The sequence below is a fragment of the Halosimplex rubrum genome, assembly GCF_013415885.1.
In the GTDB taxonomy this organism is placed as follows: domain Archaea; phylum Halobacteriota; class Halobacteria; order Halobacteriales; family Haloarculaceae; genus Halosimplex; species Halosimplex rubrum.
In genome coordinates, this window is record NZ_CP058910.1 from 3,288,706 (window position 1) to 3,346,376 (window position 57,671).

41 protein-coding genes (2 of these 41 only partly in view) are annotated in these 57,671 nt (G+C 68.3%); 20 read left to right on the forward strand and 21 right to left on the reverse strand.

The window, feature by feature from the left end; all coding sequences use genetic code 11:
* From HZS55_RS16545 to HZS55_RS16560, 4 genes are all read right to left on the reverse strand, one after another.
* Nucleotides 1-746, reverse strand: the 5' portion of a protein-coding gene (locus tag HZS55_RS16545) for an AAA family ATPase (RefSeq protein WP_218927239.1). Its footprint begins 229 nt before the window's first position; only the first 746 of its 975 coding nucleotides appear in the window; the start codon lies at nucleotides 744-746; its stop codon lies off the left edge, out of view.
* Between the two features lie 193 nt (nucleotides 747-939).
* On the reverse strand, nucleotides 940-1,473 hold the full coding sequence (locus HZS55_RS16550; RefSeq protein ID WP_179908679.1) for a DUF7519 family protein: 534 nt from the start codon (nucleotides 1,471-1,473) through the stop codon (nucleotides 940-942).
* Complete coding sequence (locus HZS55_RS16555) at nucleotides 1,473-3,491, reverse strand: DUF58 domain-containing protein (protein ID WP_179908680.1); 2,019 nt, start codon at nucleotides 3,489-3,491, stop codon at nucleotides 1,473-1,475. Before HZS55_RS16555 ends, HZS55_RS16550 begins: the two co-directional genes overlap by 1 nt.
* Complete coding sequence (locus HZS55_RS16560) at nucleotides 3,481-4,473, reverse strand: DUF4129 domain-containing protein (RefSeq protein ID WP_246308284.1); 993 nt, start codon at nucleotides 4,471-4,473, stop codon at nucleotides 3,481-3,483. Before HZS55_RS16560 ends, HZS55_RS16555 begins: the two co-directional genes overlap by 11 nt.
* 225 nt (nucleotides 4,474-4,698) lie before the next feature.
* On the opposite strand from HZS55_RS16560, the gene HZS55_RS16565 reads away from it, so the two are divergent.
* Nucleotides 4,699-6,513 (forward strand): ABC transporter substrate-binding protein, encoded by a 1,815-nt coding sequence (locus HZS55_RS16565; RefSeq protein ID WP_179908681.1) that lies wholly within the window; start codon nucleotides 4,699-4,701, stop codon nucleotides 6,511-6,513.
* 204 nt (nucleotides 6,514-6,717) lie between these two features.
* Here the strand turns inward: HZS55_RS16565 and HZS55_RS16570 are convergent, their stop codons facing one another.
* Complete coding sequence (locus HZS55_RS16570) at nucleotides 6,718-8,853, reverse strand: ABC transporter substrate-binding protein (RefSeq protein ID WP_246308285.1); 2,136 nt, start codon at nucleotides 8,851-8,853, stop codon at nucleotides 6,718-6,720.
* A 137-nt stretch (nucleotides 8,854-8,990) separates the two neighbouring features.
* Between HZS55_RS16570 and HZS55_RS16575 the strand changes: the two genes are divergently transcribed.
* Nucleotides 8,991-9,368 carry a hypothetical protein gene (locus HZS55_RS16575; protein WP_179908682.1) on the forward strand — a complete coding sequence of 126 codons (378 nt, stop codon included), beginning with the start codon at nucleotides 8,991-8,993 and terminating at the stop codon, nucleotides 9,366-9,368.
* Nucleotides 9,369-9,448: 80 nt separating this feature from the next.
* On the opposite strand, the gene HZS55_RS16580 is transcribed toward HZS55_RS16575, so the two are convergent.
* The 4 genes from HZS55_RS16580 to HZS55_RS16595 all read right to left on the reverse strand — a co-directional run bounded on the left by HZS55_RS16580 (nucleotide 9,449) and on the right by HZS55_RS16595 (nucleotide 17,833).
* The gene (locus HZS55_RS16580) at nucleotides 9,449-9,697 is read right to left on the reverse strand and encodes a hypothetical protein (protein WP_179908683.1); all 249 of its coding nucleotides are present in this window, start codon (nucleotides 9,695-9,697) and stop codon (nucleotides 9,449-9,451) included.
* A 325-nt stretch (nucleotides 9,698-10,022) separates the two neighbouring features.
* Nucleotides 10,023-12,383, reverse strand: a complete 2,361-nt coding sequence (locus tag HZS55_RS16585; protein WP_394353537.1) for a glycoside hydrolase family 3 N-terminal domain-containing protein — start codon at nucleotides 12,381-12,383, stop codon at nucleotides 10,023-10,025.
* A 121-nt stretch (nucleotides 12,384-12,504) separates the two neighbouring features.
* A complete protein-coding gene (locus HZS55_RS16590) occupies nucleotides 12,505-15,936 on the reverse strand; it encodes an endo-1,4-beta-xylanase (RefSeq protein ID WP_179908684.1) in 3,432 nt (1,143 codons plus the stop codon).
* Between the two features lie 373 nt (nucleotides 15,937-16,309).
* Complete coding sequence (locus tag HZS55_RS16595) at nucleotides 16,310-17,833, reverse strand: endo-1,4-beta-xylanase (RefSeq protein WP_179908685.1); 1,524 nt, start codon at nucleotides 17,831-17,833, stop codon at nucleotides 16,310-16,312.
* Between the two features lie 315 nt (nucleotides 17,834-18,148).
* Here HZS55_RS16595 and HZS55_RS16600 point away from each other — a divergent pair, with 315 nt between their 5' ends.
* Together HZS55_RS16600 and HZS55_RS16605 are read left to right on the forward strand one after the other, a co-directional pair.
* Complete coding sequence (locus tag HZS55_RS16600) at nucleotides 18,149-21,598, forward strand: endo-1,4-beta-xylanase (RefSeq protein WP_179908686.1); 3,450 nt, start codon at nucleotides 18,149-18,151, stop codon at nucleotides 21,596-21,598.
* 77 nt (nucleotides 21,599-21,675) lie between these two features.
* The gene (locus HZS55_RS16605; RefSeq protein ID WP_179908687.1) at nucleotides 21,676-23,748 is read left to right on the forward strand and encodes an alpha-glucuronidase family glycosyl hydrolase; all 2,073 of its coding nucleotides are present in this window, start codon (nucleotides 21,676-21,678) and stop codon (nucleotides 23,746-23,748) included.
* 227 nt (nucleotides 23,749-23,975) lie between these two features.
* Here the strand turns inward: HZS55_RS16605 and HZS55_RS16610 are convergent, their stop codons facing one another.
* The 4 genes from HZS55_RS16610 to HZS55_RS16625 form a co-directional block, all read right to left on the reverse strand.
* Nucleotides 23,976-25,199 (reverse strand): glycoside hydrolase family 11 protein, encoded by a 1,224-nt coding sequence (locus HZS55_RS16610; RefSeq protein ID WP_179908688.1) that lies wholly within the window; start codon nucleotides 25,197-25,199, stop codon nucleotides 23,976-23,978.
* A gap of 781 nt (nucleotides 25,200-25,980) precedes the next feature.
* A complete protein-coding gene (locus HZS55_RS16615) occupies nucleotides 25,981-27,435 on the reverse strand; it encodes a family 4 glycosyl hydrolase (protein WP_179908689.1) in 1,455 nt (484 codons plus the stop codon).
* 111 nt (nucleotides 27,436-27,546) lie between these two features.
* Nucleotides 27,547-30,012 carry a glycoside hydrolase family 95 protein gene (locus tag HZS55_RS16620; protein ID WP_179908690.1) on the reverse strand — a complete coding sequence of 822 codons (2,466 nt, stop codon included), beginning with the start codon at nucleotides 30,010-30,012 and terminating at the stop codon, nucleotides 27,547-27,549.
* Between the two features lie 3 nt (nucleotides 30,013-30,015).
* The gene (locus tag HZS55_RS16625) at nucleotides 30,016-30,813 is read right to left on the reverse strand and encodes a TIM barrel protein (protein ID WP_179908691.1); all 798 of its coding nucleotides are present in this window, start codon (nucleotides 30,811-30,813) and stop codon (nucleotides 30,016-30,018) included.
* Between the two features lie 221 nt (nucleotides 30,814-31,034).
* Between HZS55_RS16625 and HZS55_RS16630 the strand changes: the two genes are divergently transcribed.
* Nucleotides 31,035-32,120: a mannonate dehydratase gene (locus HZS55_RS16630; RefSeq protein ID WP_179908692.1), complete on the forward strand. Its 1,086-nt coding sequence runs from the start codon at nucleotides 31,035-31,037 to the stop codon at nucleotides 32,118-32,120.
* 388 nt (nucleotides 32,121-32,508) lie between these two features.
* Complete coding sequence (locus tag HZS55_RS16635; protein WP_179908693.1) at nucleotides 32,509-33,282, forward strand: IclR family transcriptional regulator; 774 nt, start codon at nucleotides 32,509-32,511, stop codon at nucleotides 33,280-33,282.
* 55 nt (nucleotides 33,283-33,337) lie between these two features.
* Here the strand turns inward: HZS55_RS16635 and HZS55_RS16640 are convergent, their stop codons facing one another.
* Entirely contained in the window at nucleotides 33,338-34,420 is a 1,083-nt protein-coding gene (locus HZS55_RS16640) for an LLM class flavin-dependent oxidoreductase (RefSeq protein WP_179908694.1), read from the reverse strand.
* A gap of 381 nt (nucleotides 34,421-34,801) precedes the next feature.
* Between HZS55_RS16640 and uxaC the strand changes: the two genes are divergently transcribed.
* The 3 genes from uxaC (at nucleotide 34,802) to HZS55_RS16655 (ending at nucleotide 37,793) form a co-directional block, all read left to right on the forward strand.
* Complete coding sequence (uxaC, locus tag HZS55_RS16645) at nucleotides 34,802-36,169, forward strand: glucuronate isomerase (RefSeq protein ID WP_179908695.1); 1,368 nt, start codon at nucleotides 34,802-34,804, stop codon at nucleotides 36,167-36,169.
* Nucleotides 36,170-36,257: 88 nt separating this feature from the next.
* A complete protein-coding gene (gene gfo6 / locus HZS55_RS16650) occupies nucleotides 36,258-37,325 on the forward strand; it encodes a D-xylose 1-dehydrogenase Gfo6 (RefSeq protein WP_179908696.1) in 1,068 nt (355 codons plus the stop codon).
* 210 nt (nucleotides 37,326-37,535) lie between these two features.
* Entirely contained in the window at nucleotides 37,536-37,793 is a 258-nt protein-coding gene (locus HZS55_RS16655) for a hypothetical protein (RefSeq protein WP_179908697.1), read from the forward strand.
* Nucleotides 37,794-37,915: 122 nt separating this feature from the next.
* Here HZS55_RS16655 and HZS55_RS16660 read toward each other — a convergent pair whose 3' ends face one another.
* A complete protein-coding gene (locus HZS55_RS16660) occupies nucleotides 37,916-38,899 on the reverse strand; it encodes an endo-1,4-beta-xylanase (protein WP_179908698.1) in 984 nt (327 codons plus the stop codon).
* A 166-nt stretch (nucleotides 38,900-39,065) separates the two neighbouring features.
* On the opposite strand from HZS55_RS16660, the gene HZS55_RS16665 reads away from it, so the two are divergent.
* Complete coding sequence (locus HZS55_RS16665; protein ID WP_179908699.1) at nucleotides 39,066-41,534, forward strand: glycoside hydrolase family 31 protein; 2,469 nt, start codon at nucleotides 39,066-39,068, stop codon at nucleotides 41,532-41,534.
* Between the two features lie 517 nt (nucleotides 41,535-42,051).
* Entirely contained in the window at nucleotides 42,052-43,059 is a 1,008-nt protein-coding gene (locus HZS55_RS16670) for an LLM class flavin-dependent oxidoreductase (protein WP_179908700.1), read from the forward strand.
* A 19-nt stretch (nucleotides 43,060-43,078) separates the two neighbouring features.
* On the opposite strand, the gene HZS55_RS16675 is transcribed toward HZS55_RS16670, so the two are convergent.
* Nucleotides 43,079-44,857: a glycoside hydrolase family 9 protein gene (locus tag HZS55_RS16675; protein WP_179908701.1), complete on the reverse strand. Its 1,779-nt coding sequence runs from the start codon at nucleotides 44,855-44,857 to the stop codon at nucleotides 43,079-43,081.
* A gap of 202 nt (nucleotides 44,858-45,059) precedes the next feature.
* Here HZS55_RS16675 and HZS55_RS16680 point away from each other — a divergent pair, with 202 nt between their 5' ends.
* Nucleotides 45,060-45,809, forward strand: coding sequence for a ThuA domain-containing protein (locus HZS55_RS16680; protein ID WP_179908702.1), 750 nt, complete (start codon nucleotides 45,060-45,062; stop codon nucleotides 45,807-45,809).
* Between the two features lie 46 nt (nucleotides 45,810-45,855).
* Here the strand turns inward: HZS55_RS16680 and HZS55_RS16685 are convergent, their stop codons facing one another.
* Entirely contained in the window at nucleotides 45,856-46,098 is a 243-nt protein-coding gene (locus HZS55_RS16685) for a hypothetical protein (RefSeq protein WP_179908703.1), read from the reverse strand.
* A gap of 408 nt (nucleotides 46,099-46,506) precedes the next feature.
* Between HZS55_RS16685 and HZS55_RS16690 the strand changes: the two genes are divergently transcribed.
* The gene (locus HZS55_RS16690) at nucleotides 46,507-48,207 is read left to right on the forward strand and encodes a glycoside hydrolase family 2 protein (RefSeq protein ID WP_179908704.1); all 1,701 of its coding nucleotides are present in this window, start codon (nucleotides 46,507-46,509) and stop codon (nucleotides 48,205-48,207) included.
* Nucleotides 48,208-48,530: 323 nt separating this feature from the next.
* Here the strand turns inward: HZS55_RS16690 and HZS55_RS16695 are convergent, their stop codons facing one another.
* Both HZS55_RS16695 and HZS55_RS16700 read right to left on the reverse strand, forming a co-directional pair.
* Nucleotides 48,531-49,685, reverse strand: a complete 1,155-nt coding sequence (locus tag HZS55_RS16695; protein ID WP_179908705.1) for a Gfo/Idh/MocA family protein — start codon at nucleotides 49,683-49,685, stop codon at nucleotides 48,531-48,533.
* Nucleotides 49,686-49,688: 3 nt separating this feature from the next.
* Complete coding sequence (locus tag HZS55_RS16700) at nucleotides 49,689-50,654, reverse strand: sugar phosphate isomerase/epimerase family protein (protein WP_179908706.1); 966 nt, start codon at nucleotides 50,652-50,654, stop codon at nucleotides 49,689-49,691.
* Between the two features lie 211 nt (nucleotides 50,655-50,865).
* On the opposite strand from HZS55_RS16700, the gene HZS55_RS16705 reads away from it, so the two are divergent.
* The 4 genes from HZS55_RS16705 (at nucleotide 50,866) to HZS55_RS16720 (ending at nucleotide 55,305) form a co-directional block, all read left to right on the forward strand.
* Complete coding sequence (locus HZS55_RS16705) at nucleotides 50,866-51,726, forward strand: fumarylacetoacetate hydrolase family protein (protein WP_179908707.1); 861 nt, start codon at nucleotides 50,866-50,868, stop codon at nucleotides 51,724-51,726.
* A 106-nt stretch (nucleotides 51,727-51,832) separates the two neighbouring features.
* Nucleotides 51,833-52,597 carry an IclR family transcriptional regulator gene (locus tag HZS55_RS16710; protein ID WP_179908708.1) on the forward strand — a complete coding sequence of 255 codons (765 nt, stop codon included), beginning with the start codon at nucleotides 51,833-51,835 and terminating at the stop codon, nucleotides 52,595-52,597.
* Between the two features lie 362 nt (nucleotides 52,598-52,959).
* Nucleotides 52,960-54,927, forward strand: coding sequence for a DEAD/DEAH box helicase (locus HZS55_RS16715; protein ID WP_394353539.1), 1,968 nt, complete (start codon nucleotides 52,960-52,962; stop codon nucleotides 54,925-54,927).
* Between the two features lie 66 nt (nucleotides 54,928-54,993).
* Nucleotides 54,994-55,305: a CGCGG family putative rSAM-modified RiPP protein gene (locus HZS55_RS16720; protein ID WP_179908710.1), complete on the forward strand. Its 312-nt coding sequence runs from the start codon at nucleotides 54,994-54,996 to the stop codon at nucleotides 55,303-55,305.
* Nucleotides 55,306-55,352: 47 nt separating this feature from the next.
* Here HZS55_RS16720 and HZS55_RS16725 read toward each other — a convergent pair whose 3' ends face one another.
* A complete protein-coding gene (locus tag HZS55_RS16725; protein WP_179908711.1) occupies nucleotides 55,353-55,583 on the reverse strand; it encodes a hypothetical protein in 231 nt (76 codons plus the stop codon).
* Between the two features lie 145 nt (nucleotides 55,584-55,728).
* Between HZS55_RS16725 and HZS55_RS16730 the strand changes: the two genes are divergently transcribed.
* The 3 genes from HZS55_RS16730 (at nucleotide 55,729) to HZS55_RS22860 (ending at nucleotide 56,846) form a co-directional block, all read left to right on the forward strand.
* A complete protein-coding gene (locus HZS55_RS16730; protein ID WP_179908712.1) occupies nucleotides 55,729-55,899 on the forward strand; it encodes a hypothetical protein in 171 nt (56 codons plus the stop codon).
* A gap of 372 nt (nucleotides 55,900-56,271) precedes the next feature.
* Entirely contained in the window at nucleotides 56,272-56,580 is a 309-nt protein-coding gene (locus HZS55_RS16735; protein WP_179908713.1) for a hypothetical protein, read from the forward strand.
* Nucleotides 56,581-56,711: 131 nt separating this feature from the next.
* A complete protein-coding gene (locus HZS55_RS22860) occupies nucleotides 56,712-56,846 on the forward strand; it encodes a hypothetical protein (protein ID WP_281372734.1) in 135 nt (44 codons plus the stop codon).
* 15 nt (nucleotides 56,847-56,861) lie between these two features.
* Here the strand turns inward: HZS55_RS22860 and HZS55_RS16740 are convergent, their stop codons facing one another.
* Nucleotides 56,862-57,671, reverse strand: partial view of a MutS-related protein gene (locus HZS55_RS16740; protein ID WP_179908714.1) — the final stretch only. It continues 942 nt past the right edge of the window; the window shows 810 of its 1,752 coding nt (coding positions 943-1,752); its start codon lies off the right edge, out of view; the stop codon is at nucleotides 56,862-56,864.

Below are 57,671 nucleotides of genomic sequence, written 5' to 3' on the forward strand. Positions count from 1 at the left end.
CCGGTCTCGACGCGGTGGTCGTCGCGGGTGGCCCGCGAGACCGCGGCGATGTACTCCAGCATGTCCTCGGTGACCGTGACGGTGTCCGGGACCGCCTGGAGGTTCGTGACCGAGTCGTGGTCGAGCACCTGCCCGACCGACGGCGTCGTCGACGTGCGGTCGTTGCGCCGGCGGAGCAGCTCGACCTCGCCGTCCACGTCGGGGTAGCCGATGGAGGACTTGACGTTGAAACGGTCGATCTGCGCCTCGGGCAGCGGGAAGGTCCCCTCCTGCTCGACGGGGTTCTGCGTCGCGATGACGAAGAACGGCTCGGGCAGCTGGCGAGTGTCACCCTCGGTGGTGACCTGGCCCTCGCCCATCGCCTCCAGCAGCGCGGCCTGGGTCTTCGGCGGCGCGCGGTTGATCTCGTCGGCGAGGACGATGTTGGCGAAGATGGGCCCCTTGTTGAACTCGAACTCACCCTCCTGCTCGTTGTAGATGTAGGTCCCCGTCACGTCGTTGGGGAGCAGGTCCGGTGTGAACTGGATGCGGGAGAACGACAGGCCGAGCGCCGTCGCGAAACTGTTCGCGGTCAGCGTCTTGCCCGTCCCGGGTACGTCCTCCAGCAGGACGTGGCCCTTCGAGAGCAGCCCCACGAGCACCGTCTCGAGGAACTCCTCGTCGATGATGACCGACGACCGGATCTCGTCGACCACATCGTCCAACTGGTCACTGGCCTCCTGTATGGATAGGTCGCTCTGTGCCATGGTAAGATAGCCCGTGCTATGCCTCTTAACCCTGACGGTGTGAGACGGTTTTCCGTGATGGAATACTGACTGACGCGGCAGTTAGCGACCGGATCTCGACGGCTCCGTCGCGAACGGGAATCGGGGAAAATCGGCGAACGTTCGAGCGGAAAACCGGAGCGTCTCGGCGGCGGGACGGAACGGGTCGACCGGCTTACTGCCGGATCGACCAGATGAAAAAGAGCGCCGACAGCAGCAACAGCGTGAGCGCCGGCACGGTCAGCGAGCCCCACGGCACGATGTAGAGGCCGTAGGAGAGGCCGGCGGCCATGACGCCGACGAAGACGGTGGCGGCGACGTGGACGGCCTCGCCGCGCTGGGTGTCGGTTTGCTCGCTCATCTGGCGGCCGACGCTGAAGGCGTTCGACCCGAGGTCGAACGAGACGATCGTCGCCAGCGCGGCGAACAGCAGGAACTCCGGCACGTCGCCGAAGAAGCCGGCGGCGACGACGCCGACGAAGACGATCGCCGTGCCGGCGATCGTCAGCCGCTCGGACTCGAAGACGAACAGCCCGGCGGCGACGCCGGCCAGCCCGAACAGCCCGACCGGCGCCGACAGCGGCGCGACCAGTGCCGTCGTCACGACCGCCAGCAGCGCTGCGACGACCGCGATGATACTACTGAACTGTGCGGGCGAGTGGGTGACCTCGACCGCGTTGAACTCCTCGTCCTGAATGTCGAAACTCATTATGCCCACCTCGTCTGTGCTTTCTCGACCTCGAGCGACAGCCGCTCGTCGGGATTCCAGTCCATGACGCGGATCCCCCGCTCGCGGAGGTACCGGACCCGCGCGGTCCGTTCGATGCGCGTGAGCCGCTGGCCGACCGTCTCGTCGACGGTCACGTCGGGGCTGATGACGGTGACCAGGTGGCCCTCGGAGTCGAGCCGTCGTGCGACTTCGGCCGCGTAGTCGTCCGCCAGCGGCGAGAACAGGAACACCTGCGACGTGCTCGGCAGCCGCCGGCGCACGTGGGTCATCGGGTCGATGTACTGGCTCTCGTGGTCCTGTCGCTCCGGCGGTCGCGGCGACAGCGCCGGGTGCTGAGCGAACAGGACCCGGGCGTTCTCCAGGTGTTCGCTGCCCGCGCCGGGGGCGTACCAGCACGGCACCGTGTCGAATGCGGCGAGCCCCACCAGGTTCCCCTGGTCGTACAGCGCGCCGAACATGTCGCTGGCCGCGTGGACAGAATGGTCGACGGCGTGGGGTTCGTCGACGCCCGCCGAGATGTACGCGCTCTGGCGGGTGTCGAACAGGATAGTGACCGTCGCGGCCTTCTCCTGGCGGAAGTCGATCGTCGCCAGTTCGCCCGTGCTGGCGACCTGTTTCCAGTTGATGCGGTTCATCGGGTCGCCGGGGCGGTACTCGCGGACGGAGTGGAACTCCAGCCCGGCGCCGCCCTGCTTGGTGTCGACGTCGCCGGCGTACTGCGTGGTCTGTGCGCGAACCGGGATGTCGTTGGTGACCCGCAGCGGCGGGACGACTCGCATCCCCGCGTCGGGCGTGACCAGCGACGTGCGCTCGACGCCGCCGCTGAAGTCCCGAGCGACCACGAGCAGCGGCCACTCGTACTCGCCGCGCTCGACGCGGACCGTGTACTCCAGTTGGGCCTGCGCGCCCGACTGCAGGGCCGTGTGCAGGCGCGGGACGCCCTCGGTGACGACGAACGAGTCGGGGACGACGTCGACCAGCCGCAGGTCGGGCAGCATCGACCCGCTCTCGTTGCGCACCGTCAGCGTCACCTCGACGAGGTCGCCCGGTTCGGGGTCGTCGGCGTCGAACTCGCGCTCGACGACCAGCCCCTCCGTCCGGGGCACCGCCGAGACTCGCGCGTAGATGGTGTAGGCGATGCCGACCGTCCCCGCGAGCATCAGACCGGGGGTGAACGTGACCACGCCGGCGCCGATCGCGACCAGCGCGAACGCCGTCACGCCGAGCCAGCGGTTCGTGTGCTGCAGGCTCACGTCCTCGAACGGCTCGCTCGTGTCGAACGTCGGTATCGTGGAATTGGACTCGTTCCAGTTGGACTCGACCGCGTCCTCGCCGTCGCCGTCGTCGTCCGACCGGCCGAGCAGGCGATCGAAGAAGGAGCGGTCCTCGGACTCCTCGGTGTCGACCTCGTGGCTCACGTCCACGTCGCCGACCTCGATGAGCTCCTCGACGGTGACGCGGAAGCGGTTCTCGAAGGCGGCCACGTCGTCGGTGCCCGACAGCAGCGACCCCGACAGTCCCGCTTCCTCGGCGGCCGTCCGCTCGCCTTGGAAGAACTCCGCGGCCGTCTCGTTGTCCGTCCACTCGCCGGCTTCGAGGATGCGACGGGCCTCCTCGACCGAGCAGTCCTCGCGGTTGCGGACGACCGCGACCGCGAGGTTCTCCAGGCGATCCTCGAGGTGTTCGCGGTTCTCGTTGACCCCCTGTCGGAGGTGGGTCATCTCGTAGAGCATCCGGTCGACGTCCTCGCCGGGCATCGGGTTGCCGGCGGGCCGCTCGGGGTTCGGGGTGACGGTCTCCTCGACCTCGCCCCGGAGCCGACGGCGGACGACGCCCAGCCCCGTCACCACGGCGACGATGCCGACCAGGAAGACTCCCTGCGTCGCGGAGGGGAGCGCGCTCCCGAGGCTCGGGACGGCGATCATCGCCGCGGCGGCGACGAACAGGAGCGCCCCGATGGCGATCAGCGCCCGATTGAGGAGGGCCTCAATATCCATCGTCGCCCTCCTGACCGACCGACGAGTCGGTCGACCCGCCGTACTCCGCCTCGATGTTGCGGAACACGTCGATCGCGAGGTCCTCGCGGCTCCCGGCGTCGCGCTTGCCGTAGCGGACCTCCTCGAACAGCCGCGTCAGCTCCTGTACGTCGTCCTCGCCCAGTCCCACGTCGACCGCCGCCTCGGCGAACTCGCCGGGGGTCGCGCTGTCGGGGTTGGGCACGTCGAGCATGCTCGTCATCTCCCACCACGCGCGGTAGACCTCGTTGTCCACGTCGGCGTTGTGCTCTTCGAGCCGATCGGCCGCGCGGCCGGCGGCCTGGGCGAGGTCCATCACGTCGGCGCCCTCGCCCTCGTCGGCCGCCTCCTCCTCCATGGTGGTGATCGCCTGGTCGCCCGACGCGCGGAACAGCACCGCGGCCGTCGCGACGAGCACGACGCCGAACACGCCGAGGATGGCCGCGGGCGGCACGTCCATCGACGCGACCGGCGACGACGAGGCGTTGGCCGCACTGGTGACCGACCGGTTACCCAGCCCGGGGCCGCCGACGGTCGCGCAGTCGGTCCCGAGGAAGTAGGCCAGGAGCACCGGCGGCGCCAGCGCGTACAGCCCGAGGAATGCCGCACCGAAGGAGTACCGGCGCTTGATCAGGAAGACGAGCATCGCGGCGGCGCCGAAGTACGCCAGCCCGCCGTACCACGTCGTCAGCGGTTCGACGCAGGCGGTGTACTCGACGGCCTGGCCATCGGACCCGTCCCCGCTGCGGTTGAGCCCGTCACCCCCGCCCGGGCCGTCCCCGCTCCCACCGCCGCCCCGGTTCTGTTGCTGTTCGTTCGGGTCGTCCATCGGACCCTGCCCACCACCGGTCGCCCCGGTGTCGACGGTCGCCGTGATTGTCGCGGCGCCCACGGCGATGGCCGCCATCGCCACGAGCCCGATCACGACGAACCGCAGGGCTTCCTGTGACACATAATCATCCATACTACGACTTGTACGATCGACCCTATATGTCTTTTCCGCTTGCCGGGGAGACCGCTCGGCGATCCGCCGGGTAGCGGTGACCTGCCCCCGCGCGGTCGGTGCGGGAGAGAACCGCTCTCACTCGGGGCCTCGTCGGGCCCACACCGGGACGCAGCCGACGGACCGCCCCGACGACGGGGCCGTCCCCGGAGGCCTTAAGGCGGGTCGCCCATTACGCTCGCGCCGATGGATCCAGGTTCCGAGCGAGGGGCGGGCGACGGCCCGGTCGACGGGATGACCCGGCGGGCGTACCTCGCCGCGGTCGGCGCCGGGGCGGCCGGGTCGGTGGCCGGCTGTACCGGCCCGAACGAGATCGTCGACTCGCCGCAGGTGTTCGGGTTCCAGTTCCCATACGTCCCCGAGAACGTCCACGTCGGCCCGTGGTCCTCCTCGGACCCCGCGGCGTTCTACTCGATGCTCTTCGAGGCCGAATCGTACACCGCCCCCGGGGGCGAGCGCCGGCTCGGCGACGTGGTCGAGTCGGTCGAGACCGACGGCGACACCGCGACCGTCGCGTACGCCGACGGGTACACGTGGTGGTCGGGCGACCCCGTCACGGCCCGGGACGCCTGGATCGAGGAGCGCGTCGGGTCGTTCGTGGGCGGCGACCGGAGCTACGAGGTCGAACGCCTCGACGACCGCAGGCTCCGCTACCGCTTCGAGCGCCCGCTCGACCGACCGCTCGCGCTCTCGACGGCGGTCGGCGGCGTCGTCCGGACGCGCGCAGACCGCTACGAGCCGTGGCTGGACCGACTCCGCGAGGCCGGGACCGACGAGCGCCGCGCGGAGGTCGTCGCGGACCTCCGCACGGACAGCCCCGGGCTGGAGACGGTCGCCGACGAGGGGCTGGGCTGTGGTCCCTACGAACTGGTCGAGGTGTCGATCAACCGGCTGATGCTGGAGCGCTACGAAGACCACCCCCGCGCCGACGAGGTCGCGGTCCCGCGGCTGTGGTTCCCCGTCGTCCAGTCGGTCTCGATCGAGAACCTGATCGACAAGGGGTGGCTCGACGGCGGCACCGGCCGGCTCGCCGACGAGCGGGGCACCCCGCCGGAGAACCTCGAACAGCTCGCGCGCTACCCGACCGACTCGGGGACCAAACTCGTCCTCGACTGGCGGAACGCTCACCTCGCGCGCCGCCCGGTCCGGCGGGCCGTCTTGTCGGTCGTCCCGGTTGACCAGGTGGTCGACGTGGCCGACTGGGGCGAGCCCACCGTCCGCCAGACCGGCCTCTCCGCGCCGGCCGCGCGCCGGTGGCTCCCCGACGAGGTCCGCGACCGGCTCCACCGCTACCCCGTCGAGGCCGACGAGGAGACCGCCGCCGAGTACATGCGCGCGGCGGACTACGGCCGCGACGGAAACGGCGACTGGCGCGGCCCGGACGGCGAGCAGCCGTCGCTCCGGATCGCGACGCCGGTGTGGTCCGACTTCGTCTCGGGGGCGGAGGTCGTCGCGTCGAGCCTCTCGCGGTTCGGCTTCGACGTGACGACCGACCGGCTCACGAACAGCAACGCCTACAGCGCCGTCTCGAACCACAGCCACGACGTCACCCTCTGGAACTTCGACGGCGACCCCTACAGCGTCTACGACGTGACCAGCGACGGGTCCACCTCGATCGGCTACGGGATCTCCGACCCCGGCGCCGACGCGGGGAACCGCGGCAAGCCCGTCGAGGTGTCCGTTCCCCAGCAGCCGGGCGCCGTCGACGCTCCGGCCAGCGAGCGCCGGACGGTCGACCTCCTCGACACCTGGCGCACGATCGAGGGACCGAGCGACCGGGAGGCGACCGTCGACGCCGTCACCACGTTCGCGACCTGGTGGAACGACGCCCTCCCCGACGTCTATCTCGGCACCGCCGTCGACGGCCTCTGGGGCAACACCCGCGACTTCGAGTGGCCGTCCTACGACTCCGACCCCGAATACGGGACCGCCGGCCCCGCCGCTCAGCCAGTTTTCCACATGTTGAAACACGGCGCGATCCGGCCGGCGACCGAGGAGTAGCGCCGCTCCGGACCGCGACCGCTCCGGACCGCGACGACCGACCGCGAGCGCCGCGGCTCGACCGGTCTCGACGACTCGCGCGGAGTACTGCCGTTCGTCGAGAGCCGACGAGTCGCGGGCGTCACGCCTTGCGGAGTGCGACGAGCGAGGAAAAGCGTCGACCCGGAGAACCGGGTGGTCGCGGTTCGATGCGGTGTGTCGGCCTTACTGCGGCGGCTCGAACTCCTCGTCGGTGCTGGCCTGGGCGATGCCGCCCAGCACGAGCACGTCCTCGATACCGAACGAGCGCTCGTAGTCGAACGCTCGGGCCGACGGGTCGGGCCAGTCGAAGTCGCGCACGTCGCCGTACGAGCCCATCAGGTACTGGTGGAACACGAAGTGCGGGACGTAGAAGTTGTAGTACCGCGCGCAGGTCCGGTAGAGCTCCTGCTGGGCTTCCTCGGAGTTACCGGGCTCGCGGATCGCGTTGACGGTCTCGACGAGGTTGATCTCGGACGCGTTGTCGAGATCCGGCGACTTGCCGGCCTCGTCGGGGGCCTCGAAGGCGCCCGGCTCGTCGGGCACCTGCTGGACGATCGGCTTGCCCTGCGTGTCCACCTCGTCCTCGGGGTCGGCGTCGTACGGGTCGCCGGTCGGACTGCCGCCGACCAGACCGAGGTCCCACCACGCGCCGCGGTCGTGGTAGTACTGGAAGACGTACGGGTCGCCGTGCCAGAACATCGTGGAGTCGTAGTTGAGCCCTTCGCTGGGGTTGATCGAGGTCGACCAACTGTTCCAGCCCATCGTGGTGAAGTTCACCCCGAAGCCCCAGTTCGCGAGGTTCGCGCGGATGGTCTGGGCGCCCTGGACGTTGGCCGGGCTGCCCGAGCGCGAGGAGAGGTCGATCGTAGCCTGGTTGCCGTTGGGGTCGACCCACTGACCGCCCTGCTTGCTGTAGCCCGCCCGCTGCATGTACTCGTTGGCGTTCTCCTTGTTCGAGGCCCGCGAGTAGGTGTGCAGTTGGTCGAGGAAGTCCTCGGAGAACGTGCTCTCGGACTGGGCGTCCAGCAGGAACGTGTCGTGCTGGGTGACCTGCGAGGCGTCCTCGCCCCAGCCGTTCGCGGAGACGGCGTTCCAGTCGATGGCCTCGATGAGCGCGCGGCGCACCCAGAGGTTCTGGAGGTGTTCGTTCTGCCAGTTGAGCTGCCAGACGTCGCCGCCCGTGGCGCGCAGCCAGCGGGTGAACTCCTGAACGTGGTCCGGCAGCGTCTCGCGGGTGGTCGCCCCGCTGGAGGTGACGGCGCCGGAGTCGACGTCGAGCACGCCCTCGTTGACGAGCGTCTGGCGCCGGTCGCCCTCGGCCCAGTACAGCGCGAGCCGCTCGACGTTCGTGTTCTCGGCGTTGGGGTGGTCCTCGTTGAGCCGGAGGATCACCCGCTCGGAGCCCACGTCGTCCATCGACTCCAGCTTGTAGGGGCCGGACCCGGCGAGCATCTCGTCGGTACCGCCGCTCTCGGCCATGCGGTCGAGGCCGATCCGGTCACTGACGAGTTCGTCCGTGATCGAGGTGACCTCGTCCGCGTTCGCCGCGTCGCGGTACTGCTCCCGATACGGCGTGGTGTAGTCGGGGTGGATCGGCGGGTTCCCGTCGACCGGCCCGGCGTTCGAGCGCAGCACGACTCGGGCCGTCGGATCGGGGTCCTGTTCGGGGACCGACCCCTTGTTGGTCCACTGGTGGAGGGTCCACTGGTCCTCCGCCTGCTGGTTGAACGTCGCGCCCTCGGTGAACTTGTTGCCACCCTGGAAGAAGTTGACGTGGTTGTGCGCCTCGCGGGCGACCGCGTCGAAGGGGTCGCCGTTCCAGTAGCGGGCGCGGTCGTCGTGGTGGTCGTACCAGTCGTAGGGCGGTTCGACCTCGAAGCCCGAGATCCACGTCATCACCTCGACCTCCTCGCGGTCGGGCTTGTGCGGGGTCGGCACCGTCGTCCCGCTGTAGGACAGGTTCGTCGTGTGGACGTTCCGGAGCCCGTGCAGGTCCGACATCCACAGGTCGCCGATGGTGTTGTCCTGGGGCGTCCAGGGGTTCCAGTTGAACACGTCCGGCGAGTTCGCCACGGCGTAGTTGATCTGACGAGTCACCGGCTCCTCGGCGGTCGCGGTACTGCCGTCGGTCTCACCGTCGCCACCGTCCTCACCGTCGCCGCTGGGTGTCGGCGTCGGAGTGCTCCCCGAACCCGGCGTGTCCGTGGATCCACCGTCACTCCCACAACCGGCCATGCCTGCGGCTCCCATTCCAGCCAGTATCTGCGCGTACTGGCGTCGCGATAACTCCTTGTCACGGATGCTGTCAGGCTTCCGCATACCTCTACCTTCTGCCAGCTCTATATAAAACTTCCTGATCATTTCATACTGAGTCGACGACGTATCTGACTGGGCACGCGACACACCCGCTCCCGCAAGCGCAACCTTCAAATGGGTGTGTGAAACAGTCTATCGCAATGAGGCAGGAAATCGAACGAGCCGGACAGGAAGCGGACGGCGTCCGGGCGTACGCGCTGGCGCTGTACTACTTCATGGTCGGGAACATCTCGCTGATGACGATTGTGATGGGGGGGGTCTGTATCGCTCTCGGTGCCACGTTCGTCAACGGGACCCCGGCGATCGTCATCGGCGGCGACGCCGGCCCGATCTCGCTGCTGAACGGGATCCCCGAACAGTACCAGACCTTCGGTCAGGTCTCCGGGGTCGTCCTCGCGCACAAGATCTTCGCCGCGATGCTGGGCATCTTCGGCGTGACCCTCATGGTCCTCGGCGCGACGGCCTACGGGTTCCTGCTCGCGAACAAGCTGTACGCCCGCGCGACGACGTCGGCCTGACCGCACTCGTCACCTTCTTTCGACGGTCTCACGGCCCGTAGCGGCCGTGCTCGTCGGACCCGGGACCGGCGGCCGACCGTTCAGACCGCGCGCTGTCGACAGAACCAGAGCACGCTCCCGCTGAGGAGGACGAACGCGCCGCTCCCGACGACGTTCAGCACCGACACGACGAACAGCGACGAGTCCGTGTCGGTGACGACCAGATACGGGATCTGGATGAGCAGAAATACGAGCGCGATCGTGAACACGCCGAGGACCTTCCGGTTTTGCTCGCACAGCGCCTCTGCGGCGGCCTCCCGACCCGTCTGCTCCTCGTCCTGTTCGCTCACGACCGGACCCCTCCGTCGACGACCGACGCCCAGACCATGCACCTCCGTTGTCGGGCGCTCCCGAAAAGGATTACCACACCGGCGAAGGCCCCGATCCGCGCGACGCCCGGGCCGGTCCCCTCGCCGAGACTCCGTCGGCCGGCCGCTCTCCCACGGGCGGATCTCTGGTATCACCCGTGAGAACATGGACCGTGATCAGTCGCGAACCGACGGTCGTCCCCGTGATTACCATTATCTACGCGCGTGCGTAGAAATGGTCTACCGGCGCGTGGACGGGTGTGCTGTATCACGTACGATACTGATAGAAACCGGGGAGCCGCGACGGTCAGGCCTGGTCGAGGCTCGTCTCGGTGAAGTAGCGGCGGCTCGTCCGCGGGACCTGCTTCGTGTCGGTCACGGACAGGCGGGCGGACTCGGCGATCTCCTCGGAGGAGTGGCCGACGCGGAGTTCGTAGTCGCCCGCCTCGACAGCGAGGTTCGCGTTGCGGTCGTGGTAGGCGAGCTGGTTCGCGGCCAGGTCGAAGGTGATCTCGGTCGATTCGCCGGCGTCCAGCTCGACGCGTCGGAAGCCGACCAGTTCCTGGACCGGCCGCGCCAGGTCGGGGTTCTCGGCGGAGACGTACAGCTGGACCACGTCGCTGCCGGCGCGGTCGGCCGTGTTCTCGACGGTGACGCTCGCGGAGACGGTCCCGGACGGGTCCACGTCGACGTCGGACAGGTCCAGGTCGGAGTACTCGAACTCGGCGTAGCTGAGTCCGTGACCGAACGGGTAGACCGGCTGGCCGTCGTCGTAGACGTAGTCTTCGGAGTAGGTGTTGGGCTTGCGGCTGTAGTGGATCGGCAGCTGGCCGACGGACTTGGGCATCGACACCGGGAGGTGGCCGCCCGAGTCGTGGCCCTCGAAGACCACGTCGACGATGGCGTTGCCGGCCTCCTCGCCGGGGAGCCACGCCTGGACGACCGCGTCGGCGCCCGCGTCGATCTCGGGGATCGCGTGGGGTTTGCCGCTGACGAGGACGATCACGACGGGCGTGTCGGTCTCCTCGATCTGCGCGACGAGTTCGTTCTGCACGCCGGGCAGTCCGAGGTCGGTCACGTCACAGCCCTCGCCGCTGGTCGGGACCATCGGCTGTTCCGCTTTGACGCCGTCGGCGTCGGAGAAGTCGACGGCCGAGCGGGCGCCGACGAACGCCAGCGCCACGTCGGCGCCCTCGGCGGCCTCGACGGCGCGGCCGATCTTGTCCGCGGAGTTGCCCGTCGCGGTGCAGCCCTGGGCGTAGTTCACGTCGGCGTCGACGCGGTTCTCGATGGCGGCCAGGGGCGTGTCGGCCTCGAACTCGTACTCCTCCTCGGGGTAGTGGGCGGCGTAGGCGTAGTCGCCGAGCATCCCCTTCTTGTCGTCGGCCTTCGGGCCGACCACGGCGACGGAGTCGGCGTCGTCGAGCGGCAGCAGGTCGCGCTCGTTTTTCAGGACGACCAGCGAGTCGCGGGCGGCCTCGCGAGCCAGCCCGACCGCGGCCTCGTCGTCGTAGGGGTCGGTCGCGGCGTCGACGTCGACCGTGTGCTCCTCGAACAGCCCCTTCTCGAACTTCGCGCGGAGGACCCGGCGGACCGACTCGTCGAGGCTCTCCTCGGCCAGATCGCCGTCGCGGACGGCTTCGGCGAGGTACTCGTAGCAGTCGGTGTTGGGCAGCTCCACGTCGAGACCGGCCTCGACGGCCGAGACGGCGGCCTCCTGCTGGGTCGCGGCGACGCCGTGTTCCTCCTTGAGGAAGTCGACGCTGAAGTAGTCGGAGACGACGTGGCCGTCGAAGCCCCACTCGCCGCGCAGCACGTCCGTCAGCAGCCACTCGTCTTTCGCACAGGGGACGCCGTCGATGTCGTGGTAGGCGTTCATCACGGCCTCGGCGTCGCCCTCCTGGATCGCCGCCTCGAAGGGGAACATGTGGACCTCGCGGAGGGTGCGCTCGCTCACGTCGACCGACGAGCGGTTCTTCCCGCCGGCGCCGACGCCGTGGCCGACGAAGTGTTTCAGGGTGGCGGAGATGCCGTCGGCCGGGGAGTCGCCCTGCAGCCCCGAGACGTACGCGGTCGCCATCTCGGCGACGAGATACGGGTCCTCGCCGTAGGTCTCCTCGACGCGACCCCAGCGCAGGTCCCGCGCCACGTCCAGCACCGGCGAGAGCGCGTGGGCGGTGCCGATGGCTTCGAGCTGGTCGCCGATGGTGTCGGTGACCGCTTCCAGCAGGTCCGGGTCCCAGGTGCTGGCCATCCCGATGCCCTGCGGGAAGGTGGTGCCCTCGGGCCCCATGTAGCCGCTGAGACACTCCTCGTGGGGGATCGCCGGGATGCCGAGCCGCGTCTCCTCGGCGAGGTACTCCTGGATCTCGTTGGTGACCGCGGCGGCCTGCGCCGGCGGGAGACTGCCCTCCCCGCCGATACGGGTGAGGTGGCCGATCCCCTCGGCGAGCAGTTCCTCGGCGACCTCGCGGTTGAGTTCGCCGTCCTCGACGAGCTCCTGGCCGGCCTCGACCTCGCCGGCGTTGTCCGCGACGCCCCGGCTCGGACTGACCGAACCGAGCTGGGCGGCCTTCTCTTCGACCGTCATTCTGGAGAGCAGATCCTCGATACGCCGCGATGTCGGTACCGTCGGGTCGCGGTAGGCTGCGTCGGAGTCGGCTGTCATTACGCCTGTTCGGTGGTGGACGCGGATATTAATGGTTCCGACGACAGTCCGTGATGGAGTGCCCGGCGGAGAGAGCGGGCGGGGAACGAGGGCTGACAGTCGTCGACGGATGACCGCCCCGTCAGGCGTCGTCTTCGTCGTCAGCGAGGTACTTCGCGAGACTCGCGAAGCCACCGAGCGTCGCGACCGTCGAGACGATGCCCAGCCCCGGGCCGCTGCCGGAGGTCGTCCCCGCCGCGGGGTCGTCCTCACCGGTCGTCGCTGTCGGGCCGGACTCCGTTGCGGTCGCGGTGGGCGTCGCCGTCGTGGTCGCGGTGGGCGTCCCGGTCGGACCGTCGGAGTCCCCGTCGTTCTCGCCCTCGCCGTCGCCCGTATCGGCGTCCTCGCCGTCGAGCGAGACCTCGACGGTGGCCCCGCCCTCGGAGAGCGTCGTCGTCGCGGAGGCGGACGTGCCCTCGTAGCTCACGTCGACGGCGTACTCGCCCTTGAAGCCCTGGAGCGTGACGGTGCCGGAGTCGTCCGTGGTGCCCGACTCCTCGGTCCACCACTGGTCGAAGACGAGGTCGCGGTACCGGTCGAGCGCGGGTTTCTCCTCCCAGCCCGCCGCGTAGAACGGCGCGTCGTCGCGCCAGTGCATCGTGTCGATCAGTCCCCAGACGACGAACTGCTCGACGGACGGGTGGCTGAAGACCGTCTTCAGGAACTGGTAGAAGAAGTCGGCCTTCTCCGACTCGGGCCAGTTCTCGTCGGACATGTCGAACTCCGTGATCCGCAGGCCGACGTCGTCACCCGCCGTCTCGGCGTAGCTGTCGAGCGCCGACATCGTCTGCGATGGCAGCAGCGAGGAACTCTCGCTGAAGTGGCCCTGCAGGCCGACGAAGTCGAGCCCCGCTTCGGTGTTCTGGACCGTCTCGATCTGGGTCGTGTAGCGGTCTCTCCGTCCGCTGTAGGGCCCCTCGATGGTGTTGTAGTCGTTGATGCCCAGCGGCTGGCCGTCGGGGCCGGCCGCCCGCGCGGTCGCGAACCACTCGTCGAGGATCGGCGCCTCCTCCGGGGTCACGTCGGCGCCGTGGATCGACCGGACGAAGCCGGGCTCGGGGATGAGCTCGTTGACGACCTCCCACTCGTCGATGCGGTCGCCGTAGTAGCCGATGATGTCGGAGACGTGACTGGTTGTCTGCTCGCGGACGTACTGCGAGTCGGCCTCGCTGGGGGTGGCCGCGTCGGCGTCGCTGTCCCAGGCCATCGCGTCGACCACGTCGTCGGGGACGGCCGCGGAGTCCACGCTGGCCCACAGGGCGACGTGGCCCCGGACGTACCAGTCCTGGGCCTCCATCCACTCGACGGCCGCGTCGGCGGTGTCCTGGCCGTTCTCCCAGAAGTCCCACTTGTGGTAGTTTTCGAGGACGCCCGCGTTGAACAGCTCCTTGCGGTTCTCCCGGTAGGGGTCGCCCTCCTCCGTGTTCTCTATCTGGGGCGCGTTGGTCATGGCCCCGAACTTGAACTCGTGTTCGCGCATCGAGACCGACACCTCGGCGCCCTCGACCGGGTCGCCGTTCTCGTCGACCACGTCGACCGCCATCTCGGCCGTGCGGTGGTCCTGAATACGCTGGTCGGCCTCCTCCTCCCAGCCCTCCTCGGGCGACCGCTCCCACTCGGGCAGCGCTTCGACCGAGTTGTTCCCCTCGAAGTTGACGAGCGCCAGCCCGCCGATGTCGACGGTCTGGGCCTGCGCCGCGACCCAGATTTCCGTCCACCAGTTCCCCGGGTCGGAGTCCTCGCCGAACTGGACCGGGAAGAAGTACCGCTGCCACTCCGAGGTGACCGGCGGGTTCGGGTTCGAGACGTAGTTCGCGTAGTTGCTGTCGTCCCCGTCGTTTTCGCTGGCCTTGTACGTGATCTGCGCGTTCTCCTCGTCCGGCGTCCGGAAGTACGCGACCCCCAGCAACACGTCGCCCTCCGAGACCGCTTCGTCCTGTTCGATGCCTTTGAAATTGACGCTGTAGGCGTTGGTGCCGGCCTCGGAGACGTCGATACGTGTCGCCTCCGAGAAGGGCACGTCGTCGCCGACATCCAACGCGGAGCGTTCGGCCTTGTCCGCTTCACCTCCGGTGAGCCCGAAGGTGCCGAACGCGTCCGCTTCGTTGTTCGCGTAGACGAACCGTCCGGGGTCGAGGTTACGCTCCTGAAGGTAATCGATCAGCCCCGAGTAGTACGGGTCGTCGGTCTGGGGCCACTCCTCCGGCCCACCACTACCACCGGTGTCGATTTCACTCGCCGCGCCGGCGGGGAGGTCGTCGAGCGTCGCGTCCGTGTCGGAGTAATCCAGCAGCGCGAGCCCGCCGATGTCGACGGTCTGTTCGTCGTAGGCGAGCCAGAACTCCGTCCACCAGCTGCCGGCGTCGGCCGCGGCGCCGAACTGGATGGGGAAGTAGTACCGCTCCCACTCCGAGCCGATCGAGGGGCCTGTGAACTCCGCCCAGTTGTTGAAGCCGGTGCTGGCGCTCTCCTGTGCGGCGTAGGTGGCCTGTGCGCTCCCGTCGGGACCGCGTAGATACGCGACCCCGAGCAACACGTCGCCCTGCTCGACGGGCATGTCGCCGACGTCGGCTCGCAGGTTCGCGTTGTAATCGTTCTCCTGCGTGCCGTTGATCGACACGCGCGACGCCTCGGCGAACGGCACCGAGTCGCCGCTCACGTCCAGGTCCTCGACGGTGCCGTAGTCGCCGACACCGAACTCGTAGGCGCTCCACGTATCGGACTCCGTCTCGCCGTAGACGAACCCGGGCTCGGGGAGGTCCAGCGCCGACAGGTCGCCGGTCAGCGTGTCGTAGTACGAGCCCGACGAGCCGGACGACTCGGCGACGCCGGACGGCAGCTGGTCGAACTCGGCGTTGGTCCCGAAGTCGAGCAGCGCCACGCCACCGACATCGACGGTCTGCTGTTTGAAGCCGAACTGCCACTGGACGTAGAGGTCCGAGGAGTCGGCCGCCGTGTCCGCACCGATCTCGATCGGGAAGTAGTGGCGCTCCCACTCCGAGCCGATCGTCGGCGACTGGTTGCCGACCGACGCGTTCCCGAACCCGCCGCTGTCGACGGCGAAAAACTGCGACTGCGGGCCGTCGCTCGACGACCGCAGGTACGCGACGGCGAGCATCGTGTCGCCGGCGGAGACGTCCCGGGTGAGGTCGCCGCGGACCTGCACCGGGTAGTTCGCGTCCGGCGCGTCGGTCACGTCGATCCGGCGCGCCTCCGTGAACGGCACGTCGTCGCCACTGACGTCGATCGATTCGACCGTCCCGTACTCGCCGTTCGAGCCCGCCTGTGCGAACAGCGCGTTCCAGGCGCCCGACTCGGTGTCCGCGAACTCGAAGTTCGCGGGCGGGAGCCCGCGGCCGTTCTGCAGGTCGTCGACGAGCGCGGAGTAGTACGCGTCCCCGCCCGACGCCCACGACTCCGGGGTGTCCGCTCGAACGTCGCCCGCTGTTACGTTGGCGATGCCACCCGCGGCGCCCGCCGCTCCGATCGACTGCAGGAACGGTCGTCGCCCCACCCGAACGCGATCGGTCTCACGATCGCCACTGTCAGGGTCTCGCATAGGTTCGACCGGTACTCAACTATCTATGACCCATAAATATTCCCAAAACATACTGATAACTGGGTGTAGTTCGAATCCAGTTGTCAGGTGTTCCGGAGACAGTTGCCGGTTCCCAGCGTTCACGGCAGTTCGCGGGCCATCGGATCCGATCCGAGCGGACGGATCGGCGGGTGATATCGGCCGAAACTCGGTGCGCGCGGACGGCGCGCGAACGCCGGGCCGGTCCGAGCGAACGTCGGACTCGGCCGGGCGAACGACGTATCAGAACAGTCGAACGCGGGGTCCGGTCGGAGGAACGTCGGGCCGGGCCGGGCGAGCGCCGGGCGGTCTAGACGTCGGGCGAGAGTTCGACGGTGGCTCCGCCCTCGGAGACGGTGACCGTCTCGGTGACTTCGGTACCGTCGACGGTGGCGGTCACCTCGTACTCGCCGTGGAACCCGGTCGTCGAGAACGCGCCCGATTCGTCGGTAGTACCCGACTCCTCGGTCCACCACTCGTCGAAGACGAGACCGGTCCACACGTCGTAGGCGGGCTTTTCCGACCAGTCCTCGTAGAACAGCGGCGCCTCGCTGCGCCAGTGGCGGCCGTCCCAGAAGCCCCACATCAGGAAGTCCTCCACGTCGGGGTGGGAGAACGCGCCCCGGAGGTAGTTCTCCAGCACCCGCGCTCGCTGTTCGTCGCCCTCCCAGTCGTCGCCGTTGTAGGTGTCGAACTCCGTGATCTTCACGCTGGCGCCGTAGTCGGCCCACTTGTCAATCTCCTCGGCGACGCGACTCGCGCTGACCCGTTCGTCGGGCTCGGAGTTGGTGTTGAACTCGCCGGTTCGGGCGCCGACGTGGGCCTGCAGCCCGACGGTGTCGAGCTGGACGGCATCGTCGTTGAGGTGCTCGATCTGCGACTGGTAGCGCCCGTCGGTGTAGCTGTAGCCGAACTGGTTGAAGTCGTTGACCCCGAGCCCGATGTCCAGGTCGTTCTCGCGGCGGACCTCGTCGGCCTTGCCGTACCACTCGGCCAGCAGCGGCGAGGTCCAGGGGGCGACCGCCCCGTTCCACGGCTCGGCCTGGTCGATGTCGTCGCCGTAGACGCCCAGCTGGAGCTGGTAGGCGTGCATCGCCTCGTTGACGACCTCCCACTCGGTCACGTCGTCGCCGTAGTGGGTGATGATCTCCTCGATGTGGTCCATCGAGCGCCGGCGGATCGTCTCGGCGTCCCGGTCGTCGATCGCGGTCAGAACGTCTGAGGGGATGGCGCCCGCGTCGGACCGCCCCCAGATGCAGACGTGGCCTCGCACGTCCAGGCCCTGTTCGAGCAGCCACTCGACCGCCGCGTCGGCCAGCTCCGGGTCCGACTCCCAGAAGCGCCACTTCATCTGATTCTCGATGACGGCCTTGTTGAACAGCTCCGGGATGCGCTCGCGGTACTCGTCGCCCTCGCTCGACTCCTCGATCAGCGTCCCCGCGTTGACCGCGGTGCCGAAGCCGAACTCGTGGGCCCGCATGGCGACTGCGACCTCGGCGTCGGCGACCGCCTCGCCCGACCCGTCGGTCACCTCGACGGCGAGCTCGCTCGTCCGGTGTTCGCGGATCCGGCGCTCGACGGCCGGGTCGGGCTCGGTCGGCGTGTCGGTCCCGCTCTCGGTGTCGGTCGCTTCGGGCGTCGCGTCGGCGGCCCCTTCCGGCGTGACCGTCGGCGTCGACGCGTCGGTTTCCCCGTCGGTCGCCGTGGCGTCGCCGCCGTCGCTCGGACAGCCGGCGAGCCCCGCGGCCGCCAGCGCACCGAGCAGCGACCGGCGGCCGACGGTTCCCTCCGACCGTTCGTCCGCGTCCGACCCGAACGTATCTTCAGATGACATACGCGTGCGTCGGTCAAGGAGGATCGTCGGCAAAAGCTTTCGGTGTCCGAGCGACGACCGTCTCGGGGCCGCCGGAGCGACCCGGGGAGCGCACGGCGAGTCGTCGCGCCAGGCGTCGTCGCGTCCGGTTCGGTTTCCGTCGGCACCTTCCTGTCCGTCGGTTCGGCGTATTCGCAAAAGCGGCGGTCGTCGCTTCTCAACGGGCGATCGAATCATCGATCCGTGGCCGACATTTCGAATTGACACCCATATGATGTCGGAAAAACACAAAAATATTTGTATGTGGTGACGAACGTCCCACGTGCTGTTGTACACATGGATAGCAACGAGAACCGCGAGAGCGGGAGCGACCGGCGGACCTTCCTGCAGTCGCTGGCGGCGGCCAGCGCGGCGGGGGTCCTCGGCACGGGTGCGGCATCGGGTGGACAGACAGCGGCCGACGCGTATCACCAGGGGTTGCAGTCCCGGCTGATGGACGAGGAGGGGCTGCCCGAGGGGACGTTCGTCTACAGCGACACCGAGGCGACCACGCTGGAGGCGTTCAGCCTCCAGGGCGGCGACCAGGGGACCGAGACGCAGTTCGACGTGAACGCCGACGTGCCGATCACGGTCGGCGACCGCGTCGCGATCGAGGAGGACGCGAGCGACGGCTACTCCTACACCTACAAGTCCAACATCACCGACCGCGACTTCTCGGAGGGGGACGTGCTGCTCGCGGTCGCGTACATGCGCGGCGCGAACGCGGCCGCCGCCGAGGAGTCCGTCGAGGTCCAGGCGGGGTTCAAGTACCAGTTCACCGACCCCGACGGCGCGACGGGCTACTCCGAGTCGTTCATCCAGGGGACCGAGCGGGTCACCCTCGGCAGCGAGTGGCAGCGCTACTACTTCCCGATCGAAGTGGGCGCCAAGCCCGACGGGACGGACTACCTCCCGTACGTGGAGTTCTGGACGGGCTTCGGCCAGCAAACCGTCGAGTTCGGCGGCGTCGCCCTGCTCGACTACGGCACGCAGGTCGGCGTCGGCGAGCTGCCGACGACCGCCTTCGACTACGACTACCCCGGTCGCGCCGAGGACGCCGAGTGGCGCTCGGCGGCTCGGGACCGGATCGACGAGTTGCGGAAGACGGACTTCGAGGTCACCGTCCTCGACGGCAACGGCGACCCGGTCCCCGACGCCGACGTGTCCGTCGAGATGCGGGCCCACGAGTACGACTGGGGGTCGGCCATCGCGGTCAACCAGTGGCCCGACGGCTCCGAGACCTACCGCGAACGGTTCCTCGACAACTTCAACAAGGCCGTCCCGGAGAACGGGCTGAAAGTGCCGGCCTGGGAGGGAAGCTACGGCGACTCACTGGACAAGGACAACACTCGCGCGGCCATCGACTGGCTGCTCGAACGCGACATCCCCACTCGCGGGCACGCGCTGGTCTGGTCGACCTACGACTGGATGGGCATCGACGACTCGCTGTCGGCGACGGAGATAAACGAGGAGGTCAAACGGCTGATCCGAGACCGAGCCGAGGAGTTCGAGGGCGAACTCCCCGAGTGGGACATGCACAACCACCCCCTGTTCTACCCCGAGATATGGCAGGACATCGGCCGGGAGTACATCCTCGAGTGGTGGGAGGCGGCCGACGAGGCCGACCCCTCCTCGCAGATGTATATCAACGAGTTGAACATCATCGCCGGCGACCAGCTCACGAACGACTACTACGACCACATCGAGTGGCTCACCGACAACGACGCCGGCGTCGAGGGGATCGGCTTCATGTCCCACTTCGGTCTGGGGAGTCTCACGCCGCCGACCGAACTGCTCGATCGGTTCGACCGGTTCGGCGAGTTCGGCGTCCCGCTCCAGCTCACGGAGTTCGACATCCAGATCAACGACCGCTCGAACGAGAACGAGGTGGCCGCCCAGCGCGACTACCTCCGCGACGTGCTGACGGCGGCGTTCAGCCACGAGGCCGTCGAGGGCGTCATCTCGTGGGGCTTCTGGGAAGACGAACACTGGCGGCCGACCGGCGCCTACTACGACAGCGACTGGACGATCCGGCCCCACGGCGAGGAGTACCGCCGGCTGCTGTTCGAGGAGTGGTGGACCGAGGAGTCCGGCGCGGCCGACGCCGACGGCGTCTACGCCGGTCGCGGCTTCGAGGGCACCTACGAGGTCGTCGCCAGCGAGGGCCAGCGCATCGGCGCCAAGACCGTCGAGTTCACCGACGACGGCGCGTCCGTCGAGGTCCGGATCGAGCAGGCGTCGATCGGCGATGTCGACCTTGAGGTCGACGGGCACACGCTCGTCGGCGACGACACCGTCGACCTCGGCCTGTCGCTCACCTCCGAGAGCGGGTACGACCTGCCGATCCCCGAAGGGGCACTGTCGTTCGAGAGCGCCGACAAGGACGTGCTCATGATCGACGAGGACGGTGTCGTCTCGGTCGCCGGCGAGGGGACCGCGACGGTGACGGTGACGGTCACGGCCTACGGCGACACCGCGGCGGCGAGCGCGCGCTTCGCCGCACGCGAGAGCGCGGATCTGGGCGACCCGGCGCTGTCCGACGACGCGAGCGACCTGTCGGTCGCCGACTCGAACGACAACGTCTTCGCGGCGGGCTACACCTCGCGCCAGGGCGACGACAGCTTCTTCCAGAAGTCCGAGGGCGGGCAGGCGGGGTCGGTCACCTACCGCCTCGCCGACGGCGTGGCCGCGTTCGAGGTCGACGCCTACGTGAACAACAACGCCACCGACTCCGACCTGGCGTTCGCCGTCTCCAGCGACGGCGAGACGTTCGAGCCCGTCGAGGTGGAGCCGACCGTCGTCGAGCCGCCGAACGACTCGAACGGTTACTACGCCTTCTGGACCTACTCGCAGGTCGGAGGGCTGCCCGACGACGCGGAGTACCTCCGGGTCACCGTCCCGCAGGGCCCCGAGGGCTACGCGATGGTCGTCGGCGCGGTCGACGTCTGGTCGGAGGCCGTCTCGCTGGACGTCGCCGACCCGACCGGGCCGGGGGTCGTGATCGACGACCTCCAGGCCGGCGCGACCTACGAGGCGCCTCGCGCCGCGGACGTGCGTATCGCCGACGACGAGTCGAGCGTCGCCTCGCGGTCGGTCACGCTCAACGGCGACCCCTTCGAGGGCGGCGAGATCGTCTCGCGCGGGCGGAACACCCTCGACGTGTCGGCGACCAACGCCGACGGCGTGACGACGGCGACCGACTTCAGCTTCGAGGTCACCCGGAGCGACGAGGACCTGATCGCGCGCCTCCAGCCCAGTGCGACACAGGGTACCGTCGGCGAGCGGCTGACCTTCCAGGTGATCGACACCAGCGGCTCGGGCGCCCACATCGACGACCTGCAGTGGTCGTTCGACGACGGGACGACCGCGTCGGGCTACTGGAACGCTCACCGCTACGAGGAGCCGGGCGTCTACACGGTCGAGTTGACCGCCACGAACAGCGAGGGCGAGACCACGACCGACCGGCTCACCGTCTACGTCTCCGAGCTGGAGGGCGTCCTCGCCGAGGCGAAACCGAGCGCGACCGAGGCGGCGGTCGACGAGCGACTCACGTTCGCCGTCGAGGACACCTCCGGCGAGAACCGCTGGATCACCGACCTGGCGTGGGCCTTCGGCGACGGCGAGAGCGCCGAGGGCTGGTGGGCCGAACACCGCTACGGCTCGACGGGCACCTACACCGTCGAGCTGACCGCGACGGACAACCTCGGCTACTCGACCACCGACGAGGTCGAGATCACCGTCTCCTGACCGGCGGCGTCGCCGTTCTCCGTTCTTTCGAGACCGGTCGTCAGCGTTTTAGTGACCGCCCCGGATCGGAGTAGCGTATGCAACCGGATTACGACGACTGCTGGCTCCGGTACGACGAGGTCCCCGAGGGGGATCTTCGAGCGTCGTATCGGCGACTCTGCACCCACGCGTACGTCGCCGAGGAGTCCCGCGAACTCGGCGCCGTCCGCGAGGAACTGCGACGGGGCCTCGGCGGGATGCTCGGCCGCGACCCGCACCTCTGGCAACACCCGCCCCGCACCGTCGACGGCTTCCTCGCCGTCGGGACGCCCGGGGACATGGACGTGGTGGCCCAAGCCGTCGACGAGGCCGAGATCGCCGACCTCGACAAGGGCGGCTACGTGATCACGACCGGCGAGTGGGAGGGGATCGACACGCTCGTCGTCACCGCCTCCTCCGACCGCGGGCTCGTGTACGGTACGTTCCATCTGCTGCGGCTCATGGCCACCCGAGAGTCGATCGAGGACGTTCACGTCGAGGAAGAACCCGCCTCCCCGGACCGGCTGATCAACCACTGGGACAACCCCTTCCGCGGGTCGATGGAGCGGGGGTACGCCGGCCAGTCCATCTTCGACTTCGAGACCCTGCCCGACCTGCGCGAGCGCTACCGCGACTACGCGCGCCTGCTCGCCTCCGTCGGGATCAACGGCGTCGTCCTCAACAACGTCAACACGCAGATCCCCGGCCGCGAGGAGGGCAACGAGGCGATGGAACAGCTGGAGGGGTGGCGCCTGCTCGAAACCCGGTACCTGGAGAAGCTCACCGGCCTCGCCTCGCTGTTCCGACGGTACGGCATCGAGACGTACCTCTCGATCAACTTCGGCGCGCCGGAGAAGGTCGGCGACCTGGACACCTCCGACCCCAACGACCCCGAGGTCGAGCAGTGGTGGGCCGAGAAGGCCGAGGAAGTGTACGACCTGATCCCCGACTTCGGCGGTTTCCTCGTCAAGGCCGACTCGGAGGGCCAACCCGGGCCGTACAACTACGACGCCGACCACGTCGACGGGGCGAACGTCCTCGCGCGGGCGCTCGAACCCCACGGCGGTCGCGTCTGGTGGCGCGCGTTCGTCTACGGCAGTCACAAGGACCGCGCCGTCCAGCAGTACGACACCTTCGAACCGCTGGACGGCGACTTCCACGACAACGTCACCGTCCAGGTCAAGAACGGCCCGATCGACTTCCAGCCCCGCGAGCCCATCTCGCCGGTCTTCGGCCAGATGCCCGAGACCGATCTGGGCCTCGAACTCCAGATCACCGGCGAGTACACCGGCCAGCACGTCCACGCCTGCTACCACGTCCCGATGTGGAAGGAGGTCCTGGAGTTCGACACCGACCCCGAGGGCCACGGGAAGAAAGTGAAGGATCTCTTCACCGACGAGGGGACCGGCATGGCGGGCGTCGGCGGTCCCGGCGAGGACCGCAGTTGGACCGGTCACTACCTCGCGCAGGCGAACCTCTACGGGTACGGCCGGTTGGCGTGGGATCCCGATCTGGAGACCGCCGACATCACCGACGAGTGGGTCAAAGGGACGTTCGGAACCGACCCCGACGTGGTCGAGACGGTCACGGAGATCATGCACGGCACGTGGCCGGCGGTCATCGACTACTCGACCGGGGGTATCGGCCTGATGCACATGATGTACAACGGCAGCGCCTACCTCGAAAATCACTACGACCCCGGTCCGGAGGAGTGGCCCGGCTACACCGGCATCACCGAGGAGGGCATCGGGAAGGACCGCAACTCGAAGGGCAACGGCTACGCCCAGCAGTACCCCGAGGCTCTCGCGGAGCTGTACGACGACCCCGAGTCCTGCCCGGAGGAGCTGCTCCTCTTCTTCCATCACCTGCCCTGGGACCACGAACTCGACGACGGGCGCACGGTCGTCCAGACGCTGTACGACAACCTCTACGCCGGCGTCGAGGAGACCCAGCGCCTGCGCGACGAGTGGCGCACGCTCGAAGGCGAGATCGACGACGAGCGCTGGCGTCACGTCGCCGAGCGCTTCGACGAGCAGGTCGAACACGCGGGCGTCTGGCGCGACCGACTGAGCGAGTACTTCTACGACCACGCCGGGATCCCCGACGAGCAGGGTCGCGTCGACGGCGACTGAGCGGTCGCTCGCGGGGCCGATGTCCGAAGGCACAGACGCGGTTCGACCCGGGAGGGTCGGCCGATGCGACTGGGTGTGACCGATTAGGACACGTCGACGGTGACGGTGTCAGTCGCGGTCGTCCCCTCGTTGTCGGTCGCGTCGAAGGCGAAAGGAGTGTCCGCGAGACTCGGGCGGTCGGCGGTCGGTCCGACTGTCGAGCGGTGCGGTTCGCTCCGAGCGAGTCTTCAGACCGATTCGAACGTCCAGAGCTGATGGTCCCCGCCGCTCCAGTCGCTCTGCTGGACGTTACCGCCGTCGGAGGTCGTCGCGTTCTCCGCTTCGACGGCCATGTCGCTGTGGACCGGCTGGACGTGGTACTGACCGCCACCCTGGTCGTGGATGTGGAACCGCTGGTTGTCGTTGCCGTAGTCCGTGTACTGCTGGACGTTGGCACCGGCCGACGTGGAGGAGTTCGCCACGTCGAGGACTTTTCCGCTGTTGGCGTTCTCGATCTTGTAGCCGTTACCGGTGTCGGTGACGTTCCACTGCTGGTTCGAGCCGCCCCAGTAGCTGTACTGCTGGACGTTGGCGCCGTCCTCGGTGGACTCGCCCGTGACGTCCATCGCCTTGCCGCTGTTGACGTTCTGGATGCTGTAGGTGCCGCTCTGGAGCGAACCGGTGGAGCCGCTACCGCCGCCGGAACCGCCGCCACCGCCGCCACCGCCGCCACCGCCGCCACCGCCGCCGCCACTGCCGTCGGCGCCGACCCAAACCTCCGAGGAGCCGCTGCTCTGGTAGCCCTCGGTGGCCAGGATCATGTAGTCGTGGTTGCCCATGGGCAGCCCGTTGTTCTCCCAGGCGTCGAAGTGGTTGCCCGTGGTGATCGTCCCCTCCGTCCGGGAGTTCTGCCGGATGCTCCAGTACTGCGTGAACGTCGCGTTCCCTTCGATCGAGGGCTTGTTCACCCGCTCGGACGTGTATATCTCGTAGGTCGACCCGTCGGTGGTGTGGGTCCCCTCGTAGGAGTCGCCCGGCTTGTAGCTGCCGTAGTCCTCGATGATGTAGTACTCGACGAGCGGGTCGGTCGTCCACCCGTACAGGCACAGGTAGGAGTTGCCCGACGGGCTGTAGTTGGCCGTGTAGTCGACGTTCCTGCGACCGCCGGTCTCCCAGCCCTTGCCGCAGACGAAGTTCCCCGTGTCCGACCAGTCGACGCTGTAGTTCCCGTCCGACCCGAGGTTCATCGTGACCGAGCCCTCGTCGTTCGTCCAGAACGAGTAGAAGTACCCGCCGTCGTTGCCGGTCTGATTCGAGGTGATGTCGGCCGCGGCCGGGCTCGCCGTCGCGCCGATCCCGATCCCGGTCGCCGCGGCGGCGCCCGCCGCTTTCATGAAGGCGCGCCGGTCGAAGTTCCCCGATCCGTCGGATGTCGATTCGCCACTGCCGTCGTCGCCAGTATCGCGTACCATGTTACCACTGCCGCATCGAATGCGACACCCGGGAAGTAAATAAACATTAGCAATTATAATCAACATTAAAACAATACACAATAGAACAACATATAGTTTAGAAGTAACTATGGCCGCCACGGACTCGACGACCGCGTGAGTCGTCCGGATGCCGGGGGCGCAACGGGGAAGCGTCACTGAACCGGCCGACTGTAGTAGAATTTGAAAGACATCGCTCGGATGGCCGCACGTAATCGTGCGGTCGACCGTGCAAACGCTTTCAAATTCTACTATAGGTGACCATCGAGGTCAGTGCTCTTCTCGCCGAGTCAGTTGGTGGGTGTTTCGCTACCTCGTGTCACGGTGTCGCCCTCGCAACTCCGACGTGTAGTGTGGTAGGGTTAAGTCTTATTTCAACCACATGTGTATACGAGTAGTCAATATAGTACTGTACCAACGGACGATCTGTCGGTGTCGGTGGCAGCCGTGGTTCGAGTCAAGTGGAGAACGATGTACAGCGAAAGAGAACAATCCTTGCAAATAAAGAACGAAGTACAGTGACGGGAGAACGACGTATGGTGAAAGGAGAACGACGTGCGGCGAGATGAGATGGAGAGTTCGTAACGGGTAGAGAACGACGCGTGTGGAATGAAGAACGGTGCTAGTTAATGAACGATCGATACACTCCGAACGGGGAACGACGTACGGCGAGCGGACAGCTCGGAGAGACGTAGCGGCGCGCGGGCCGAACCCGGCGGAGAGACGAGGCGGTCCGGCGGCGGAAGAACGAGCGACGCGCGGGTCAGGCGTCGAACGTGTCGGCCTTCGCGAGCACGTCCGATTCCTCGACGTTCCAGTCCTCGAGGTACTCGGTCTCGGCGGCGAACAGTTCGCCGAACAGGTCGCGGGACTCGTCGGGCGTGAGCGTCTGGACCTGGTCGTCGATCGAGAAGCCCTGGAACGCCAGGTCCACGTCGCCGGTTCGAGCGGCCTCGATGATCGTCTCGATGGTGTCGACGTGGCCCTGGACCATGCTGCGGACGGGCCGCGGGAAGCCGCCGGCGTTGACCGGCTTGACCTGGTTGTCACGGACCACCGCGTTGGTCTCGACGACCGGCCCCTGCTCGATATCGGAGATCTGGCCGGAGTTAGGCAGGTTGACGTTGGTGACGTAGGGGCCCTCGCCGGTCAGGCCTTCGAGGATGTCGAGGAACTCCTCGCCGGAGGATTCGAGTTCGAACTCGCGCTCGCCCTCCATCCAGCCCTCGACGTTGGTGGTCTGCTTGGACTCGGCGGGGGTCCAGTGTTTCGCGCGGTAGTCGGCGTCGGTGCGGCGGACGCCCCAGTGGTTGAGCGAGTCCTGGCCGTCGGCGATGAACGAAGTCGCGTACTCGATGAGGTGGCGGTCACCGGCCGCGGGCAGGACGCCGAACCGCCGGAACAGCTCCCAGGTGACCTGCCAGTTGTCGCTGAAGACGCTGTCGTCCTTCAGGTCGTCGTAGGTGAAGCGCTTGCTCCCGCGTTCGCCGTCCTTCAGGTCGTGCAGCAGCGGCCACAGGTCGACGCCCTTGCAGCGGGCCTCGTCGACCCACGTGAAGTGGTTGATCCCCTTGACGTTCACCTCGACGTCGGCGCGCTCGGCGTCCATGCCCAGTTCCTCCTCGGCGAGCATCGCGAGGTGCCAGCGCGTCCCCAGCACCTCGTGACAGAGGCCCAGCGCGTTGATGTCGGGGTACTCGTCGTACAGCGCACGGGTGACGAAGTGGACGGGGTTGGTGTAGTTGAACACCCAGGCGTCGGGGCAGTTCTCGCGGATCGCGGCGGCGAACCGGCGGAACACGGGGATCGTCCGCATCGCCCGGAAGATACCCCCCGGGCCGATGGTGGCCGCGACCGCCCCGTAGATGCCGTACTCCTTCGGGATGCGCAGGTCGTGGACGAACGTGTCGCGGGGGTCGTACTGGGTCGAGAGGATGACCGCGTCGGCGCCCGCCAGCGCGTCGTCGAGGTCCTCGACGGCCTCGTAGGACCACTCGGCGGTGGCGTCCTCGTCGTCCTGGACCCAGTTGCCGAACTCGGCGTTGGTCTCGGCGGCGTCCTGGTTGGTGTCGTAGAGGCGCACGTGGCCGTCGAACTCCGAGAGCGCCAGGTCCTGGATGAGGTTCGGGGCCCACTGGCGGCTGCCGCCGCCGATGTAGGCGATCTCGAGGTTATCCGAGTCTATCGGCTGCTCCGCGTGTGTCGCGTCGGGTGCCATCGACTGACGGTTCTCACGCCGACGGTTAAGGACTGGGGTCGCGGAGAGCGAAGCCGACTCGCGAGCGAGCGCACGCGACCCGACCGACCCGGGACCGTGACGCGGAGGGCGCTACTCCCCGCCGACCGCGATGTCGTACGACTCGCCCGCCGAGGCGCGGAACTCGACGGTCCCGTCCGCTCGCGAGGGACCGTCCCCGTCCGCCCGCGTGAGTTCGACCGATTCGCCGTCGTCGGTCTCGACTGCCTCGATACCGGCGGCGGACGAGACCCGGCAGGTTCCGTCCTGCCCCGCACGGACCGTCGCCGCGTCGAGGCTCCCGTCGCTCCACGCGAGGTCGACCTCGAACCCACCGCGAGCCCGTAGCCCCGAGACGGACCCCTCTTCCCACGCCGCCGGCAGCGCCGGGAGCAGCCGAATCGTCCCGCCGTGGCTCCCGACGAGCGCCTCGGCGATCCCCGCGGTCCCGCCGAAGTTGCCGTCGATCTGGAAGGGCGGGTGCGAGTCGAGCAGCGAGTCGTAGGTCGAATCGGCGAGGAGTTTGTGGACGTGTTCGCCCACGCCGTCGCCGTCCCCGAGGCGCGCGAACAGCGCGATCGTCCACGCGCAGGACCAGCCCGTGTGCCCACCGCCGTGGTCGAGGCGCCGCTCCAGCGACGCTCGAACCGCCTCGTCGGCCGTCTCACCGTCGAGCGCGAGACCGGCGCCACCGGGGTCGTCCCCGGTTTCGGTGTCGTGCAGCGCGTCCGCCGGGTAGTAGCCGACGAGGTGTGAGACGTGGCGATGCCCCGGGTTCACTTCCTCGTAGTCACGGAGCCACTCGCGGAGCGCACCGCCCTCGTCGACGCCCATCGGCGGGAGCCGCTCCAGCGCGTCGGCCAGTTCGGCCGCGAACTCGGCGTCCCGCTCCAGGGTCTCGGCGGCCTCGATGCAGTGGCCGAACAGATCGCGAGTGAGCTGGATGTCCATCGCCGGCATCACACAGGTGGTCGCCTCCTGGCCGTCGTCGGTGCGGTACTGGTTCTCCGGCGACGCCGAGGGCGCGGTGACGAGCCACCCCTCATCGGGATGTTCGACGAGGTAGTCCAGCAGGAACTCGGCCGCCTCGCGGAGGGTCGGGTAGATCCGTTCGAGGTCGCTCCGCTCGCCGGAGAAGGCGTACCGTTCCCAGAGGTTCTGACAGAGCCAGGCGGCGCCCATCGGCCAGTGGCCCCAGTGGGCGTCGGCGGTCTGGGCGGTCGTGTGCCAGCGGTCGCTGTGGAGATGGGTGCAAAAGCCCTCGCAGCCGTACCGCTCGCGGGCCGTCTCGCGACCGGGCTCCCGGGCGTCGTCGACGAACTCGACGAGCGGGTCGGCGCACTCCCGGAGGTTCGCCACCTCCGCGTGCCAGTAGTTCATCTCCAGGTTCACGTCCTGGGTGTAGTCGGAGTCCCACGGAGGGTGGAACTCCTCGTTCCAGACCCCCTGGAGGTTGGCGGGCAGGGTACCGGGTCGCGACGAGCCCAGCAGGAGGTACCGACCGTACTGGAAGTACAGTTGCGTGAGGTGCGGGTCCCGCTCGCCCTCGCGCACGCGGTCGAGCCGTTCGTCGGTCGGCGCGTCGACGGCCTCGCCCAGGTCGAGGTCGACCCGGTCCATGTGTTCGCGGTGGTCGTCGACGTGGCGCTCGCGGAGGGCGGCGTAGTCGTCCTCGGCGACTCCGGCCAGGGCCTCGCGGCACTCCTCGCGGGGGTCGCCGTCCGGCGGCGCGACTCCGGCCGCGACGACCACCGTCACCGCGTCGGCGCCGGCGACGACGATTCCGTCTTCGTCCGGCTCGGACTCCGGATCGCCGTCGCCGACCCACGGCGCGTCCTCGTCGCCGGCCGCCGCGACCGTCCCGCCCTCGGCGCGGACCCGCGCTCGGCCCTCGAATCTGGACCCCCAGCCGCCGGGTTCGACGGTCTCGTCGTCGCCCGGGAGGTCGATCACCTGCCCGCGGAGGACGACGGTGTCCTCGACGACGGTCGTCCGCGCCGAGCGGTCGCGGTCCAGTCGGACCCGCGCGTCGAGGGCTCCGGGCTCGTCGGCCTCGATCCGAACCGCGAGCACGCCGTCCGGCGCGCTCGCGAAGCACTCGCGCTCGAAGCGCGTTCCGTCGATAGTGTACTCCGCCCGGGCGATCCCGCCGCGGAGGTCGAGGCTCCGCCGGTACTCGGCGGGGTGGTCGTGGCCGGGACAGTCGATCAGGAGGTCCCCGAGCGGCTGATACGGCGGAACTCCGGTGAGGTCGCCGACGAAGAACTCGTTGCACAGGCGCTGGGCGCGCTCGACTTCGCCGTCCCACAGGCACTCGCGCACGGCATCGAGGTCGTCGGGACCCCCCGAAGCCGTCCGGTCGGCGTGGTCGCCGGCCCACAGGCGGTCGTCGTTGAGCGCCACGCGCTCGCGGGCGGGCCGACCGTGGACCATCCCGCCGAGGCGGCCGTTGCCGACCGGGAGGGCCTCGACCCACTCGCCCGCGGGCGCGTCGTACCACAGCCGGTCGTCGCGGGTCGGTCCGTCGCGGGCCGGCCGGACGGAGGTCTCGCCCGACATCCGTCAGTCCAGCTCCAGCGTGCCGCGGATCCCTTCGGCCATACTGGTCCCCTCGCTGGTCGCGAAGAACTCCAGGCCGACGTAGCCGTCGTAGCCCGCCCCGTCGAGCGCGTCGAAGACGTTGGCGTAGGCCATCTCGCCGCTCCCGGGTTCGAGCCGACCGGGGTTGTCGGCGACGTGGACGTGGCCGACCTGGTCGACGTTCCCGGTCAGGTTCCGGATCACGTCGCCCTCGGTGATCTGCTGGTGGTAGGCGTCGAACAGTACGTTCACGCGGTCGCTCCCGACCGACCGAGTGATGTCGAACGCCTCGCGGGAGGAGGCGAGGAAGTAGCCGGGGTGGTCGACGACGGTGTTGAGCGGCTCGATGACGACGGTGACGCCCGCGTCCTCGGCGGTGGGCGCCACGTCCGCGAGGACGCGTTCGAGCGCCCGGCGCTGGGTGTCGCGTGCGAATCCGCCCTGATCGGGGCCGACGGTGACGATCAGGCAGTCGGCGCCGACCTCGGCGGCGGCGTCGAGCGACCGTTCGATATCGCCGACGACCGTCTCACGGTCGTAGGGGTTGACCGCCGCGGGGGCGTCGCGGTCGTCGATGTTCGACCCGGCGCCCGCGGCGAGGATCCCGGCGATCTCGACGCCGTGCTCGTCGGCGGCGGCGCGGACGGCGTCGCGGTCGGCGCTCTCCCAGTCGAAGAACTCGACGGCGTCGACGCCCAGGCCGGCGGCCCGTTCGATCCCGTCGGCGACCGTCTCGCCGTCGTCGGCGACGATCCCGGCGTTGGCGGCGAACTCGACCATCAGGCGGTCACCGCCTGTCGGGAGGCGACCACGGGCGCGGCGGGAGCGGTGGCTGTGGCGCGGTATCGGGCGGTCGACCGGTGGTGCGGGCGCGTGGGTCGCGCGGCGGCGTCTGGCATAGCCCGAGCAAGCGTCGGGTGGCTCTTGAAACCACGCCTCGCGGCGGTCCGGTCCGGGACTCGGGTGACGACATTTATAACCGAGTGTCCGGTACGGGGTGTATGGCGACCGACAGCGACGAGCCGAGTTCGTTCGAGGACCTGCCGATGCGGGTCGGCGCGGGCCAGTTCATGGACCCGGCGCCCGAACGTCTGCGCTACATCAAACAGCTCGGTGCCGACGACATACTGCTGAACATGTATCAGGTCGACGAGCCGGACTACGAACACATGCCCGACGACGAGCGGGTGCCCCTGACCGGCGACGGCGAGTGGTCCGCGGAGAACCTCCGCGAACTCCGCGAGCGCGTCGAGGCCGAGGGCATGCGACTCAACGCGATCGAGAACGTCCCCGTCTCGTTCTACCAGGACATCATGCTGGACGGGCCCGAGCGCGACGAGCAGATGGAGAAGATGAAGCGGACGGTCCGCAACATGGGCGAGGCGGGCATCCCGATCTTCGGGTATCACTGGGCGCCCGCGGGCGTCTGGCGAACCGGCTGGACGACCACACGCGGCGGCGCCGAGGTCTCCGTCTTCGACGCCGAGGAAGCCGATATCGACGAGCTCACCCACGACCGGGAGTACACCGAGGCGGAGCTGTGGGACAACTACGAGTCCTTCCTCGACGAGATCCTCCCCGTCGCCGAGGAGGCGGGCGTGAAGCTGTGTCTGCACCCGAGCGACCCGCCGATGGAGAAACTCGGCGGCGTCCCGCAGCTGTTCCGCAACTTCGAGAACTTCAAGCGGGCGATGAACTACCGCGACACCGACCACCACGGGCTCGAACTCTGTCTTGGCTGCTGGTCGGAGATGGGCGAGCCGCTCGACGAAGTCGTCCGCTACTTCGGCGAGCGCGACGAGATCTTCTACGTCCACTTCCGCGACGTCTCGGGGACCGTCCCGAACTTCTCCGAGGACTTCGTCGACGAGGGCAACTTCGACGAGTACGAGCTCCTCTCGCTGCTCGACGAGGTCGGCTTCTCGGGCATGATGATCCCCGACCACACCCCTCACCTGGAGGGCGACACCGACTGGGAACACCGCGGTCGCGCCTATACCGTCGGCTACCTCCGCGGGATGCTGAGGGCGATGCGCGCCGAGAAAGCGGCCCGCGACGCCGGCGTCGAAGCCGTCGCCCAGGACTGAACCGAGTGCGCTCTTCTCCGTCGCCCGAGTCACAGCCGTCACTCCGAGCCGCGACCCCGTCCCGACCCGTCGCAGTCGCCGGGCGGTCGCGCGCCTCCAGCGGTCGCTTCGAGCCGGGAAACGACCGCCAGCGTCCGTCACGTTTCTGTTACTCGACCGTCACGTGGTCGATCTCCACGATTCATTCCAGCATCGGTGGAACGGTAGCAGCACCAACGATCGTTATATACAGTCCCGGTACAGGCGGTGGTAGGTCGCCGCAGAGCTTCGCATGCGTGCTAATAACACACCAATTGACCGAGGTCGGAATACAGGTATACAACTGTAATGAGAGGGGGCCCATTCCAACATCAGTAGATTTTACCACTGGCGAATCGTACGGAGTGATATGGGAATCACCGAACCGGGCGCGGGCGACGGCGCGATCGGGGCCGTCGAGCGGGCCTTCGCGGTCGTCGGCGTCATGCGCGAGCGGGGGACCGTGCGGATCGACGACGTGGCGACGGCGCTGGACATCCCCACGAGCACGGCGCATTCCCACCTCGCGACGCTCGAATCCGTGGGGTACGTCGTTCAGAGTGAGGACGGCTACCGGCTGAGCTGTCGGTTCCTGCGCGACGGCGTCGCGGTCAGGCAGCGCCGGAACGTCTTCCGCGCGACCAGGGCCGAGATCGACGCGCTCGCCGAATCCACCGGCGAAGTCGCCAACCTCGGGATGGAGGAGAACGGCCAGCGGGTCATCCTCTATCAGGCCGAGGGGACGGAGGCGGTCTACGACAACGCGCCGATCGGCGAGCACACGGAGATGCACTGGACGGCCCTCGGCAAGGCCGTCCTCGCGCACCTCCCCGCCGACTACGTCGACGAGGTCGTCGACACCTACGGACTGCCGCGAGCGACCCGACACACGATCACCGACCGCGACCGGCTGGACCGCGAACTCGCCCGGATCGAGGACCGCGGCTACGCCATCGAGGACGAGGAGCGCCGCGAGGGGATCCGCTCCGTCGCCTCGCCCGTCGTCGTCGACGAGCGCGTGGTCGGCTCCATCTCGGTCTCCGGCCCGAAAGAACGGCTCGACGACGAGCGGATCGAGGACGCGATCCTGCCGGAACTCCGCAACACCGTCAACGTCGTCGAAGTGAAGTACGCCTACGAGTGAGGCCGGGACGAGGGCCACCCCGTAGACGGTGGCGGTCCGGAACGGGACGCGCTCCCTACTCCCCGTCGAAGTGCGGGATGATCGTCTCCTCGTAGTGGGCCACCGTCTCCTCGAAGTCGCCGACCGGGATGAGGACGACGTTGTCCAGCCCTGCCTCGACCCAGCGTTCGAGGTCCGCGATGGCCTCTTCGGGCGTCCCGGAGACCGTCACCGCGTCGACGGCCTCGTCGGGAATCTTCTCCGCGGCGTTCAGGAGTCGCTCCTCCTGCTCCTCGTCGAAGGCCATCTCGAACATGATCGGCGTCTCGTCGGCGATGTCCTCGTACCCCATCTTCGCCAGCAGCGGCGGCCGCAGCGCGAGACTCGTTCGGTTGCGCTCGACGGCCGCCTCGCGGGCCGCGTCGCCGTCTTCCGAGACCGTGGTCGGGATCATGACCGCGCGGTCGATGTCGTCGGGGTCACGGCCGCGGTCCTCGGCCACGTTGAGGACGCGCTGGAGGTCTTCCTCGTACTGCTCGGGCGCGTGGATCCACGGGAACCACCCGTCACCGAGCGCGCCGGTGAACCCGCGCATGCTCGGGCCGTACCCGCCGACCCACATCGGCGGCCGCGGCTCCTGGACGGGTTTCAGTCCCATGTGCGCGTCCGCCAGCTGGTAGAACTCTCCGTCGAAGTCGACGGGGTCGTCCGCCTCGGAGGCCCACAGCCGGTCGATCATCTTGAACGCCTCCGAGAACCGTCCGAACGGGTCCGACCAGTCGACGTCCTCGATGGGCGTGAAGTTGAACGCCTCGCCGGCGCCGATTCCCAGCCCGAACCGCCCGTCGGTCATCTGGTCCAGGGTCGTCCCGATGTGCGCGAGCTCCGTGGGGTGGCGCCGCACCGAGTCGGTGACGCCGGGCATCAGCATCGCTTCGTCGGTGTGCTGGGCGATAGCGCCGAGGACGGTGAACGCCTCCCAGGGCGGGTCGACGAGGAACTCCTCCGACCCCGTCGGGTGGAAGAGGTGGTCCGGGACGGTGATGATGTCGAAGCCCGCCTCCTCCGCGCGGACCGCGTCCTCGATGGTTCCCTGCACGTCGCCGTAGGTCACGACCTGGCACCCGAAGTTCAGGTCTTCCGGATCTCTGTCGCTCATACTCGGGGCGTCGGCCGATCACAGTAAATAGTTGATCCTTTCGCGAGCGGTGAACCGTGCTCGTTCGCTCGCCGGACGGTCAGTACAGGTGATAGGCTGATCAGTAGCATTCGCGCGAGCGGAGCGAGCGCGATTCACTGAATCCGAGCAGAGCGAGGATTCAGCCTTTTTCCCCAAGTTTTTGCAGTGGCGAGGGACCTCCGGTCCCTCGGACCATGCGAACGGCGCGTGGCGCCGTGAGCAGACGGAGGATTCCCGCAGCGGCGCGAAGCGCCGCGAGGAACTCTCCGCTGGAAAAAGTGGGTCCGCAACTCGAACTGAACGCCGAACTCGAACCGGGACAGCTACCTTTATGCCCGAATCGCTGGTGGGTTCGATCACATGAGCTTCCTCGACGACGATACGTACCTGCTCGAAACCGACGCCGCCCGCGACCTCTACGAGACCATCGAGGACCGGCCGATCCTCGACCCGCACAACCACGCCGACATCGTGGAGATCGTCGAGAACGACGGCTGGGCGGACATCTGGGAGGTCCAGGGCGCGACCGACCACTACGTCTGGTCGATGATGCGAAAGCGCGGCGTCGACGAGGAACTGATCACCGGCGACGCCTCCAACCGCGAGAAGTGGGACGCCTTCGCCGAGGTCGTCCCCGAGATGGCCGGCAATCCCGTCTACGAGTGGCTCCACCTCGACCTCAAACGGCGGTTCGGCATCGACCAGCCCGTCTCCGCCGAGACCGCCGACGAGATCTGGGCGGAGACGAAGGCACAGTTGGAGGACGACGAGATGCGCCCGCAGGAACTCCTCCGGGAGATGAACGTCGAGACCCTCGCGACGACGGACAACCCCACGTCGCAGCTCGAATACCACGAGCGGGCCGTCGACGAGGTGGAAGGCGTCGACATCCGCCCCACCTGGCGCGCCGACCCAGCGGTGAACGTCCAGAAGTCGGGCTTCATCGAGTTCGCCGACGACCTGGCCGACGCCACGGCGTTCGAGACGGACGACTTCGCGGGCTATCTCGACGCGCTCGAAGCGACCCACGACTACTTCGACGACCACGGCTGCGCGGCGAGCGACCTGGGGGTCCTCGAACCCGTCTCCCGGCCGGTGAGCGAGGCCCGCGCCGCCGAGGTGTACGCCAAGCGCCGCGCCGGCGAGTCCCTCTCCGAGCGCGACATCGGGGACTTCCAGGCCTACCTCCTCGAGTTCATCGGCGAGCTGAACAGCGAAGCGGGCTGGGTCTCCCAGCTGCACGTCGGCGCGCTGCGGGACTACCGCGAGCAGTTGTACGACGAGCTCGGCGCGGCGTCGGGCGGCGACGTGTCGATGGGCGATATCGGTATCGCCGAGGGGCTGGACTACTACCTCGACCGCTTCGACGGGGAAGGCGAGATCATCCTCTACTGCGTCGACCCGAGCCACTACCCGACGCTGACGACGCTCGCGCGGGCGTACTCGAACGTCAGCGTCGGGCCGGCCTGGTGGTTCAACGACAGCCCGTTCGGGATGGACCATCAACTGGACTACGTCGGCAGCGTCGACCTGCTGGCCAACCACGCCGGCATGGTCAGCGACTCGCGCAAGCTCCTCTCGTTCGACTCCCGCTTCGAGATGTTCCGCCGCACCCTCGCCAACGTCGTCGGGAGGAAGGTCGAGCGCGGCCAGATCCCGATCGACGTGGCCGAGGACCTGGTCGACCACGTCGCCTACGAGCGCCCGAAGGAACTGTACGGGTTCTGAGCGGGCCGCTCGCCGCGGATCGATGTGATCATCGTCGTCGATTCCGCGACCGACTCCCTTTTTGTCGGTGGCTCTGCTGAGTCGTGGTATGGACATCGACGTACCGAGTTCGTTCGACGAGCGAGACTGGGCGCGCCCGGTCGACGGCGCTCCCGTCCGCTTTGCCGTCCTCGGGCTGGGCTGGTTCGGCCCGGACGTGGCGATCCCCGCGATCGAGGAATCGGACTTCTGCGAGACGACAGTCGTCGTCAGCGGCGACCGCGAGAAGGCCGAGCGCGTCGCCGACGAGAAGGGCGTCGCCCACGCGCTGACCTACGACGACTACGCCGACGGCGAGGCCACCGACGCGTACGACGCCGTCTACGTCGTCACACCGAACGCCCTGCACCTCCCCCACGTCGAGACGGCCGCGGAACTCGGCAAGGACGTGCTCTGCGAGAAACCGCTGGAGGCCGACGCCGCGCGCGCCCGCAAGTGCGTCGAGGCCTGCGAAGAGGGCGGCGTCGAGTTGATGACCGCCTACCGGATGCACACGACCCGGTCGATCCGGTGGGTCCGCGATGTCGTGCAGGACGGCGCTATCGGCGACCCGGTCCACACCCGCGGCGCCTTCTCCTACAACCTGATCGCCGCCGGCGAGGACATGGACCAGTGGCGGCTGAACCCCGATCTCGCGGGCGGCGGCCCGCTGATGGATCTGGGCGTCTACCCGCTGAACACCTCGCGGTTCGTCCTCGATTCCGACCCCGAGGCCGTCCACGCGACCACGGTGGAGGGGCCCGATGAGTTCGACGGCCTGGAGAAGTACGTCGCGTTCACGATGGAGTTCCCCGACGGCGCGGTCGCCGAGTGCGACAGCGGCTACGAGGTCGCCGGCGACAACTACTTCGAGGTCGGCGGCACCCACGGCCGCATCCGGGTCGACGTGCCGTTCAACGTCGACGCCGACCGGACGATCACCGTCAGCGCCGGCGGCGAGGAGCAGGTCGTCGAGGTCGAGGAACCCTCCGAGATGGTCGAGGAGTTCGACTACTTCGCCACCGGCGTCCTGACCGACATGGCGATCGGCCCCGACGGCCGGCACGGCTACGAGGACGTGCGGATCGCCGACACCATCTACGAGTCCGGCGAGTCGGGCGGGCGTATCGAGTTGTAGAAGCCATCTTTTTCGCGGAGGGGTGGGAAAACCGCGCACACCCCGCCGCCAAAAACATGGGTGAAAAAGCGCGGCTCGTTCGCTTCGCTCACTCGCCGCGAAGAACCGCTCGCTTCGCTCGCGGATGCTCAGTGCAGAGGAAGCATACACCGCCCGGGGAATCGTTGTACCCGGAAGAAAGCTTACACCGCCTGAGAAAATGATCTACGTATGGACGAAGATAGTGGGAGCGGAATGGGACATACTTCGACCGGGGGAACTACAGACGGTGAAGTGAGAAGTAGCATGACCAACGAGGGATCGAATTCTAACGAGGTCGGAGCTAAGGACCTCAAAGCGCTAGGATACGACATCGAAGTCGACAGGTCGACGGGAGATTCGACAGACTCCGGAACCCCCGTCGTACGGTACGCCCTATATCTAACTGTCTGTCTCGTCGTACTGGCGATCCTGCTATCCACTCTGTAACGGCACTGACGGTAAGCCGGTCGGGGTCTAGATTCTCGGTGAGATGCTCGCAGAACCAACCGAACGACCGTTTCAGGCCTCGATCAACCGAAAGAAGCGTCGCAAAAACCGCTATCGCCCTCTTACGCCTCGTAGTTCGCGAGCGTGTCCTTGATGGCGTCGTAGGCGGGCTTGGGGTCGTTGCCGGAGTCAAAGAGGAGCGGGTCGCCGGTGAGGTCCTCGAACCAGCCGGGGATCCACGAGTCGGAGTCCCGAACCCCCCAGACGATCATCGTGTCGACGCCCTCGTCGAGACAGACCTCCGTGATCGACCGGTAGAACTCGGCCTGTTTCTCCCAGCGGGCCTCCTGGTCGCCGGGGTCGTCGCCGGGCAGGTAGGCCACGTCGAACTCGGTGATCTCCACGTCCAGCCCGAGATCCTTGAACCGGCGGATGTTCTCGGCGACGCTCTCGATACCTGGCTTCTCGTGGAGCGCGTGCATCTGGAGGCCGACGCCGTCGATGGGGACGCCCCGATCGAGCATGCGGGAGACGAGGTCGTAGATGGCGTCGGATTTGACGTTGACGCCGTCGGCGCCGTAGTCGTTGTAGTAGAGGTCGGTGTCGGGGGCGACCTCGTTCGCCCAGCGGAAGGCGTCGTCGAGGTACTCCTCGCCGAACGCCTCGTACCAGAGGTTCTCGCGCATCGTACCGTCGTCGGCGACGGCCTCGTTGACCACGTCCCAGGTGTCGACGGTGTCGCGGTACCGGCCCGCGGCGGTGTGGACGTGCTCGCGCGTGAACTCTTCGAGCTGGTCCGGCGTGTAGTCCCACTCCTGGAACCACTCGGGGGTCTGGTTGTGCCAGACGAGGGTGTGGGCGCGGACGGACTGGTCCTGCGCTCGGGCGTAATCGACGACCGCGTCGGCGTCGTTGAAGTCGTAGACGCCGGGCTCGGGCCGAAGCGGGCCCATCTTCAGCGCGTTCTCGGCGGTGACGTAGTTGAACTCGTTGCGCAGGAGCTTCTTGTAGGCGGGGTCCGTCCGCAGGGGCTGTGGGGCCACGGCGGCGCCGATCTGGAAGTCCCGCTCGTCCGCGACATCGCGCAGTCTGTCGTCGTCTGCCATACTCCGAACAGACGAGCACTCCCGGATAAAGATACCGGGGTGATTCTCGCACGTGATTTCGGATCCGGCCGGGACCGCCGCGGGTCCACGGTAAAACGTGCGGGGGGTCCCGGAGCGGTCCGCCGTGAGGGGAATCCTCAAGAGGGACCCGTCTGAGGGTGTGCGCATGCACGTAACGGCCCTCCGACGGGACGCCGACGGCCCGCTGTTCGACGCGGGCGGCCAGAAACTCAAACTGCAGGTCCTCGCCGACGACGTCGTCCGACTCGTCTACACCGCCGGCGAGTCGGTCCCCGACCCCGAGAGCCCGATGGTCGTCGAACAGGACCCCGACGGCGAGTGGGACCTCGTCGAGCGCGAGAGCGAGTTCGAACTGGTCACCTCGGCCATGCGCGTCGAACTCGACCGCGCGACCGGTGCCCTGACCTGGCGCGACGCCGACGGCGACCTGCTCGTGCGCGAGCCCGAAGACGGCGGGAAGTCGCTCGTCCCGGTCTCGCCCGAGGACCTGACCGTCGGCGACCACGAGGTCGCCAGCCCCCGCGACAGCCTCGACAGGGAGGCGTACTCGACGCGGCTCGACCTGGAGTTCGACGACGACGAAGCGATCCTCGGGCTCGGCCAGCACGAGGGCGGCGTCGCCGACTACTCCGGCGAGGAACAGACGCTCTACCAGGGCAACACCAAGGTCGCGATGCCGGCCATCCTGTCGACGGGCGGCTACGGGATGCTCTGGAACACCGGCTCGCTGACGACCTTCCACGACGACCAGCACGGCTCGTACGTCTGGACGGAGTGCGACGACGCGCTCGACGTGTTCGTCGTCGCCGGCGACCCCGACGCGGTGATCGCGGGCTTTCGCGACCTCACCGGCGAGGCGACGATGCTCCCCAAGTGGTCCTACGGCTACGTCCAGTCCAAGGAGCGCTACGAGACCGGCGACGAACTCGTCGACGTGGTCTCCGAGTACCGCGACCGCGAGGTGCCCATCGACTGCGTGGTCCAGGACTGGCAGTACTGGCCCGATACCGAGGACCAGCACCCGAACTTCGAGGAGTGGGGCGGCCCGGCGGGCGACTGGGGCCAGTGGGGACAGAAGTCCTTCCACGAGGGCCGCTATCCCGACCCCTCGGCGACGATGGACGCGCTCCACGACCGGAACGTCCGGCTGATGGTCTCCATCTGGCCCAACATGCTCGCCGGCGAGAACTACGACGAGATGCGCGACGCGGGCCACATCCTCGACGACGAGGACGTACCGGCGCCCGGCAACGAGCAACGGTACTACGACGCCTTCTCCGAGCAAGCCCGGGACATCTACTGGAACCAGGCGAAGGAGGGCCTGTTCGACCACGGCGTCGACGCTTGGTGGTGTGACTCGACCGAACCGTACGACCCCACTTGGACGCTGCCGACGGCGCCGGACCCGTTCGCGCTCGCGAAGCACACCACCGACGCGTTCAAGCGTGTGTTCGACCCGGGCTACATCAACACCTACTCGCTCCACCAGGCGAAGGGGATATACGAGGGCCAGCGCGAAGCGACCGACGACAAGCGCGTCATCAACCTCACCCGCTCGGGCTACCCCGGACAACACCGCTACGGCGCGATCACGTGGTCGGGCGACATCGAGGCGACGTGGGAGCGCTACCGCACGCAGATCGCCGACGGGCTCCAGTTCACCGCCGCCGGGAATCCCAAATGGACGCTCGATGTGGGCGCCTTCTTCGTCGGCGACGGCCCCTCGTGGATCACCGACGGCGACTTCGACGACGGCGTCGACGACGCTGGCTACCGAGAACTGTACGTCCGCTGGTTCCAGTACGGCGCCTTCCTGCCGATGTTCCGCTCGCACGGCACCGACACCCCTCGCGAGATGTGGCGCTTCGGCGACCCCGGCGACCGCACCTACGACACGCTCGTGAACTTCGACCGCCTGCGGTATCGTCTCCTCCCGTATCTGTACTCGCTGGCCGGCTGGGAGACCCACCGCGACTACACGATGTATCGCCACCTCGCACTGGCGTTCCCGGACGACGAGGACGCTCACGAGGTGGGCGACCAGTTCATGTTCGGCCCCTCCATGCTGGTCTGCCCGGTCACCGAACCGATGTACTACGGGCCCGACTCCGAGGAACTCGACGGGCGAGCCGAAGCCCGCGAGGTGTACCTCCCCGAGGGCACTGACTGGTACGACTTCTGGACCGGCGAGCGCTACGACGGCGGGCAGACGATCCTCGCCGACGCGCCGCTGGAGAAACTGCCGCTGTTCGTGAAGGCCGGGAGCGTCGTCCCGATGGGCCCCGAGGTCCAGCACACCGGCGAGAAGCCGGCGGCGCCGTGGGAACTGCGCGTGTATCCCGGCCGAGACGGCGCGTTCGACGCCTACGAGGACGCCGGCGACGGCTACGACTACGAGGACGGCGAGTACGCCTTTACGCCCATCCGCTGGGACGATACCGCCGACGAACTGACCGTCGCGGATAGGGACGGATCGTTCCCGGAACTCGTCGAGCAGCGCGAGTTCGAGGTGGTCGTCGTCGGTGAGGGGCGCGGGACCGGCGTCGACCCCGCCGACTCCGACGTGACCGTCGAGTACGACGGGACGGAGGCGAGCGTCGACGTGGAGCGGTAGAGCGGGCGGTGCGGTTGGTGTGGGCGGTGCGGTTGGCGTGCGCTGTCGCGGCCTCCGTGCCGCGACCTAGCCGCGCGAGGGATGAGAGAGTGAGTGCAACGAACGAGCGAATCGGTTGGGGAGGCTCGTGGCCGTCTGCGGTGCTGTGCGGGGCGGTGCGGGTACGGAACGGTGCTGTGTTGCCCTGGCGGACTGAAAGGGCGAGACGCGCTCGCGCCTGCGTGGTCGCCTGAGCGGGCACTATCCGCGTGGGCGGTGCGGAGAGCGCGGATATCCCGCTTCAGCGACCGCGAGCGGGTCGAGGGCTTTCAGGGCTTGTTCTCGAGTGCGGTCGAGGCAACTCAGAGCGAGCGGGTCGAGGGCTTTCAGGGCTTGTTCTCGAGTGCGGCCGAGGCAACTCAGAGCGAGCGGGTCGAGGGCTTTCAGGGCTTGTTCTCGAGTTCGATCGCGTTCATTCGACTTCGTTGCACACCGTATCTACCCCGACACTCAAGTCGCTCCCGCCCGCCCGTCCGCTATGCAATTCGACTGGATGGTCGGCTGCTACGCGGGGGCGGGGGTCCACAGAGACACCCCTCTCCTCGAACACGTCGACCGCGACACGGTGATGGCGGGCGTCGACGCCGCCGTCGACGCGGGACTGGACGGGCTGTGGGCGCCGGACCACTTCCTGCTCGGCCCGAACCACGAGGAGTTCGAGGTGTGGACGCTCCTGTCGGCCATCGCCGAACGAACCCACGGAACCGGCGTGGATATCGGGCCGCTCGTCGGCTCGATCACCTACCGGAGTCCGGCGCTGCTGGCGAAGATGGCGACGACCGTCGACCACCTCTCGGACGGCCGCGTCCGCCTGGGTCTCGGCTGCGGCTGGCACCGCGAGGAACACGAGGCCTACGGCTACGAGTTCCCGCCCGTGAACCAGCGCATCGACATGCTCGACGAGGGAATACAGGTGATCAAGGCGATGTTCACCGAGGCCGAGCCCGACTTCTCGGGCGACCACTACGAGATCGACGACGCGTTCAACGAGCCGAAACCGCTGCAGGACCCCCATCCGCCGATCGTCGTCGGCGGTGCGGGACCGCGGATGCTCAGGCTCGCGGCCCGCCACGCCGACGAGTGGAACGTCGAGATCTCCGGACGAGCCCGTGGCAAGCCGATCGAGTTCAAGGCCCGCAAGTTCGACGAGTACCTCGAGGAGGCGGGACGGGACCCCGACGAGGTCGAGCGGTCGTGGCTCGCCCACTGTATCGTCCGCGAGGACCCCGACGAGCTCGACCGGCTGTGTGAGGAGATATTCCCGCTGCCGTGGGGCGAGGAGGAGGATGTGGACGACCAGCTGAGCACCCCGGAGGAGGCCCGCGAGAAGGGCGACTTCCTGATCGGGACGCCCGCCGAGGTCGCGGAGCAGATCGAATCCGTCCGCGAGCTTGGCTTCGGGAAACTGCAGCTCATCTTCCCGGACTTCCCGAGCACGCGCGGGATCGAGCTGTTCGGCGACGAGGTCGCGCGCGAACTCCGATAGCGCCGCCGGGAGCACTGCCTCAGGCGTCGTCCATCGTGGCGGCGTGGCCGAGCGGGAGGAAGATCGGCGCGGTGTAGTCGATGGCCCACTCGTTGGCCGAGTACGACTCGGTCTCGTCGACGTAGCACTTCGCGGGCGGCGCGTCCGTCCGCTCGATGAACTCGGCGAGCCGTTCGTCGTCGCCGTTGCGGTTGGCGCCGCTGACGACCATCCCTGGAATATTTGCCCCGGTTCCCTCGACGAGTCGGTCGTGGGGGTTGCGCGGCGGGTGGGTCCCCTGGCCGGTCACGTAGCTGTAGCCGGTCGGCGTCCGCCCGAGGGCGTAGTGCAACTGGTCGAGCGCGCCGGCGACGTAGCGCTCGTCCGGATCGATCGCGTTCGCGAGCAGGAGCATGCTCCCCTTCGAGAGCGCCAACTTGGTCGACGCCCAGTGGTAGTCCTCGGCGTCGAGCGCACAGCGGTACCCGTCGGCCTCGACCGCCGCGACGAGGTCGTCGGCGTAGTCGAGGAACGCCGATTCCAGGCGGTCGGCGCGGGCGTCGTCGGCCGCGTCCGCGCTCAGGTAGGCCCACTGACCCAGCGAGAGCGTGTCGGTCCAGACCGGTGCCCGAGGGGCGGCGTCGAACAGGTCGACGAACCGGACCTCCAGATAGTCGGCGTATCGGGTGTCCCCGGTGGTCTTCAGCAACTCGGCGGTCGCCCAGAAGCGCTCCTCGCGGTCGGTGTCCTTCCGGTAGGGACCCGAGCCGTCGTCCTGGCCCGCGTCGAAGCGGAACTCGGGCTCGGGGTTGGCCTCGAGGTAGTCGTGGGCTGCACGGGCGTTTTCGAGCGCGCGGTCGGCGAATCCGGGTGCGTCGTCGGCGTATACTCGCGCGGCCATCGCCATCGCGGCCGCGTACCCGGCGGTGCCGAACGTCGACAGCCCGTAGACGAACCGCTCGCGGTCGTCGTCGGTCGGCGCCTCGTCGATCGCGGGCCACTCGCGGGCGGCGACCTTGTGGTAGACGGCTCCGTCCGCCCGTTGCATCCGTTCGAGCCATTCGAGTTCGAACTTCGCCTCGACGAGCAGGTCGGGCAGGTCGGGTTCGCTCTCGCCCGCACCGTCGCCGTCGGCCGGCGACCGCTCGATCCCCGACCGTTCGACCGGCAGGTCGCACTGTCCGGCTTCGAACGCCGACGGGTAGCGCTCGTAGGCCAAGAGCATCTGACCCACCGTCACCGCGGCCGGCGGGACGTACTTCCCGTAGTCGCCGGCGTCGTACCAGCCGCCGGATACGTCGAGCGGCTCCCCTTCGTCGCGACACTCGTCGCCGAAGTACGTCCGGGCCTCGGCGTCCCCCGCGTGGCCGGCCGGCACGTCCAACCCCGTAACGGGGTCGTCGATGGCGGTGTTCGAGCGCTTCAACGTGTAGAGCCGGACGGCGTCGACGAGCGTCCCGTCGTACACGTCCGCGCCGACGCGGAAAGGGACGGACTCCGCCGCGGTCTCCCGGAGGCCGCCGTCGGCCGTCTCGCCCCGGCCGACCGCGACGCGGTACTCCCCCGGATCGGAGAGCGCCGAGAAGTCGGCGCGACGGACCGTCTCGCCCGCGTTCGTGTCGTCGACCGGCTCCGAGCAGTCGCCGGCGACGGCGACCCGCCCGTCACCGCGCTCGCGGACGGCGAACCGCTCGGGCTCGACGGCGGACCGCTCGGGCTCGACGACGACCGCTCGTTTCGGCGCCGACGGGAGGTATCCGACCTGGTCGACGTGTACCCGCTCGGCGGGGCGCTCGGACCCGGATTCGAACTCGGTCATTCGTTGCCGGCCGTTGCCGACCGCCGGCAAAAAGCGCGCGGTTGGTCGGGTAACTCTCCGGTTCCGGCCGTCGCGTCGTCGGGCGGCCGCTCGGGCGACCGCCCACGGGGCGAGCGCCGACGCCCGCCCGATAAGTCGCCCGTCCCCGAACAGTCTCTCCGGAACCCGAACGCGCATGCGTGCGGGCGGCGAGCGATCGAACATGCCCGACACGCGCGTCACGGTCTGGAACGAATTCGTCCACGAGCAGGAGTCGGAGACGGTCGCCGAGGTCTACCCCGACGGCATCCACGGCGCCATCGCCGACGCGCTCGCCGAGCGCGGGTTCGACACCGAGACGGCGACGCTCCAGGAGCCCGAACACGGCCTCACCGAGGACACCCTCGCCGAGACCGACGTGCTGACCTGGTGGGGCCACGCCGCCCACGACGAGGTCTCCGACGAGGTCGCCGAGCGGGTCGTCGAGGCCGTCCGCGACGGGATGGGCCTGATCGTCCTCCACTCGGCGCACTTCTCGAAGGTGTTCAAGCGACTGATGGGCACCAGTTGCTCGCTGAAGTGGCGCGAGGCCGCCGAGCGCGAGCGGCTGTGGGTCATCGAGCCGAGCCACCCGATCGCCGACGGGATCGACGACTGCATCGAACTCGACGAGGCGGAGATGTACGGCGAACGCTTCGACGTGCCCCAGCCCGAGACGCTCGTGTTCAACTCCTGGTTCGAGGGCGGCGAGGTGTTCCGCTCGGGCTGTACCTACCGGCGCGGCAGCGGCCGCGTCTTCTACTTCCGGCCGGGTCACGAGACCTACCCAATCTATCACGACGAGCAGATACAGGGCGTCCTCGCCAACGCCGTCGAGTGGGCGGCGCCCAGCGACGACCGCGCCACATCCAGCGGCGGCAACACCGAGCCCCGCGAGGACATCGACACCTCCGACGAGCGGACGGTTCACTGACGGGCGATCGAGGAAAGTCGCTCCGCCGCGACCGCTGATCCCGCCGTTACTCCTCGGCGGTCGGCGGCCGCGGCGTCTCCGGTTCCTCCTCTTCCTCGTCCTCGTCCGGGAGGAACTGCGGCGCGATCTGCCACTTGAAGTAGACGGTCCACCCCGCCGAGACGACGCCGAACAGCCCGAAGACGAAGAGGTTCAGCGGCGGTGACCCGGGCTGGGAGAGCCAGAGGGCACTGAACATCACCCCGAAGGTGTAGATGAACACCGCCCCGTCGACCGGTTCGAGTTCCATACGCGCTCTCTGGGGCGCGGGTGCATAGAACTGGCGTTCGACGCGCTCGGATTCCGCCGCTGGCGCGGCGCACCCACAGCCGCCGGAGGTGGTCGTTCGCGCAGTTGAACGTGAGCTGGCGCCCGCCGCCGGCGGGGTTGGGCCAGGCGGTCAGCTGCTCGATGTCGTCGGGGGCCCGCTTCCGAAAGAAGTCGCCCTTCGACTCGGCTATCACGCCCCGACCAGTAGGTCAACCGGTCGTCGAACCGGTACCGGACCGACCCGTCGCCGGGGCCACCGGTCCTGTCCGTCTCGTTCCCGTCGTGAGGGTCGCAAGCCATCGATGGCGGATCGTCGTGACAGCCGGACGTAACGTTTGGGCCGACGGGGTAGCAACGTTTATTCGCCGTCGGCGACCGAGTGACAGCCATGCACCGGACGTTCGAGACGACGACGGAACGCCGCCAGCGGGTCCTGAACGGGGCGTGGGAGTTCCTCACCGACCCCGAGAACGAGGGGTACGAGGCCGACTATCACGAGTCGTTCCCCGCGGAGGAGGCCGACCGGCTGTCCGTCCCGAGTTCCTGGAACGCGCACACCGAGTACGCCGACTACGTCGGGCCGGCGTGGTATCGGCGGACCTTCGAGACCGACGAGGAGTCGCTCCTGTTCACCTTCCACGGGATCGCCCGCGACGCGACGGTCTACCTCGACGGCGAGGAGGTGGCGAGTCACGAGGGGTCGTACACGCCGTTCACCGCGCTCGCCCGCCACCTCGACGCGGGGGAACACGAACTCGTCGTCCGCGCGGACAACACCCGAGGGGAGGCGACGCTCCCCCACGACGACGCCGACTGGTTCCCCCACGGCGGCATCCACCGCGAGGTCGTCGTCGAGACTGTCCCGGACGTGTACGTCCGGGACCTGGCCGTCGAGTACGACCTCTACGGCGACGAAGCGACGGTCCGAGCGGAGGTGACGCTGCACAACGTCGGCGCGCGCCCCGCCGAACCCGACCTGACCGTCTCCGTCGGCGACGCGTCGGTCACCGACTCCGTCACGGTGGACGGGATGGACGCCGCCACGGCCACGCTCGGTCTCGACATCGAGGACGTGGACCGCTGGAGCCCCGACGACCCGACGCTCTACGACGTGACGGCGCGACTGCACGGCGAGCAGGCCGAGGAACGCGAGGGCGACGCCTTCGCCGACGACCTGCGCGACCGGATCGGGTTCCGCACCGTCTCGACCGCCGGCCGCGAGATCCTGATCAACGGCGAGCCCGTCGATATCGCGGGCGTCAACCGCCACGAGGACCACCCGGAGTGGGGCTCCGCCCAGCCGCTGCGGATCCAGGAGCGGGACCTCGATATCGTCCAGCGCGCGGGCTGTGACGCCGTCAGGTGCTCGCACTACCCGAACCATCCGCGCTTTCTCGACCTGTGCGACGAGGAGGGCCTCCTCGTGATCGAGGAGATCCCGATGTGGCAGGTCGACGAGTCGACGATGGTGTCCAGTCAGGAGCGCGCCCAGCGCACGCTCGTAGAGATGATCGAACGCGACCGCCACCACCCGTCGATATTCGCCTGGAGCCTCTCGAACGAGTGCGCGAACGAGCACCCGACCGTCGTCGACGGCACCCGCCAGCTGAAGTGGGCCGCCGACGGGGTCGACGACTCCCGGCTGATCACCGCCGCCTCGAACACCGACTTCGAGGGCGGGACCGACGGCGTCTTCGACGTTTGCGACTTCCTGTCGGTCAACGCCTACTGGGGCTGGTACCGCGACGGCGACTGGGACGAGTTCCTCGACGGGATCGCCGAGGAGTACGGCGAGAAACCGATCGTCGTCACGGAGTTCGGCGCCGGCGCCGTCCCGGGCGAGCGCACCCACGAGGGTCGCAAGTGGTCCGAGTCCTACCAGGCCGACCTCCTCGCCGACTGCGTCGACCTGTTCCGCGAGCGCGACGATGTCGCCGGCTTCACCGTCTGGCAGTTCTGCGACACGCTCACCGACCCCGAGGCGGCGATGACCAGACCGCGGACGCACAACAACAAGGGCATCGTCGACGAGTACCGCCGGCCCAAGGAGGCCTACCGCGTCCTCCGCGACCGCCTCGCCGACGACTGACCCGTCGACCCGAACCGGCCTTCCGTCGCACCTCCCGTTTCCGAGGTTCGAACGACGTTCTGCATGAAATATTTACTCGGTACCGAGTTTCTAATATTACGCTCGTAATCATGTAATCCGCCGTGGATCGAGCGATCGTTCCCGAGGATCGATTCACCGTTCTGCCCGAGTATCCTCCGCGATCGAACGAATCAAGCTCGAACAGCCCGCATTGAGACCGAATACGACAGATGCGTCGACAAAAATAGCTCTATAGAAACAGAACAGTACTCGAACAGCGGAGAACGGAACCGAGCGGCGGTCGAGCGGTAGTCGGACCGGCTCTACACGTCGACCCACTCGCCGGCGTCGTCGGACTGCTCGATGGCGGCGAGGAGTTCCTGAACGCGGTAGCCGTCCTCGAAGGAGGGGCTGTGGTCTTCGCCGGCGGCGGCCGCCGAGAGGAACTCGTAGTTCTCGTGGACGAAGGTGTGCTCCCAGCCGATGACGTGGCCCTCGGGCCACCAGTGGTCGATGTAGGGGTCGTCGGGAGCGGTGACGTTGATCGTCTGGAAGCCCCGATCGCCCTCGGTGAGCAGTTCCAGCTCGTTGAGCCGTTCGAGCGAGAACGAGAGGCTGCCTTTCGACCCCTCGATCGCGATCGTGTGGTCGTTCTTGCGGCCGTTGGCGAACCGGGAGGCCTCGAAGGTCGCCACCGCGCCGCTCTCGAACTCCGCCTGGGCGGTGTAGGCGTCGTCGACGGTCACCTCGCGCATCTCCGTCGATTCGCCACCTCCGCCTTCGAGCGAGCCCTCGTCGCCGCCCGGCACCGGACGCTCGTCGACGAACGTCTGGAGGTGGCCCGAGAGCCGCGAGATGTCGCCCGCCCGGTCGCCGACGAGGAATCGCGCCAGGTCGATGGTGTGGGCGCCGAGGTCGCCGAGCGCGCCCGAGCCCGCCAGCTCCTCGGAGTTGCGCCAGCTCCACGGCGCCTCGGGGTCGACCAGCCAGTCCTGCAGGTATCGCCCGCGGACGTGGTGGATCTCGCCGAGTTCGCCCGCGTCGATGAGGCTCTTCGCGTACCGGATCGCGGGGATGAACCGGTAGTTGAACGCGATGCCAGCGGTCGCCGCTGAGTCGCGGGCGGCGTCGCGCATCCGCTCGGCGTCGTCGAGCGTGTGCGCGAGCGGCTTCTCGCAGAAGACGTGGGTGTCGGCCTCCAGCGCGGCGATCGAGGGGTCGGCGTGGACGTTGTTCGGGCCGAGGTTGTAGAACACGTCGACCTCGTCGACCACGTCCGCCCAGTCGGTCGCGTAGCGCTCGAAACCCAGCTGGTCGGCCGCGTCGGCGAGCGCCTCCTCGTCGCGCCCGACGATAACCTCACGCTCGACTGCGGGCGCCTCCGGGAAGAACATCGGGAGCCGGGCGAGCGCGTTCGCGTGAGCCTTGCCCATGAAGCGATAGCCGAGCACGCCGACGGAGAGTGGTTCCTCGCTCATGGTTCAGGCCCAGTAGGCGTCGCCGGGGGTGGTCTCGAAGACGGAACGCTGGAGCACGTCGATGGCCTTCTCTAGCCCCTCGTTCGGCGAGGTCAGCGAGTCCTCGTGCTCGATGGAGAGGGCGCCGTCGTAGTCGATCATCCGCAGCGTCGACACCACGTCCTTCCAGAACTCCTCGCCGTGCCCGTAGCCGATGGAGCGGAACAGCCACGATCGGTCCGGTTCCTCCGTGTAGGGTTCGGTGTCGAGCACGCCCTTCACGCGGCTGTTGGACTCGTACACCTTCGTGTCCTTGGCGTGGAAGTGGTGGATGGCGTCCTCCTCGCCGAGGAAACGGATGGCCTCGGTGATGTCGATGCCCTGCCAGAACAGGTGGGAGGGGTCGAAGTTGGCGCCGATGTACTCGTTCGTGCGCTCGCGCAGTTCGAGCATCCCCGTCGGCTCGTACACCAGCATGTTCGGGTGCATCTCGATGCCGACGTACACGTCGTGGTCGGCGGCGTGTTCGGCCAGGTCCGACCAGTACTCCTCTGCGACCTCCCACTGGTACTCGTGGGCCTCGTGGTGTTCGTTGGGCCACGGCGCGGTGATCCAGTTGGGGACCTCGCCCGCGGGACTGCCGGCGGGCAGGCCCGAGAACGTCGTCACCGCGTCGACGCCGAGCTGGTCGGCCAGTTCGATGGCCTCGCGCAGTTCGGTGTCGGCGCGTTCCGCTCGCTCCTCGTCGGGGTGGAGCGGGTTGTTGTGCGTCGCCAGCGCCGAGACGTACAGGTCGTGTTCGTCGAGGCTGTCCTGCAGTTCGGCCTGTGCGTCCTCGTCGTCGAGGTACTCCTCGCGCGGGAGGTGGTCGTCGCCCACGAACCCGCCACAGCCCAGTTCGACGGCGTCGACGCCCTGGTCGGCCAGGTACGCGAACGCGTCGTCGAGCGATTCGCCGCCGAGTGCCACGGTCAGCACACCTACGTCCATGTGTGTTCACCTCTCTCGAACGCTCAAAAACTCTTGCGGTGGCGGTACCCCTCGCCGCGGCCTCGGGCGGTTCTGGGCGGCCGACGCGCCGAGTCGCGGGCGTCCCGCAGCCGATCCGTCGCCGCCGCCGAGGTGCGCGCGGGCTCGCGATCTGCGCTCGCGACCGCGGCCCGGCAAAACTAAATACTGGCTGTCCATCACAGTCAGTAGCATGAGATACTTCCGAGTGACGCGCGGGGACGACGAGCGGCTGGTAGTATCCGACGGAGACGACTCCTACGACCTGACGAGCGCGCCCGACGGCCCGTCGACGGTCGTCGAGTTGCTCGCGGCCGACGAGACGCGCCAGGGCCTCGACGAGGCCGCCGAGGCCTACCTCGACGACGCCGAGGAGGTCGAATTCGACGACGACGACCTCGTGCTCCCTGTCGAACCGCCGGAAGTGTGGGCGTCGGGCGTCACCTACCAGATCAGCGAGGAGGCCCGCCAGGAGGAGAGCGACAAGCCGGACGTGTACATCGACGTCTACGAGAGCGAGCGCCCGGAGGTCTTCTTCAAGGCGACACCGAGCCGGACCGTCGGTCCGAACGAGTCGGTCGGCATCCGCGGCGACTCCACCTGGGACACCCCCGAGCCCGAACTCGCCGTCGTCCTCTACCAGGGGGAGATCGTCGGGTTCACCATTGGCAACGACATGTCCAGCCGCTCGATCGAGGGCGAGAACCCTCTCTATCTCCCGCAGGCGAAAGTGTACGACCGCTGCGCCGCGCTCGGCCCGGGCGTCACTTCCGCGAGCGACGTCGACGACCCGCACGACCTGGAGATGACCATGCAGATCCACCGCGACGGCGAGGTCGTCTACGAGGGCGCCACCAACACCGGCGAGATGGTCCGGACCTGCGAGGAGCTGTCCTCCTATCTCACCCGGCACAACGTCGTCCCCGACCTGACCGTTCTGATGACCGGAACGGCGCTGGTTCCCGAAGGCGACTTCACGCTCCACGAGGACGACCTCGTCGAGATCGATATCGAGGAGATCGGGACGCTGACGAACCCGGTCACGACGGTCTGAGCTGCCGACCGACCCGATCGAATATTGGCTCGGTCCCGAGTGAATTTCTGAACGAACGTTTGCGATTGCGGAACGGTTATTACGGGCCAGTGTCTTGAGTCGGAGTATGGCGCAGACCGCGCGGAACACGGTGAAATCGGTCGAACGCACGTTCCGGATCATCGGTGGGCTTCAGGAGCTGGGGGGCGCTGGGGTGACGGAGCTGTCGACGCACCTGGATCTTCCGAAGAGCACGGTCCACAACTACCTGAGCACGCTGGAACAGGAGGCCTACGTCGTCAAGGCCGACGACGAGTACCGCATCGGCCTCCGCTTTCTCGAACACGGCGCGTACGCCCGCAACCAGTCGCAGATCTTCGAGATCGCCCGGCCGGAACTCGACCGGCTGGCCGGCGAGACAGGCGAGCTCTGCAACCTGCTCGTCGAGGAACACGGCAAGGGCACCTACCTCTACCGGACCCGCGGCGAGAACGCCGTCCGCGTGAAAGAACACGTCGGCAACCGCGTCTGTCTCCACAGCACGGCGCTGGGCAAGGCGATCCTCGCCTACTGCTCCGAGGAGCGCGTCGACGAGATCATCGACCGCCACGGCCTCCCCGAGACCACTGACCGCACCGTCACCGACCGCGACGAACTGTTCGAGACCCTCGCCGAGATCCGCGAACGCGGCGTCGCGTTCGACGACGAGGAACGCCTGTCGGGCCTCCGCTGCGTCGCCGCGCCCGTCCTCAGCAACGACGACCGCGTCCTCGGCGCTATCTCCGTCTCCGGTCCCTCCCACCGCTTCGAGGACCACCGCTTCCGCGAGGAACTCCCCAAGCGCGTCCTCGAAACCGCCAACGTCCTCGAACTCAACGTCACCTACTCGTAACCGGTCGTTACGACACTTATCTTATAATTCGTCGTTCTCTTACGACTTCCGTCTTCTCTCCGCCTTGGCCGGCCGACACAGCGTATACTGTGAATACGCTACTGTATCGAGTTACGAGCCCGTTCCACCGAGATGCCTTCGAGGGTAGTCGAATATCTGTCCCCTCGTCGTTCCGCCGGCTCTGTGGCATGTATTAGTCCAGAAACTCTCCAAGGGACGTTTTCGGGGCAAAATTCACGTTCCTCCCCCAGAGGTCTCGATACGGGCGGGATCCGTATTATACAGATGCGAATGTATATATCTTCACTGATGTTTCGAAGTGGATCTGGACGCCGAGCGCCGGAGCGGCAGACGAAACCCCCTTGTCGCGGCGTCGCCAATCGGGGAGCGTGACAGACGACCAGGGGGAGCCGTCGCTGGACCGGTTCCACGAGGCGGTCGAGGCGGCGGGTAACCCGGTGTTGACGACCGAGGAAGTCGCGCGCCACGTCGACGAACCGCGCGATGTCGTCGAGACGTGGCTCGCCGACCTCGAACGGGAGGGCTCGGTCGTGAACCGGGACGTGTCCCAGGACCCGACGGTGTGGTATCCGGCCGAGTGGACCGACTACGCCGACCGCGAGCGGTTCGTCGTCTTCCCCGACCGCCGCCAGATCGTCGTCGACCGGCCCGCGCAGTTCACGCGCGCCCAGCTCTCGCAGTTCGCCCGGCTGGTCGATACCAACGGCCAACAGGGCTACGTCTACGAGATAGACGATTCGGACGTGTGGCAGGCGCCCTACGAGGATCTGGAGGGACTGCTCGGGACGGTTCGGGACGTGCTCCCACAGCGGTATCCGACCCTGGAGGAGTGGATCGGCGACCAGTGGAAGCGGGCCCACCGGTTCACCTTGAAGACCCACGAGGACGGCTACGTCGTCCTCGAAGCGGCCACGGAGAACCTGATGGGCAACGTCGCCAGGCAGAAACTCGACGACGACCACCTCCGGGCGCCGATCTCGGACACCGAGAGCTGGGTCGCCGAGGAGGCGACCGCCGAGGTCAAACGGATCCTCTACGAGGCGGGCTATCCCGTCCAGGACGAGCGGGACCTGGACTCGGGCGAACCGCTGGATCTCACCCTGAATCTCGACCTACGGGAGTACCAGCACGACTGGGTGGCCCGGTTCATGGAGACCAAATCGGGCGTGCTCGTCGGCCCGCCGGGCAGCGGCAAGACCGTCGCTGCGATGGGCATCGTCGAGCGCGTCGGCGGCGAGACCCTGATCCTCGTCCCGAGTCGCGAGCTCGTCCGCCAGTGGCGCGACGAACTGCTCGCGCACACGACGCTCGACGAGTCCCAGGTCGGGGAGTACCACGGCGGGACCAAAGACGTCCGACCTATCACGATCGCGACCTACCAGACCGCGGGGATGGACCGCCATCGACACCTGTTCGACTCCCGCGAGTGGGGACTGATCGTCTACGACGAGGTCCAGCACGTCCCCAGCGACGTCTACCGCCGGAGCGCGAACCTCCAGACGCGGCACCGACTCGGCCTCTCGGCCTCGCCCGTCCGGGAGGACGACCTCCAGGAGGAGATCTTCACGCTGATCGGCCCGCCGATCGGCACCGACTGGGACGCGCTGTTCGACGAGGGGTTCGTCGCCGAGCCGACCGTCGAGATCCGCTACGTCCCGTGGACCGACGACGACCACCGCAACGAGTACGTCGGCAGCGAGGGCCACGAGCGCCGCCAGATCGCCGCCTCGAACCCGGCGAAAGTCGAGGAGACGCGGCGCATCCTCCGGGAGCACCCCGAGCAGAAAGCCCTGATATTCGTCGACTACCTCGACCAGGGTCGGGCGCTGGCGGCGACGCTCGACGCGCCGTTCATCAGCGGCGACACGCCCCACCACGAGCGGGCGCGGCGGTTCGAACAGTTCCGCGACGGCTCGCTGGACACGCTGGTCGTCTCCCGCGTCGGCGACGAGGGGATCGATCTGCCCGACGCGTCGCTGGCTATCGTCGCGTCGGGACTCGGCGGCTCGCGCCGGCAGGGCACCCAGCGCGCGGGCCGGACGATGCGTCCGGCCGGCCGCGCGCTCATGTACGTCCTCGCCACGCAGGGCGCCCGCGAGGAGGAGTTCGCCCGTCGGCAGATGCGCTATCTCGCCGGCAAGGGCGTCCAGGTCCGCGAGCACACCGTCGAGGAACCCGACGAGGGCGAGAGCGACGATCGGGCGAAAGACGAGCCCACGGGGGACTCCGAGTCGGTCGGCGACGCCGACGAAGCGTCTGAGCCCGCCGAAGAAGCCGACGACGAGGACGACGACGCCGGTGTCGCCTGATGGGCCAACCGCGGGCCGAACACGTTCGGCGCCAGCGCTTGGCGTGAGCGGTTCGTACGGATCGGTATGTCCGTCAGCCACGACGACGTGGAGCCGGTGACCGAGCGCGTCCACGACAACTCCTGGTCGGCGAACCTGGAGAAACCGCACCACGGCGAGGACCACGAACTGGTCGTCTCGCAGGCGAAAGACGCCGTCGAACACACGGCGCCGGGCAACCACGTCAACCTCGTCACCCACGGCGACCACGGCCACCCCGAAACGTACCTCTACGAGGCGCTGGCGGAAGCCTACGGTGACGCCGTGGTCTACGAGTACGTCGAACAGTGCGGCTGCGGCGGGCACGTCACCCGCGCGCACGTCGAAGAAGCCGTGTAGTTCGGTCCGACTGCCGACCGCACCGGCGCGGACGGTACCGTTGGGCGTTACTCCTCGGCGGCGAGTTCGTCGCGTTCGGCCCGTTTCTCCTTGACGTCGTCGATGAACGAGTCGACGCTGACTCGCTTCTCGCCGATGGTCGCGCCGACGATGGCGCCGAGGGCGCCGCCGGTGCTGGCGGCGTTGCGACCGACGAGACCACCGATGCCGGCGCCGACCGCGGCGCCGATAGCTGCGTAGCGAGCGCGACTCAGGACGCGTTTGATGCGTTTCTGCATACCGTCTCATTCGCCCATCCGAGGGATAAATGTGACCCTCCCGAGAGGTCCGCGTGTCAACCTCTGGTATACCTGCAAAAAATTTAATATAAATCCGTGTAGACGTATGCAGTACGCTTCACCCACGAGGTGAGCGGTGATCCCGATGATGACCGAACTCAGCGCGTATCCGGCACGCCAGGGGGCCGAGGCCCTCGTCTGCGGCGGTGCCGGATCTGCCGTGTCCGCCGACGGGTCGGTGGACGCCGGCAAGCGGATTCCTGCGCGCGTTCGGTTCATCGGGGTCGGCCGCAATCTCGAATCGATCGCCGCGTGAAGGTCCGCAGGTCGTCCGGGCTCCCAGTCCGGTGACGGCCGTCGATTCGAGCCACCTCGGCTCTTCCTGTGACCCTGGCGTCGTGGCCACGGGTTCGTCTCGCCCGACGACGGGTTCGGAAGTCCCGTCGGTCGAGCGCGGGGCGACCCCGTCCCCGCGACGCCGCGGTCACGGTTCGCTCAGTCCCCCAGACCCGCGCCCGTTCGGCCGGCCGCCGCTCCCGCGGTGACGCCAACGCGCCGGCCTCGCCGGCTTCGAGGACGGTCGCGGCGGTGAACCAGCGCCAGCTCTGCCGGGCAGAGGCATCGCTGCGCGCTCCGGACGCCCCTCGGAGGCAGCGGGGCGGCGCGTTCGACTCGCGCCGGGCGTCGTATGGCAGTCCATGCCAGCACCCAGGTGGAAGCGACGGCGGAGATAGACCTGTGGGTCCCCCGGGACACGATGGCGGACCTCGAGAGCGGCGTCCGGACTGTCGTCGCCGACGCGGCGGGCGTCGAGACGGCGGAGGTCACCGGCGTGACCGACGTGACGCCGCGGGCGACCGACATCCGCGTCACGGCGACGGTCTGGGTCGTCCTCCCCGACCACGAGGTCGACCCCGACGCGGTCCGGGCGACCCTCGAAGACGGCTTCGGCATCATGGAGGCGAGCGTCCTCGTGGCCGAGGCGGCCGAGGCGTGAACGGCGGTAACTACCGACGGCGACCCCGCGGCGGGGTCGTCCCGGCCATTCGCTCTCCGCGGTCACAGCGGTGTGACACCGGCGGCCGGCCGGAGCGGCGGGTTCGATCCCCGTCGGAGGGCCTGAGAGCCATGTTGTGCATCATCGCGCCCGAGTACGCGTCGCGAGACGACGAGACACGGCACCGATCGACGGACGAGGAGTCGACCGACGAGAGCGACGACGACCCGACCGACGGCGAGTTTCTGACTGCAGGCCCGGTCTGAAAACGAGTCCCGCGGTCAGGGCGACCAGCGGGCGTCCGAGAGGGTCCGCTGGACGGCCTCCTCCCCGACGGCTTCGGCGAGCATCTCGAAACCGGCGCGCTCGCCGCGGTCGCCGGCGTTGGCGACCAGCCGGGAGACGATGAACTCCGGCGTCGACCGCCCGACGGTCTCGAAGCGGGGCTGGTAGTCGACCTCCAGATCGAGGTCGGGAGTCAGCCCCTCTGCGAAGATGCCGTCGACGCGCGCTTCGGGCGGCAGCGGTTCGAGGTCGTCGGCGAGGTGGGTGACGAACACGCCCAGCGCGCTGCGGTCGACGCTCAGACGGACGAGCCCGTGGAGCAGGTCCGCGGCGCTGCCCGGTTCGGTGATCGCCTCGAACTCGTCGACGAGCATCAGCGTCCGACCCTCGTCGGTCAGCGGCGGGACGACGGAGCGCAGCGTCGACTCCAGGACGCCCGCGTTGAAGCTGGCGTGGCGGCGGTGGAAGACCACGGCGTCGACCACGCCGACCTCGGCCGAGTCCGCGGGGACCGGCAGCCCCATCTGGGCGAGCAGTTGCACCTGACACAGCGTCTCCAGCAGGGTGGTCTTCCCCCCGCTGTTGGCACCGGTGAGCACCGCGACGCGGTGGTCCCGCGGCGGCGCCGAGGCCGCTTCCACGTCGAGGTCGTGGTCGCCGATACCGTAGGTGACCGACTGGACCGGGACGCCCCCCGCGACCAGCGAGAGGTTCCGCGCGTTCTCGACGGCGACCGTCTCGCGGTCGACGAAGGTCGGCCGCCCGAGGTCGAACTCGTCGGCGAACCGCGCCAGCGAGACGTACAG

Coding starts and splice junctions, on each gene's coding strand:
- HZS55_RS16550 (WP_179908679.1), bottom strand. CDS start 1,473: ATGAGTTTCGACATTCAGGACGAGGAGTTCAACGCGGTCGAGGTCACC.
- HZS55_RS16555 (WP_179908680.1), bottom strand. CDS start 3,491: ATGGATATTGAGGCCCTCCTCAATCGGGCGCTGATCGCCATCGGGGCG.
- HZS55_RS16560 (WP_246308284.1), bottom strand. CDS start 4,473: ATGGATGATTATGTGTCACAGGAAGCCCTGCGGTTCGTCGTGATCGGG.
- HZS55_RS16565 (WP_179908681.1), top strand. CDS start 4,699: ATGGATCCAGGTTCCGAGCGAGGGGCGGGCGACGGCCCGGTCGACGGG.
- HZS55_RS16570 (WP_246308285.1), bottom strand. CDS start 8,853: ATGCGGAAGCCTGACAGCATCCGTGACAAGGAGTTATCGCGACGCCAG.
- HZS55_RS16575 (WP_179908682.1), top strand. CDS start 8,991: ATGAGGCAGGAAATCGAACGAGCCGGACAGGAAGCGGACGGCGTCCGG.
- HZS55_RS16585 (WP_394353537.1), bottom strand. CDS start 12,383: ATGACAGCCGACTCCGACGCAGCCTACCGCGACCCGACGGTACCGACA.
- HZS55_RS16595 (WP_179908685.1), bottom strand. CDS start 17,833: ATGTCATCTGAAGATACGTTCGGGTCGGACGCGGACGAACGGTCGGAG.
- HZS55_RS16600 (WP_179908686.1), top strand. CDS start 18,149: ATGGATAGCAACGAGAACCGCGAGAGCGGGAGCGACCGGCGGACCTTC.
- HZS55_RS16605 (WP_179908687.1), top strand. CDS start 21,676: ATGCAACCGGATTACGACGACTGCTGGCTCCGGTACGACGAGGTCCCC.
- HZS55_RS16610 (WP_179908688.1), bottom strand. CDS start 25,199: ATGGTACGCGATACTGGCGACGACGGCAGTGGCGAATCGACATCCGAC.
- HZS55_RS16615 (WP_179908689.1), bottom strand. CDS start 27,435: ATGGCACCCGACGCGACACACGCGGAGCAGCCGATAGACTCGGATAAC.
- HZS55_RS16620 (WP_179908690.1), bottom strand. CDS start 30,012: ATGTCGGGCGAGACCTCCGTCCGGCCGGCCCGCGACGGACCGACCCGC.
- HZS55_RS16625 (WP_179908691.1), bottom strand. CDS start 30,813: ATGGTCGAGTTCGCCGCCAACGCCGGGATCGTCGCCGACGACGGCGAG.
- HZS55_RS16630 (WP_179908692.1), top strand. CDS start 31,035: ATGGCGACCGACAGCGACGAGCCGAGTTCGTTCGAGGACCTGCCGATG.
- HZS55_RS16635 (WP_179908693.1), top strand. CDS start 32,509: ATGGGAATCACCGAACCGGGCGCGGGCGACGGCGCGATCGGGGCCGTC.
- HZS55_RS16640 (WP_179908694.1), bottom strand. CDS start 34,420: ATGAGCGACAGAGATCCGGAAGACCTGAACTTCGGGTGCCAGGTCGTG.
- uxaC (WP_179908695.1), top strand. CDS start 34,802: ATGAGCTTCCTCGACGACGATACGTACCTGCTCGAAACCGACGCCGCC.
- gfo6 (WP_179908696.1), top strand. CDS start 36,258: ATGGACATCGACGTACCGAGTTCGTTCGACGAGCGAGACTGGGCGCGC.
- HZS55_RS16655 (WP_179908697.1), top strand. CDS start 37,536: ATGGACGAAGATAGTGGGAGCGGAATGGGACATACTTCGACCGGGGGA.
- HZS55_RS16660 (WP_179908698.1), bottom strand. CDS start 38,899: ATGGCAGACGACGACAGACTGCGCGATGTCGCGGACGAGCGGGACTTC.
- HZS55_RS16665 (WP_179908699.1), top strand. CDS start 39,066: ATGCACGTAACGGCCCTCCGACGGGACGCCGACGGCCCGCTGTTCGAC.
- HZS55_RS16670 (WP_179908700.1), top strand. CDS start 42,052: ATGCAATTCGACTGGATGGTCGGCTGCTACGCGGGGGCGGGGGTCCAC.
- HZS55_RS16675 (WP_179908701.1), bottom strand. CDS start 44,857: ATGACCGAGTTCGAATCCGGGTCCGAGCGCCCCGCCGAGCGGGTACAC.
- HZS55_RS16680 (WP_179908702.1), top strand. CDS start 45,060: ATGCCCGACACGCGCGTCACGGTCTGGAACGAATTCGTCCACGAGCAG.
- HZS55_RS16685 (WP_179908703.1), bottom strand. CDS start 46,098: ATGGAACTCGAACCGGTCGACGGGGCGGTGTTCATCTACACCTTCGGG.
- HZS55_RS16690 (WP_179908704.1), top strand. CDS start 46,507: ATGCACCGGACGTTCGAGACGACGACGGAACGCCGCCAGCGGGTCCTG.
- HZS55_RS16695 (WP_179908705.1), bottom strand. CDS start 49,685: ATGAGCGAGGAACCACTCTCCGTCGGCGTGCTCGGCTATCGCTTCATG.
- HZS55_RS16700 (WP_179908706.1), bottom strand. CDS start 50,654: ATGGACGTAGGTGTGCTGACCGTGGCACTCGGCGGCGAATCGCTCGAC.
- HZS55_RS16705 (WP_179908707.1), top strand. CDS start 50,866: ATGAGATACTTCCGAGTGACGCGCGGGGACGACGAGCGGCTGGTAGTA.
- HZS55_RS16710 (WP_179908708.1), top strand. CDS start 51,833: ATGGCGCAGACCGCGCGGAACACGGTGAAATCGGTCGAACGCACGTTC.
- HZS55_RS16720 (WP_179908710.1), top strand. CDS start 54,994: ATGTCCGTCAGCCACGACGACGTGGAGCCGGTGACCGAGCGCGTCCAC.
- HZS55_RS16725 (WP_179908711.1), bottom strand. CDS start 55,583: ATGCAGAAACGCATCAAACGCGTCCTGAGTCGCGCTCGCTACGCAGCT.
- HZS55_RS16730 (WP_179908712.1), top strand. CDS start 55,729: ATGATGACCGAACTCAGCGCGTATCCGGCACGCCAGGGGGCCGAGGCC.
- HZS55_RS16735 (WP_179908713.1), top strand. CDS start 56,272: ATGGCAGTCCATGCCAGCACCCAGGTGGAAGCGACGGCGGAGATAGAC.
- HZS55_RS22860 (WP_281372734.1), top strand. CDS start 56,712: ATGTTGTGCATCATCGCGCCCGAGTACGCGTCGCGAGACGACGAGACA.